Raw genomic sequence first — 48,414 nt, 5'->3', positions numbered from 1 at the left:
TCCTGCGCAGGTACGTGACTTCTCTCGTAGCCTGGGGGTACGCGGCAAAACGGACAAGAAGGACAGCGTGGTGTTGGCACGGTATGGCGCAACTCAACAGCCTGAATGCTGGCAGCCAGAGCCTGAGGAAGTGCGCAAGCTCAAGGCGCTGGCGGCGCGACTCGATGCAATGGACAAAGACATTCACCGTGAGCGAAACCGGCGGGAAAAAGCCGAGTTCATCATGGCAACCGATATTCTCCGCTCGATTGATGACATCCTGCTGGCATTGACGCGCGAGCGGGATCGCCTCCAGCAACAGATCGATGATCATCTCGATCAGCACCCTGGCTTAAAGCGGGACCGGGTCTTGTTGCAAACGATCCCGGGGGTTGGTCCCGCCGTGTCACTCAGGTTGTTGGCGATGCTACGTAGCCGCGCGTTCCAGAGCGCTCGGCAGGCTGCTGCTTTTGCGGGACTTGTGCCCGTTAGTTGGGAGTCGGGTAGTTCCGTGCGCATGCGGCCCCGTCTTTCGAAAGCTGGCAACCCGAAGCTGCGCCAGAGCCTGTACATGGCGGCCGTCGTAGGGCTGAGGCGAAACCCAGATATCTCGGCGCTCTACCGGCGGCTGACAGGAAACGGCAAGAGCACAATGGCGGCCTTGGGGGCGGCGATGCGGAAGCTAATCCACATCGCCTATGGCATCCTCAAGACCCAAACCGAATATCGGTCGCAAACCACCTAATGGGTTGTTTGTGACTGGTTAGGAGAGATGGTATCTAGGGCGAGACCGATCCACTTGTGCACCAGGTGTTCAGGGCATGCTCTAACGCGATGCCAGCTATCGAGGCGTCAGGTTGCTGGCACGCTTCGACGATCCTGGTCTTGAACTCGGCCGTATAGCGACGGCGCTTTCGAGGCGCCTCCAATACACTTAACTCACTCATAATAGGTGTCCACTAAGCAATAGGTGGACACCTACCGTCATCGAAGTCGGGGCTCAGCGGAAGGTGTGTTCACCGGCCGGATACCGGCTACGGCCAAGGCACTGGACTATAGCCTGAAACACTGGGCGGCGCTGACGCGCTACCTGGATGACGGCGGATTGCCGATCGACAACAATAGGGTGGAGAACCTGATTCGCCCCTGGGCGCTGGGTCGCCGCAACTGGCTATTCGCCGGGCCACTGCGCAGCGGCCAGCGCGCCGCCAACATCATGAGCCTGATCCAGACTGCCAAACTGAATGGCCATGAACCGCATGCCTACCTGAAAGACGTGCTGGCTCGACTGCCGACGCACAAGGCCAGCCGGATCCACGAACTCTTACCTCTGCACTGGAAGCCGGGCGACTGATCACTCGCGAAGGGTGATGCCCGGTCGCTTACCATCAAAGTCAGGGCTCAGTGGGAGATGTGTTCACCGGTCGCTTATACTCTTAATAATAAATGGGGCACCTACTGTCACGGAGTTTCGGAGTCAGAGAAAGATGGGTTCACTAGACAGATACGATCAGCGGACAGTTACACACGTATGACAGTTACACACGTATGTATGTCAGCGCCGGATCAGGGTTAGGAGTGGACCCTGAGGGATGCCCGAAGCCTCTTGAAACAAAATTACTGAGTTACAGAAGATATTTTTGGTACTTAGCAAAGGCCGCTGCAGCATTGCGGATATTCTCGCGCTTCAACTCCTCGGCTCGTGATGCGTCGCCCTTGCACATGGCTTCCAAAACCAACTGGTGCTGACGAACGCCCTCCATGGCCCTGCCAGGCACCAGAACCAAGCGGCGAATCAGCACCCCAGTCCGGTCATAGAGCCCATCGAGCTGGGCATTCAACATGGCATTGTCGGCGGCCTCAGCACAACGCTCACGGAACTGGATAATGCAATCGATATAGAATTCCAGATCATTGCGACCAATAGCCTCCTCGGCCGGTTGACCGAAAAGTTCCACGAGATCGTTCCAAGAGCCCGGAGGCGCCTTTTTTGTCGCAAGACGAACTGCCAAGCCCTCAAGCACCTCACGGAGTTCATAGAGCTCGTAAATCTGCTCAACATCTAGCCGAGTGACCACAGCGCCACGGTTTGGGATCCGCTCTATGAGACCACGTTCCTCCAGCACTCCGAACGCTTCACGCATACGGGCTCGAGAGACATCGAACTCACTGGTGAGCTCCACCTCTCGAAGTTTTGACCCAGGGGGCAGGTCATGGCCCACGATACGCTTGCGAAGCACCTCCACCAACTCATCGGAGGTCATGCCACGAACCTTGGATTGCTTGCGCTTCTCAGACACGTTACACCACTCTCTTGTATCGGCTACCTTAATAGCCGCCAATCATACATTTTTGTTACCACAAATGTCTACAAACGATAACATTAATTGCTATTGACAACAGCGTCAAGAGCCGGAACCCTGGCCGCCAGCACCCCTTCCCATCCTCCGCTGCATAAAGTCTATGATGACTTCATCCGTGGCGATGCGGGGCAACTCACGCAACTCCATTGCTAGAATCTGAAGGACCAGGCTCGTAAGGAAGCAGAAATCTCCGTTCTCTGCTGCTATCAAGCCAACCTGCTTGGTATTAGCGTAGAGTAGCTCTAGGTTCTCATAACCTCCATGCTCTCCATTGCTAACTGCACTACCACCACTGCTTACATTGAGTACTGCAAGCAGTTGTTCAGGCTCCAGTCCTGCGGCTCTGGACACTGCAAGGGCCTCAAGTGTACCTAGATGGACAGCTGCGAAAAGGGCCTGGTCGAGTCGCTTGAGCACATCCTTAGATGGCACTCTTGGACGCACCGAGGACGGTGACCCACGGGCCTGATCGGTAAACTCAACCAGCCGTGTATTGTCCGCCTCAGCCATCCCGGTAATGGCCGCCCAACGATACAGTGAGGTCACCCGCTCCCCCAATAAAGGCACTTGGCCACTGTCTACGGCAATTTCGCTTGCGATTCGCAGATCCTTCCACATTAGACCCAGGGTAAACCCCGAGTTGTATGTTGCTGGGAGAATATAGCGAGGCCAGTGGTGTTCCAGCAGAAAAGTCCTGCCAGGCCCTGCCGCGAAATGGGCGATAGACTCCTCCCTCGGGATGCCAAGGGAATGTGCCATATGCATGAACTCCATGGTGGCAGTGAAATTGACTGCCATCACCATCATGTTCATCGCCTTAGCGATGTGACCAGTGCCAACTTCGCCGGTGAGGATGATGTCGGTACCCAACTGATCGAGCACCGGCCGCGCCCGTTCTCGGGAAGCTGCATACCCACCCAGCATGATTGACAGGGTGCCGTTTTCTGCTGCAGGAACACCACGGCTCACCGGGGCATCCACCAAGTCTGCGCCATGTTCACGCAAGGCTGCGGCAACTTCCCTAGTGATCACCGGAGTGGAGGTGGTAGTCTCAATCACAAGGTGATGCGGCCGAACGACTTCAAGAATTCCCCCTGGCCCCATTACCACGTCACGCACAGCATGGTGATCGGTGACACAGGTGATTACCAGATCACAGTCACGGGCTACATCCGCTGCCGACTCTACTTTTATTGCGCCGGCAATTCCTTCCATGGCCTTTGTGTCGATGTCATGAGTGACCACCCTGTAACCGGCCCGAAGAAGCCGTCTGGCCATACGCGAGCCAATCTGGCCAGTACCTATTATGCCGACACTGCCCACTTCAACCATAATTATTAACTCCCTTGATGCCACGTACCAGATCCGCGCCCTTCTCACCAATCATGATGGCCGGTGCGTTGGTATTTGACGATGCCATGGTGGGCATAATGGAAGCATCGACCACCCTTAGACACTCGACGCCATGCACTCGCAGCTCGCTGTCCACCACAGACAGGTCATCGTTGCCCATCCGACAGCTTCCGATGGGGTGCCAAGAGGTTTGCCCAGTCTTGCGCATGTAGTCCATCAGCTCCTCTTCATCGGTAACCTCGGGACCCGGGCGGATCTCTCGACGTAGCAGTTTGCTGAGTGCTGGCTGCGAAGCTATCTCGCGGATAAACTTGAGGGCATCAAGATAGGTCCGGCGCTCCTCTTCGTGTGAGAGATAGTTGGCGACCATGCTGGGCGGGCACTGTGGATCAGCGCTGGTGGCGTGAACGGATCCGCGCGATAGTGGTCGAAGCATGAATGCCCCCAGGGAAAAGCCCGAAAACCTGTCAATCCCCATCTCTTTACTGCGCGAGTAGCGGTCTTGGCCACTGATCAGCGCCAATTGGATCTTGACGTCCGGGCGCTCCAGTTCTGGGTGGGTCTTGGCAATAGCGTGCACCGTCGACGAGGTTGTACTCATCAGGCCCCGCCGCCTCAAAATGTAATTAAGCCCGTGCTGCATGCCGCGCCATTTGCTGCCAATAATGTCGTTGATCGTCAGCGGCTGAGTGCATTCGTAGGTTAAGCGAACCTGGAGGTGGTCTTGCAGGCCCTCACCAACCCCGGGGAGATGGGCAACCACCGGCACCCCTAGCTTGGCGAGGCGATTCTCGTCGCCCACCCCAGAGCGCTCCAGGAGCTGAGAGGACTGAATCGCCCCCGCACAGAGCAGAACCTCACCTTGGGCGCGAACCTGGTAGCGCTTGTCATCCTTGAGATATTCGACCCCCACGGCACGCTTGCCTTCAAAGAGGACCTTCGCAGTCAGGGCATGAGTCCTGACGGTGAGATTGGCGCGGCTGCGAGCACCCATGATATAGCCATCCGCCGCACTCCAGCGACGGCCGCGATACCCTGTCTGCTGAAGGTAGCTGACACCCTCGAAGGTACCATTATTGTAGTCTTCCGCACGCGGCACACCAGCTTCGGCACAGGCATCCTGGAAAGCAGTGGATAGGGGATCGGGATCCCAACTGCCACGGTTGATAACATGCATCGGCCCATCATGGCCGCGCAGCGCAGGGTCTCCTTCTGGGTAGCACTCCATGCGCTTGAAGTAGGCTGCCACATCCCGGTAGCTCCACCCCTCGTTGCCCAAGCGTTGCCACTCGTCATATTCGATAGGATCGCCGCGCACATAGACCATCCCATTGATGGCACTGGAACCACCGACTACCTTGCCCCGGGGCCAATAGATGGACTTGTCATTCAAGGCAGGCTCGGGGGCTGTATGAAACGGCCAGGCATATTTCGGATTCTGCAGTAGCTTACCGACGCCCAGCGGTACTCGAATCCACGGATTGTTCGGCCAACCACCGGCCTCCAGCAGGAGCACCGAGTGCTTGTGATCCTCCGATAGTCTTCCAGCTAGGGCACAGCCTGCCGACCCGGCGCCAATCACGATGTAATCGAAAGTCTCTTCGCTGCTCCTGACACCCGTCATGCCTTGTCTCCTGCCCGATGCTTGAAAGAGTCACGACGGAAGCTGTAGAGGGCAGCCGGGTCTACCTGAACATCAACTACAGCAGGTTTGCCACAAGCCAAGGCCGCCTCCAGGGTCTTTCTCAGGTCACCCGGCTGGTCTACCCTGAATCCACGGGCGCCATAGAGTTCGGCAAGCTTGTCATAGGGTGGATTCTGCAGGTTCGCTCCAATGTAACGCTCTCCGAAGAAGTCGCGCTGATAAGCCTTCTCGGCTCCCCAGCACTGGTTATTCATTACCACCGTGACGGTATTGATACCATGTTCGACTGCCGTGGAGAGCTCAGAGACGGTCATGCCAAATCCTCCATCCCCCATCAGGCTAATGACCGTGCGTTCTGGGCAAGCCAGCTTGACACCAAGGCCGCAAGAGAAGGAGAAGCCGACTAACCCGAAGTCTAGCGGCGTGAACAGTGCCGGCGGCTGCCAATAGGCCAGCCTGTCGGTGGCCTGCAGGCACAGTGTCCCGGCATCCATGGTATACATAGTGTCTCGAGGAGCCACCTCACGTAGGGCCTTGAACAGCGTCTCCGGACTGATTGGTGACTGCTCGTCATTGGTCTCATCCAGCGCCACCAGGTGACGCTTGCGTTGTTCCTTGAACTGAGCAACCCAGGCGCCACCGTCGCGCTCACTACCCCGGATCGCCTCACGAATATCCTGCACTACCGACGAAGCATCGCCCCAGATAGCCACTTCCACGGGGAAAAAGCGCCCAAGCGCGGTAGGCTCAATCTCCACTTGAATAATGGCGGCCTTTTGATTGAGATTGTCATAGGTATAGAAGGTTGAATTGAAGCCAAGTCGCGTACCCAGTGCGAGAATGACATCCGCCTCACGAGCCAGATACGAGGCCACGTCGTTGCCCCGCGGGCCCACTTGACCGGCATTCAGGGGATGGTCGAACGGCATCCCATCACCATGCCCAGGTGATGTCGCCACCGGTACGCCTAGAGACTCGGCTAGTTCGATGACCACCTCGTGAGCCCTACTGTTCTTGATTCCTCCACCCGCAATGATCAGCGGGCGACTGGCGCCAATCAGGAGTTTCGCCGCCTTCTTGACTTGCTCCGGATTGGCCCGCACAGCAGTGTGCATGCCATCTCCCATCGCACCCCGGATAGCTTCGAACTCGGCTTCGGCGGCCAGTACATCGCGAGGCAAGTTGAGGAGTACCGGACCCTGGCGGGGCGACAGAGCATTGCGGAAACCTTCATTGATGAATTCAGGAACCCGACCGGCACTATTGACCATGTAGGTCTTCTTGGTGATAGGCATAAACAGGTGCTGTTGGTCCACCTCCTGGAAGGCATCTCGATGGACATGACCGGTGGCCAGCGAACCCGCTAGTGCGATAACGGGGGAGTAAGCCGCCCGAGCCTGGGCTAAGGGCGTAACGAGGTTAGTGGCGCCCGGGCCATTCTGTCCGGCTAAGAAGACCCCAGCTTTACCGCTGGCGCGTGCATAGCCATCCGCCATGTGAGTACCAGAGCGTTCATCTCGAACCCCGATGAAGCGAATCTCCTCAGCATCATACAGAGCATCGAACATTTCCATAGTGGCCGAACCAATCAGTCCGAACACCGTATCAACTCCATTTGCTCGCAGCGCTTCGACTGCCGCTCGTCCACCACTCATTCTTGTCATTTCCTTGCTCCTTTCCTCATCAGGATTGGCGCCGTCTTGATCACCCTAGTCCGTGACGGCGAAAATTATCCGCTGAGCCCCCAGCCTCCCCAAGAATCCTGAAAGTACCGGACCATTGACACTTTTGTCAACATTCTTGTCTATCTATGTGTTGTCACATCATGAGCGAATTCTTACGTTTCGTGGCTCACTCCTCGTAGGCATCGGCACTCCAATCCGTAAGATCCCTAGATTTTCTTTTTTTCGTAGACATAATTGTCATCAAACGGGTATGGTATACAGTGGAACTGATCCGTCCATTCTGGTTTTATGGTGAAACCCCCAGTATGTGGGGGGTAACAAACAGCAGGGGGCTGACGCGTTCCGAAGCCTTGCAGCGCGCCCCCGGACGTGGGTAGACGTTTAACTGCAGAACTTGTGCGATCCCCCACGATTTCCAAGACAATCAACCGAATGTTAAGAGCATGTAAGTTATGAAAGTCGGTATCACACAGGAAAAGACAGGTAAGGAAAAACGGCGCGGCCAGAAGCAACGTACCGAAGAAGTGCTTCTAGAATTGCGATATATGATCGCAGAACATGATCTCCCCCCCGGCACACGCCTCCACGAACTCGAACTCGCTCACCAGTTCAGCACATCCAGGTCTGTTGTTAGGGAAGCCTTTGGGATTCTCGAACAGCGCGGACTTGTCAACCGCATCCACAACCGGGGGGCAGTCGTAGCTAGGCTCGATCCCAAGGAGGTCTATGAAATATTCGATGTTCGAGAGGTCTTGGAGGGCATGTGCACTCACCAGGCAACGATCAACGCTCCCCCCGAGACGTGGGACTTCTATATCGAACTCTTCGGCTCGGTGATGGAAAAGGCTATTTCCGACGGCGAGATAGAGCGTTACATCGATGCCTTGGAAGAACTCCGCCGTGAGATCATTTGTTGGGCAGACAACACGCATGCCACCAATTTCCTGGATCTGGTTTATGACAAAGCTAGACTTATCAAGCGCAGAGTCACGCTATTGAACGGGCGCGCAGCCATCGGACGCGAGATGCATTTGGAAATGCTCAAGCACATGCGGGCGGGTGAAGCTGCTGCAGCTGAGGATATGAAAAAACGAATCATCCGCAGCGCCAAGGAATGGCTAGTGCGCTACCAAGATTTCGTCATGTAGATCGTATACTATATCCACCGCACGTTATCGACCACGCCATGTGGGAGTACGTTTTTCGATGAAGGCGCGCACCCCCTCCGTCCGGTCCTCGCTGGCCATCAGTCGTTGATGCAAAGCAAGTTCGTAGGCGAGCCCACTATTGAGGTCGAGCTCGCCACCGATATGCACAGCCCGGCGTATCGAGCGAACCGCCAGCGGCGGCATCCTAGCAACCTGCTCAGCCTTTTCCAAGGCTCGGCTGAGCATCTCTTTCTGAGGAAAAATCCGGGAAACGATACCGTACTCCTGAGCCTCTTCCGCATTGATCCGCTCGCCAGTCAGCAGCATCTCCAGTGCCCTGCCACGTCCGGTAATTCGAGGGAGGAGCTGAGTTCCACCCAGTCCCGGCATAATGCCAAGGCCGATTTCCGGCAGCCCAAACTCTGCTTCCTCAGTAGCAAGCACGATATCAGAGGCTAGCGCTATTTCCGCGCCGCCTCCGAGCGCCACCCCCTGAACTGCAGCTATCACCGGAATGTCCAAGCTCAGTCGAATCATCAGGAACAACCTGAAAAGCGCATGCTGACGTCGGATACCATCTTCGTCCAGGCAATTACGCTCCTTGAGATCGGCACCCACGCAAAAAGCCCGGAGTCCACTGGCCGTGATCACGATACAGCGCAGGCGGGTATCCACTGCCCAATCGCTGAACTGTCGAATCAGCTCATTGGCCATCACGCTATTCAAGGCATGGAGTGCATCAGGGCGGTTAAGGGTCAGGATTGCAACGCCGTTATCACGTCGCTCCACGTTGATCGTGGAGTATTCAAGGAACGTGCTGTTCATTACATACCTCTAGCTGGCTCGTCAATGATAGATTTCTTCCCGTTGCTTTTCATCACCTAGCCGCTCGACCAGCCACTGGATGCTGTCGGCGATGATGAAGCTCCCAAGCAGTTGCGAGCCCAGCAATGGCCAATCCCACAGCTGTGAGCAGCAGATCTGGTGTCAGTAGCAAAATGGCGCCGGCAAACCAGGCAACCCTTGGCCACCAAGTATCAGTACGCAGCTGAAGTGCGGCTGCCAGACTAATAATCGCAATCACGGCAATCACTGTTTCAAAGACGATGCTGCCAAAGCTCCCAGCCATCAGGATCTCTGGACGGTAGACGAATAAGTATGGAACGATGAACCCGGCAGTGCCCAGCTTGAGTGCGGTCATGGCCACTGGCCAGACCGGTGCCCTCGCCACAGCTGCCGCAGCGAAACTAGCCAGTGAAACTGGCGGTGTGATGGCCGACATGGAGGCAAAGTAGAGCACGAAAAGGTGTGCCGCCATCGGTTCGACGCCTAAGCGCGTGAGTGCGGGCGCCACCACTGCCCCGGTGATCGCGTAGGCGGCCACCGTCGGCAACCCCATACCCAGGACAATTGTGACTACCATCGCCAGGAGCAGCGTCAGGAACAGGCTACCACCAGTGATTGTGATGATCACCATTGCCAATTTCAGGCCCATGCCAGTGAGATTAAGTACCCCCATGATAATCCCGGCTGTCGCACAGGTCGCGGCAATTGGTAGAATACTACTTGCAGCATCGATGCTGGCCTTAGTGGCGACTTTCGGACCGATACGCGTCACCTTGCGGATCCAGCTCACAAGCAAGGTAGCTGCGACTGCATACAAGCCGGAGAGAATAATTGAAACGTTAAGCACCAGTAGGGAGAAAATTAATACCAGCGGTGGAAGCAAGAAATACAGCCCCGTAAGCAAAGACTTTTTATCCAGACGCTGCTCTTCATTCGATACGCCGCCGATGCCGCGATTAACTGCCTCATAGTGCGACATCATAAACACGGAAAGAAAATAGAGCACCGCAGGAATCGTGGCCGCCATGATAATACTGGTATAAGACATCCCGGTCATGTCGACCATCAGGAAAGCGGCAGCGCCCATGACAGGCGGAAGGATCTGCCCGCCGCTTGATGATGTGGCTTCGACAGAAGCGGCGACCGTGGGCGTATAGCCAGCCCGTTTCATCATGGGAATCGTCATCGAACCCGTGGCCACCACGTTGCCAGCCGAGGTGCCGTTGATCATGCCAAAGAAGCCACTGGCTGTAATCGCCACCTTGGCAGGACCGCCTCGCGCTCGCCCGGACATCGCAATCGCTAACTTGATCAGGTATTCACCGGCTCCAGAGGCCATCATCAGTGAACCAAAGAGGACAAAAAGGTATATATAGGTCGCAGAGGATCCCAGTGGAATATTTAACAAACCATTTGTAGTGTATAGATAAGTCACCAACCTCTCAAAACTGTAGCCGCGATGACCAACAAAGTTTGGAAGATAATTACCATAAAGCCCATATAGAATCGCCAGGACAGCAAGGATAAAAATAGCGTTGCCAGTGGTACGACGTGTAACCTCTAGAACCGCACCCACCATCAGTACGGCAATTATCACATCCGTATCCGATGGGAGTACACCCGCCCGCATGGCGATGCCTTGCATATCCATTGTCATGTAAATTGCACCACTCAGTACTGCAAGTGCTAGAGCCGGAGCGGTATAACGCAGCCAAGGACTATCCATAGTCAGACTGACCAGCGAACCAAAGACCACAAGACCCGTGATATGCCAAACACGGAAAATCAGCGGATCCAGCGGCTGAATGATTAAGGCGTAAAAATGGAAGCCTAGAATCGCCAAGGCAGTAATGGCAATTAGTGCCCGCAGGGACCATCCGGTGCTGTCACGCAGGAATGACATGATAACCTCGACTTACATTTATTTTATTGACTTTGTATAGACAAGGACACCACGCTCGGCGCTGCGGGCCTCATGGCATCGCTCAAACCTGTAGAGCTTGTAGATCAGTCCTCTGGAATGAGTCGGTCGGGGATATCAACACCTTGCTCTTCGTAGTACCGGATGGCACCCGGATGTAGAGGAACCGTTATTTCAGCAATATTCTCCAGAATGACATGCTCTGAGGCCCGGTGGGTCTCCATCAGGGTATCGTGGTGTTCGAAAGCTGCCTTGACCATCTCATAAACTAAATCATCGGACTGTTCCTTGTTCGTGATTAAAAAGTTCCACACGGTGAGTGTCGGCTGGTCTTCTGTCACGGCGTCATAGGTGCCCGCAGGAACCACATCGGTACCAAAGTAGGGGTATTCCCCAATGAAGGATTGACTGATTTCCTTCGGCAGGGTGATCAGGTTTATACCATGGGTGGATTCGGTCTCGGCGACTGCCGGATGAGGTAGACCCGCAGTGGTGAGAGCGGCATCTACCTGGCCATCACGCAACTGATTAACGATGTCCGAGAAACCCGCATTAACGATCTGGGACGGCTGGATGCCTGTATGATCGTAAACCTTTCGACCGTAAGCATCCGGCGTGCCACCGGCCGGTCCCATAGCCACTACTTTGCCCTCAAGGTCCTCAAAGGTTTTGATGTCAGAGTCCTTCACTGACCACCAAGTGAAGTAGCTAGGATACATAGGCAGCACGGCGCGAATATTATCGTATTTTTGTCCATCCGCCCACTCGATGCCGAGCAAACCTTCATAGGCAGGCGCCGCCGTCACTAGGCCAAGTTCCAGCTCACCGCCATGGACGAGCTGAATATTGTGCAACGGTCCCCCAGTTACCTCCACATTGGTGTTCATACCAATCTTGTTCAGGACGCTTGCCATACCACTTGCCCAAACATAAAAAGTGCCGCCAACGGATGCTGCACCAATGGTGACATCCTGGGATGCTTGCGCGGTGGTGCACAAGGATGTAGCGAGGATCGCAGATGCGGTGACAGTTACTAATTTTTTCATTAACTTACACTCCAATTGTATTTATTTGTGAGCTCAGAGGTGATCTGCCTGATTGGGCTTCACGCACCCCACATTTCAAATAGTCAGTGACATCGCCGATTTTGTCAACAAGTTCGTTGCCCATAATGTCGACTATGATGCCGATCTAATCGGCGCATGCTGATAAGCCCTAGCAAGCTGTCGGGTGATGGGCGTCTCTCATGGTAACGACGCCCCTTTCTGTTGGCGCCCACAGCTCAGGTCACGAAGCGCCATCAGCCACTCTCGAAGCACTACTGGGGGCCTGATCGCCTGTAAGAAAGCCCTCTCAGGGGGCCCCTTCAGCCTGTCACCAGACGGTGCATCCGCTTGATGTTCCATGCCATAGCGACCAGTCGCCACTCACCACCGGCGCTCTCCAGGCCTAGCAAGGCTTGCTTGAAGCGTTTTTTCAGGAGAGCTAAGGGGCAGCACCGAACAAGATGGCGCCGTAACCATTCCGGGCTCAACCGCCACACGGAGAGCTCGTCCCGGTGCCGGATACTGTTGCTCTGGTAGCACCACTGTTGACCGCACTCACGGACATGCAGGCTGGCGACCATCACGATGACACTGGCCAGCATCGCGGTCAGCAGCAGGATTTCGATGCGTTTGCCCTGGCAAGACTGGTACATGCCGAAGCCCAGTCCAAACAAGGTGTTTTTGATATGAAGAAAGACTTCTTCAATCTGCATGCGCTGCCGGTAAATAGCCATCAGCTTGTCCGCCAGCGTTGAGCGCTCCCACAAGTTGCTGACCAGCACCCAGGGTTCCTTCTGGCGCTGGGCAATCGCCCGACTGCAGCCGTCTTAAGAGACTTGGCCTTGCTTATTGCGATGTTGACATCCCTTCGGCGGCCGATGCTAGAGCACCATGCGGGTAGGGCAATCTCAGCGGGTTGTTCTCAGAGATATGAACGGAACCCGGTGCTTGCCGAGGTTGCTTGTTGAACAAGGCTGTCACAGGCCGCCACGCGGAGCCAGGCACCTAGTGGGGCTGCGAACCCGGTTCATGTAGTACCAACCACGCGCCTCGACCGCCTTGAACCAAGGGTCGCGAAAGCCCGCATCGGTGATGAGGATCGGCGTTGAATCGGCAGGCAGGACTCGCTCGGCCAAGGCCGCGAGCAAGTACGCTTCACAGCGCTGGCAACCATTCTTATGGTTGACCTTTTCGAAAATCGGTAGTGAGCACCCGACAATGGCTCGCAACAAGAATCGCTGGCCAGGGTCATCGATCGGGTCACCAGTCCACCAGAATCAGTGACGGGTAGTGTGGCCGATCAGCAGCGACGCCACGAGCCAATAAGACAAGTGCCCGTCCCTAATGTAGATGATGGTTAGTCAGAAACCGATCAACCCGTTTGATGATATGCTTGGGTGTCGCTGATACCGGCAAGGCACGCCCCAAGGCCGTCACACCAAGACGGCGCTCGCTCAACAGCACGCCCACCACGTCGAGCAACGCTTGCAGGCGTTTTGGCGCGGATTAACGGATTGTGCTTTTGACGAACCCAGCGGCCTAAAAACCTTTATAGAGAGATGGAGGCGGCCCCGACAGCCACATCCCGGCACACGCGACCACCACTACCGTTGCTCCCTTCCGGGCCTGGCGGGGTTTGCGGTTTAGCGTTGCGGGAGGACCGACGGGGCCACCACGACATGATGTCCGCATGCTGGATGCAGGCATCGAACCCGGCGCCACATCAATGGCTTGCCGAGTGCGGGTGCACTATACCAGCGGGCAGGCAGGCCAGCAAGGGCGTTCCGGCGCTCGGCGTGATCGTGTGTGTGACGCGTTGATTTGTCGTGTAGGGTTAAAGAGACATAGCCACGAGAACAGTCGTGTTACCCGCTCAGGAGGCGCACCATGAAAAAGGACCCCAACAAGGGCTATATCGCTTTGCTCGGCTGGAGCCTGAACGCTGTCGAAGCCGCCGAAAACTTTGATCGACGCTACGTGGTGGTAGCACCGGATTGGGCGGAAAAGTATTGCCAGCAGCATGACATCCCCTACGTTTCCTGGAACTTCGAGCGGCTCAACGACCGATCCATGGAAATCGCCGAGACCCTCAAGGAAATGGGCGTCGACGTGGCGATTCCGATGTTCGAGGAAACCGTGGAGTGGGCCGGCGCCATCAACTCGCTGCTGCTCGACAACCCCCGCCTCTACGGCCAGTCGCTATTGCTGCGCGACAAGGCCCTGATGAAGCGCCGAGCCCAGCTTGGCGGCATCCGCGTGGGCATCTTCGAGGAAGCCCATGACAAGGCCGATGTCATCCGCTTCCTCAAGCGGGTCAACCAGACCCTGCTGAAGCTCGACGGCGACCCCAACGACCCGATCCATCTCAAGGCCTTCGACAAGGCCGGCTGCCTGGGCCACCGGGTGATCCGTACCCCCGATGAAGTCGACTCCATCCCCGACGAAGAATTTCCCGTGCTGATGGAGTCGCACCTGGACGGGTGGGAATTCGCCGTAGAGGCCTGGGTCCATAACGGCAAGGTCGCGTTTCTCAACATTTCCGAGTACGTGACACTGGGCTATTCGGTCTTCGTGCCGGGCTCCCCCGAGATCGAGCGCTACCGACCCCAGATCACGGCCCAGATCGAAAAACTGATCAAGACCTTCGACATCGAGTTCGGGCTGATCCACCCCGAGTACTTCGTGACCAGCGATGGTGAAATGTACTTTGGCGAGGTGGCCTACCGCCCGCCGGGTTTCAAGGTGTTCGAACTGCTCGAACGGGTCTACGGCTTCAATGCCTATCAGGCCAGCATGATGGTCTTCGACCCCAAGACCAAACCCGAAGAGGTCGAGGCGTTCTTCCCACGGGAAGTGGTCGATGCCACGTGCTATGCCGGTTGTTTCGGCGTTTACCCCCGCCGCCGGGTCGTCAGCCGCCTGGAGATCCCCGAGGAGGTCGAGGACCACCCTTACTTCGAGTCCCACGAGCTGACCCCTCCCATGGCGGAGACGGTGACCAAGCGCACCGCCTTCGGTACTCACTGGGGCCTGATCTACTTCAAGGGCGAGGACCCCCATATCCTGCGCGACCTGCTGAAGCATCAGGAAGAACTTGATTTCTATGTCTAGGCAAGGCGTCATGGGCGAATGACAGCCTGACGACAAGGAGTCGGCGTGACGACGCACCGACACACGCAAGACACGAGTGAACCGCCGGCACCCAGCGACAAGCTCGCGGGACTGCTGGCGAGACTCGACGAAGCCATTGACCTGCTGGCTGAATCCCGTGATTTCGCCAAGCCGGGCAAGCTGCCGCGGGTGATGGATACGGCGCGCCGTGTGCTGCATCAGGAAGGCGGGGCCGCGGAGGTGGAGCGGCGCGCCAAAATCCTGGAGGAAGCCGGAATCTTTCACGGCTCGGACTGGGAGACGCCGCAGTATCTGGTGCCCTCGTTGACCACCCATGCGCTCAAGAGCGCCAATCCCAATACCGTCGTCATCGAGTCACTCAGCGAGCTGCGCCTGCTCGCCATTGCCAAGGGCGACTACCAGCATTCGCTGATCTCGGCGGAACAGGCGCACCACTACCTCACCCAGGTCATGGCGCTCAACCTCTGGTTGCTGTTCGGTGCCCCCAGCGAAGCCGAACGGGAAACCCAGGGAAGGCTTGCCGAGATACCGCGCCACTTGTTCCTCCATCTGGCCAAGCGCATCGGCTATGAGCACATCATCGACAAGCTGATCGAGGAGATCTGGCGCATCCTGCAGCAGCGCCCGATCCAGGTAGAGCCGGTCAAGCAGATGATCACCCAGATCGCCATCTGCCAGGCCAACCCGGAAATCGACCTGGGCGTCAGTGGCCAGGGAGCCGACCGGCTGGTCAGCTCCCTGTTCGGCCCCACCCAGGCGTGTCGTGAAGACCCGGGGCTGGATATCTATCGGGACCGACTCTCGAGCATGGATAGCGCCGCCCTCCAGAGCGAAGCCACCGGCTTTGCCCGTGCCATGCATGATACCGGCCTGGTGTCGCCCTACCATCCGGTACTGTTGCGTCATTTACTGGATCATGGTGACCACCTGCTGGCCGAAGGGCTGGGGCTCTCCTCTACCGGGCGCGACTGCCTGCTCTGCTATCGGGAACTGGTACATGCGCTGATCCGTGGCGGCGTGCACCCAACCACGCCCCAGGCGGCCTATGGTCTCACCCTGATGCTCGAGCGGGGCATTCTTTACCAGCCCCCGGTGGCACCCGCCATGTGGCGTCAGTTGGGGCTGCCGCTGTCGGAGTGGTCCCGGGCACGGCTCAACCTGGCCTTCGGTGAAGCCGTCTCGCCCAGGGCGAGGTTATTGGAAGGCGTCATGTGCATGCTCGGCCTGCCACTGGGTGTCGGCCAAGGCAACAACCCCACCTGCCAATCGGCTCGCGCCCTGTCGATGTGGGCCTACAACGATCCGGACTATCTCCTGCAGATGGTGGCCTGGGCGGCCCGTGACGACGAGATCGTGATGCACTTCGAGGGCCAGTCCATTTCTTCCATGGCCAGCCTCTCGGGCGTTGCCACCGAGCTGCCCATCGATCTCGATCCCGTCTCGCTGCTGGTGGTACCCCATCTCGACAGGATCTATGCCGAAATGGGCCGTCGCTGCGCGGGTCGCGACGGCGATCCGCATCGCTGGGTGAATCCGGAGTTTCACGGCTGGTGGGCCGGCCGGGGATTTCGCATCAATGTCGACGTGGCAACGGGACAGCTCCATGAGCTGGACGACTTCCTGCGCCACTTCTATGCCAGTTATCACCCCTACTACAACGGCAATCAGCCCGTCATCCACCCTCAGCCAGCGGGCATCGCCATCACCGATAGCGCCGCGCGCTTCATCGGCTGGCATGCCATTACGGTACTGCGCGTATCGCTGGACCCTTCGGATGTCATGCGGGTGTATTTCTTCAACCCCAACAATGATAGCGGCCAGGACTGGGGGGATGGCATCAAGGTGAGCACCGCCGGCCAGGGCGAACGATTCGGAGAAGCCTCCCTGCCCTTCGAGGAGTTCGCCTCGCGGCTCTACATCTTCCACTATGACCCCTTGGAGCGGGGCGATCTGGCCAGGGTCGCCCAGGATGAAGTGGATCGGGTGATCGGCCATATTCACCGCAGCTGGGGCGCCAACAGGATCCCCCCTGGCGACCTTCAGGCCTGCGAAGGCCCTGGGCAGCAGTGATTCTGCCGGATTCACCGACACCGGCGGGCATCAGCGTTTTTCCGACCTCGCCTGACTCGATAGCCATCGCGCCCAGAAGGGCGCGATGATCATCAGCGCCACCATGCGCAGCAGGTGATGGAACGCCACGAAGACCGGATCGATATCCAGCGCCACGGCGAGGATCGCCATCTCGCCTATCCCACCCGGCGCCAGCGCCAGCAGTGCCACGTCACGGGGCACATCGAGCAACTGATGGATCAATTCCGCGAACAGGGCCAGCACGAGGAGCGCCAACAACGTGGCGATGGATGCCTCGAACAAATAGCGCCCGAAGCGCGCCCGGGACAGGCCCTGGAAGCGTGAACCGATGGCACTGCCGAGCACCCAGAGCATGCCGTTCAACCCCCAGTCCGGTAACTGAAGGCTGGCAATATCGAGCCCGGAAAGCAGCGCCGCGAACAGCAGAGGCGCCATCAGCGATGCGCTGGGTAGCTTGAGGCGGTATCCCAGGGGAATCAGTGCCGGAAGGGCCAGCAGCATCCACAGGTGGGCCACGGGCGGCGTCACGTCATTGAACTCCGACGCCGCGCCGCCTTCCCAAAGCCAGAACAGCGGCGGAAGCCACAGAATCACCAGAATGATGCGCAGCGACTGGGCAATGGCGATACGCTGCGGGTCACCGCCACACTTTTCCCCTATGAGGATCATCGCCGTCATGGCGCCAGGCGCCGAGGAGAACCAGGCGCTTACCGAATCGAATCCGCAACGCCGGTACCAGGCGGCCGCAGCGGCGGTGGATACGCCCACGCCCAGCAGCAGCAACGCCGCCGACAATGGCCAGTCGAGCACCCGCTGCGCCAGTTGGGGCGTTACCTGGCTGCCCAGCACCAACCCCAGCATGCCGAGGAACAGCTCGCGTAGACCATCCGGCACGCGCACATCCAGGCCCCGGGCCGATACCAGCAGGTTGGCGACCAGGGGTCCCAGCATCCAGGCCAGCGGCAAGCCGGTCAGGTGAAACAGCACCCCACCCACCGCGCCGATACCCAGCGATCTTGCCAATGCCCTGACTGCCGTTCGCCCCACGCCTCACCCTTCTGTTAACTGGCTAACGACTGGATTATGTCATAATGTCGCTCGTCCTTCTTGCCAGGAACCCGACATGCTTCGCCTCGACCAGCTACTCGTCACCCAGGGCCTGGCCCGGTCACGCACCCGGGCGCAGCGGTTGATTCGCAAAGGCTGCGTCAGCCTGACGAATAGCGGCCGCGTGTTGACCAAGCCCAGCGAAAAGTGGGCCGAAGAGGTGCGGCTGAGCGTAGCGGAGGACCCCGAAGAGCGCTACGTATCCAGGGCAGGGCTGAAACTGGAGGCGCTCATCGATGCGCTGGGCCTCGACCTCGAGGACAGGCTGGTGCTGGATGTGGGTCAGTCTACCGGCGGTTTCAGCGACTGTGCGCTGCGCTTCGGCGCCCGACACGTGGTCGGCGTGGAAGTGGGCCACGGCCAGCTCGATAGAGAGCTTCGGGGCGACCCTCGAATCTCCTGCCTGGAAGGTCTCAATGCACGGACAATGGCCACCGAGCCTCGTCTGCGCGAGGCCTTCACGGCCCAGGGAGCCGAAGGCCCCGACCTGGCGGTCATGGACGTCTCCTTCATCTCCCAGACGCTGGTCCTGCCCGAGCTTGCCGCCCTGCTCCGCCCCGGTGGCCAACTGCTCTCCCTGGTCAAGCCCCAGTTCGAGGTAGGGCCTGGGGGCGTCAATGACCGGGGCATCGTCGTCGAGCCAGCTCTTCATGCGGACGTGGAAGCGAAAATTCGAGCCGAGTGCACCCGGAACGGCTTCCGGATACTGCACTGGCAGGAGAGCCCCCTGCTGGGTGGCGATGGAAATCGCGAATTCCTGCTTCATGCCCAGATACCCTAACGCCCTCCATCGCCCCCGTCTCCCCCATCGCTGTCACCGATCTCGATGTCCCCCGGGTCGCCTCCTGCACCGGGAGGCGGATGATGCGGGGCATGAGTGGTCGTCGGGATCACGCTTCGGATTTTCTTCGTTTCTCCCTCTGCACGATGCAACCAGACATCGAGTTGATTGAAGGCGATGTGGATGTCGTACTCCGAAAACAGCTCACCGATACGGCAGTTGATCTCGTCGGTGGCATAGAGCCGATCCCCCAGCGCGTTGACGAAGACGCGAAGCTCGAAGTCCAGGGCGTTCTCGCCATAATCCATGAAGAAGACCTGAGGTTCGGGGTCACTCAGCACCCGTGGGTTCTCGTCGGCGGCCTGGCGCAGCAGATTATGGACCAGCCGCTGGTCCGAACCGTGGGCCACGCCGAACGTCAGCACCACCCGCGTGATCGTATCCGACAGTGACCAGTTGATCAGTTGGTCGGTGACGAAGGTCTTGTTGGGGATGATGATTTCCTTGCGATCGAAATCGGTCACCGTGGTGGCACGAATGCGGATCTTGCTCACCGTGCCGGTGAGATTGCCCAGGGTGATGGTGTCGCCGATGCGTACCGGGCGCTCGAAGAGGATGATCAGCCCCGATACGAAGTTGGCAAAGATTTCCTGCAGGCCGAAGCCCAGCCCCACGCCCAGCGCCGCTATCAGCCACTGCAGCTGGTTCCAGGCCACGCCCAGGGTGGCCAGCGCGACGATAAAGCCGGTACCGACGATGGTATAGGAAAGCAGCGACGTAATGGCGTAGGCACTCCCCTGCTTCAGCTCCATGCGCGACAGCACCATCACTTCAAGCAGGCCGGGAAGATTACGCGCCATCATCAGCGTGAGACCAAAGATCAGCAGGGCGGTAAAGATATCCGCTACCGATAGCGTACTGGTTACCAGGTCGCTATCGCCCTCATCGGCCTCCCAGATCGCCACTTGCTCCAGATAGCCCAGCACCGTCAGCAGATCCGACCAGACCAGGTAGAGAAGCACAGTAAAGCCGATCAGCAGAATCAGCTTGGAAAGCCGCAGCGACTGCTGGTTGATCTGCTCCATGTCCAGTGGCGGCTCCTCGACCACCTCGAGACCGCCTTCGGCTCCCTCCTGGACCTGGGCCCGGCGGCGCGTCAGCGCACGCCGGAAGGCAAGCCGCCGGGCCGCTACCGCCAGTCCCCGCACCACCGAAGCCTCGACCAGTATCCATAGCCCCAGCAGGTAGAGGGTGATGACAAAGCGGGCGATCAGGCTGAGTGCCGTGTACTCGTAGCCGGAGACGATCAGCCCCAGAAGCAACAGCGGCACGGCAGCCAGCGCCAGGCCGAGCATCAGGCGAAACAGCTTGACTCCGAAAAAGGGAACGTGGGCAAGAATCAGGCGTGCCTGGCACACGCTCATTGCGACCAGGCCGGCGAGCAGCAGCCCAAGGGCCAAGGGGCGTGTGCTCAAGCCGATCTCACCATCGCGAACCAGGGTGGCGATCAACAGGACAGGCACCACGGCAATCCCCAGCCAGAACAGCAGCCAGCGCAACCGGGCCACGTAGGCGGCCGGCCAATAGAAGTGCTTTGTCGCGACGCCATCACGCACCAGCAGACGTCGTGACCAGGCGATGACCGCCCAGGCCAGGGCCAGGTGCCAGAAGGCATGGCCCAGCCCGATCGCGATACCCTGCCCTCCGGCCACGAGCGCCGTGCCGGCGCCGGCAAGCGCCAATGGCCCGGGTACGGCCAGCAGTGCATTGAGGGCTACCGCCTGGGGGGTGTGGGCCTGGGTATCGCTGCGCAGCCGGCCGATCTGTTCATGCAGCCGCGCAAGCCGCGTCTTTATACGTCGACGACTCCACAGCAGCGCCCCCGCCAACAGCAGGAACGGCACGCCAAGCAGTGCCTCGAGTCGCGGCCTCTGCCAATGTACCGGCAAGACTTCCCGCCATTCCCCGACCTGCCATTCGGCCAGCAGGTTGGAGGGCAAGTGACGTAACCAGCCGATATCGAGTGGGCGCGTATTGGCAATCCAGAAGAGCTGTTCGTCGATGGTAATGCGCAGTTCGCGGGAGGTCGTCAACAACTGGTTCTGATTGAGCTGGAGTTCGATGGCAGCACTCAGCAGAGTGCCATAGGTCTGCTCCAACTGATCGACCAGCTCCCGACGTGACTGGTAGAGGCCCTGCAGGGAGTCCACCAGAGCCGGCGTCACCTCCACACCCGCTTCTTCCAGACGCTGATTCGCCAGCCGCTCGCCCTGGCGCAATACATCACGCTGGCGAACCAGATCGAACTGGCGCAGACGCAGGTCGGCTATCTCGTCCTGCAGGTCGCGCCGCGCATCCACCTGGGGCAAGGAGCGTCGCTGCTCGCGCAGAATACGCGACAGCAGCAAACTGCCCCGGATGGCTTCTATCTGTTCGTTCAGGCTGCGCTGGAGCTGGCGGACGTGGTCGAGCTGGCTGCGGATCGCCAGGCTCTCGCGCACCAGACTGTTATTGCGGTCATTGGCCCGTAGCAATTCCAGACTGAGGTCCCGGTTGACCTGCTGGGCCCGCTCCAGCACCGGGTGGCCGGCCTCCAGGAGCGGGTCGTCACGGGCGGCATCGGCAATCGCCTGCTCCGAAGCAAGCCGCCGCTGACGGTCGATGACGCTCTGCAACAGGGCAAGCTCGGTTTCCTGCCGGGCGATCTGCTGGGTCAACAGATCCCGACGCTGCTGGGCCAGCTCCCGCAATCGGGTATTGGTACCGAGCTCTCGCTGATGAAGACGAAGGGATCGCTCCGCCAGCCGCCGTTCGACCAGCGCCTGCCACATCCGGGGGTCATCGGAGGACAGCCCCCGCCCTTCCAGCTCATCCAACACCCTGCGCGACAACTCGACGGATCGCATCGACTCGGCGATGGCCTGCTGAGCCCGCTCGGGCATGGTCTGGGTGGAAAGCAACTGGGCATTCACATCGGCAAGACGATCCTGCAGCTGTTGCAGTTCGAATACCACCTCCTGCTGCCGGTACTCGAGTTCGCTCAACGGCTCGTCATCCAGGTCCGTCGCCAACAGGGCGGCAGCGGCCTCCTCTTCCTGCGACAGCTCCCGTTCCAGGTTCAGCAGTTCCGCGGGGGCCTGCTCCACCCTTTCTTCGAGTGCCTCGAGGCGCTCCTCTACCTGCACCAGCGACTCCAGGCCCTGCAAGGTCGACTCGAGCGCTTCGATGCTGCGCTCCAGGGTGGCACTCGGGGACTCGCCCTCCTCCGGCTGTAGCTCGGCGAGGCGCGCCTCCACCACGGCACGCTCGGGAAGGGAGTCATCGGCAAGCGCCGGGGTAGCGATCAGGAATAGCCAATAGAACAGCAGGCCAAGGACAGCAGCCTGCCGGGCAGTACCGCCAGATGGTCGATGCATTGGATTCACAGCCGTCCTCGATTGCAGGGGCGCCACTAACCGTGACGATTCTCGTCTTACGGACAGAACATGGCAATGATTGTCGTCTATGGTTGACTTGCGCAGGCGTCGTGGTAGAAACAGAACCTCAAATACCCCTCTTCGAGTTGCCCATGACCATCCGTTCCGTCCTCTTCCTCAGTACAGCTCTCTGGAGCGCGCTGCCTCTTGCAGCACTAGCTCAGAGTGACGCCCAGCGAGATGCCATCGAAGCCAGGATCCAGCGCCTGAACAGCGAACTGGAAGACCTTCAGCGCCAATTGGAAAGCCTGCCCGAGGGGGAGACAGCCGCCGCTCTTCAGGAGGACGACCCGGTCCGTGAAGAGATCGCCCAGCGTCGCCAGCTGGAGCGCGAGTCGACCCGCAACCCGCTCGCCATCACGACGCATCGAAGCAACTACCTGTTCCCACTGAGCTATACGGCCAATCCCAACTACGTTGCCTTTCGCGACATAGTGCTGGATAGCGGCCCCAACGATCTAGAGGTCAAGTTCCAGTTCAGTGCCAAGGTCAACCTGGTGGAAGACCTGTTTGGCGATAATGGCGATCTCTACTTCGCCTACACCCAGCGTAGCTGGTGGCAGGCCTACAACACCGATGCCTCCTCGCCCTTTCGCGAGACCAATTACGAGCCGGAATTTTTCATCGACTTCGACAACGACTGGCGCCTGTTCGGCTGGACCAACTCCCTCAACCGCGTCTCGCTCAACCATCTCTCCAACGGCCGCTCCATCCCGTTGTCGCGCAGCATGAACCGGGTGTACCTGGAGAGCATCTTCCAGCGGGGGGACTGGGCCGTGGCCATCGCCCCCCACTGGCGCATTCCCGAGTCGGAAGGTGATGACGACAACCCGGACATCGATCGCTACATAGGCTATGGAGACGTCACCGTGGCCCGGCGTTTCAATGGCAACCACGAAGCCAGCCTGATGGTGCGCGGCAACCCGAGCGCGGGGAACATGGGCTCCCAGGTTGACTACTCCTGGCCGCTGTTCGGCAACGTCCGGGGCCATGTCCAGTATTACTACGGCTACGGCGAGAGCATGGTGGACTATGATCATCGCAATCATCGCTTGAGCCTGGGCTTCAGCCTCAATCCACTGTTTTCCGGCAGCGGAATGGTTCACTAAGGCAGGAAACCGTACCGACCTGGGATGAAACAGCATTGAACTCGTCCCTGCGGCTGCTATGCTGAGCCTGTCATTCATCGTCAAAGGAAGACAGTCATGGCATCTCGCACTCCCCACACCAACGAAACCACCCGGCAGCTGAAAGAAGACCTGCACCATCTGACGAGCACCATCGAGGAATTGGTCAGCGCAACCGCCGACGATTCCCGAAGCAATATCAAGGAGCTCCGTGAACGTGCCGAAAAACGGCTGAAGGATACCCGTGATCGGCTCGAGTCCCGCGGCGAAAAGCTCTACGACGAGGCGCGTGACTCGCTGTATCAACAGGCCGATGCCTGCGACCGCTACGTTCACGAGAACCCCTGGACCAGTGTCGGCCTCGGTGCCGTCGCGGGTATCGTCATCGGCATGCTGATCGGGCGGCGCTGATGGAGTCGAGCCAAGGACCGGCACAACGGTTGTTCGGGGCTGGCAAGCGTCTGCTCGTCAGCCTGCTCGCCACTGGCGAGACGCGTCTGCGTCTCGCCGTGCTCGAACTGGAGGAAGAGCGGGCCCGACTGACCACCCTCCTGTTGATCATCGGATTGAGCCTGGTGTTGTTGCTACTGGGGTTGGGCGTACTGACCCTGCTGGTGGCCGTCATCTTCTGGGAGACCCACCGCCTGACCGCCATCGGCATCAGTGCCATCGTGCTACTGGGTGGTGGTGTCTCGCTTGCTCTTATCGCGCTACGCCTGGCTCGTCGGCCCACCTTGCTGAAAAGCACCCTTGCCCAATTGGCAACGGACCGCCAACTGGTGGAGAGCACCCGTGACAAGCCAAGTCCCTGACCGCTACCGGAAGCCGCTTCCGCCCAGTAGAACCGAGCGCAAGGCCACATTGCTGACCACGATCGAACAGCAGCGCATCGACATTCTGGTCGAAGCAAACCGCTGGAAAGAGGCCAGTCGACCCCTGGATGACGGCTGGCGCCATCTGATGCGTTACAAGGCACCGCTACTCGCCATCGGTGGCCTACTGCTGCTGCGGAGTGCACGGCATCCCAGTTCACTCATTCGAATGGGCAAGCGAGCTGCCGCCGGTGCCTTGCTGTTGAATCGGGCCAGGCGGCTTTTACAGCGATTCCGCTGAACCCGGCGATTGCGTTGAGTTCGCCCACCCGTCGACGCATGATCTCAACCGGGTGCCAGCCCACGCGAGTCACGACAGGAACCATTCATGTCCATTGCCATTACCTTGCATATGCTGGCTGCCGTCATCTGGGTCGGCGGGATGTTCTTCGCCTGGATGGTGCTGAGGCCGGTAGCGACGGGCCTGCTGGAACCGCCTCAGCGCCTGACCCTGTGGACCGGCGTCTTCCAGCGTTTCTTCCCTTGGGTCTGGCTGTCGGTCATCGTGCTGCTGGCCACGGGCCTGTGGATGCTGTTCGCCGTCTTCGGCATGGCCGGGGCCCGCTGGCATATTCATCTCATGCTGCTGACCGGCCTGATCATGATGGCCATCTTCGGTCATATCTGGTTTGCGCCCTACCGGCGCCTCAAGGCAGCCGTAGAAGGGCATGCATGGCATGAAGGCGGGAATCAACTGGCGCAAATCCGCCGCTTTATCGGCATCAACCTGATGATCGGGCTGCTGACCGTGGCGGTGGCTTCGGGCGGCCGCTTTCTATAGCCGGGCTCGGCTATAACCTGGCTTCCGCCGAGCCGGCCCGTTGGTGCCGCCTGCCCGGCACCCACTTCATCCAGCGCTCTCCTCGCTTGAGCCGACGCTGCAGAAAGCGCCTGGTACGGCTCTGCCCCTCGCTGGAATCCGACGACCAGACGGCCAAGGTCGCCAGGAACAGGCTCGTCAGGGCGATCTCCTCGACCTGGGCTCGACGAGTACCGTAGCGAGCCTCCAACCGTGCCGCCTCACGCAGCCACTGCACCGTACGTGACAGGTCGAACGCCATGGGCACCCAGGTATGCAGGTGCGGCAAGTGTGCCTTGGTGCGAAGCATCTGGACCGTCACCCGGCGATGGGCGGCGTAGGTGTCGAACCAGGCCAGCAGACAGTGCTCGATGCGGACTCGCTCGGGCCAGTCGTCGAAGGTCTCGGGCTTCTCGGCCAGCATGGCCTTCCACCCGCGCTTGAACCAGGCATTGGCGACCGCATCCATGTCCCGGAACTCGGCCAGTACCGCCGACATGGACAGCTCGAGACCGCGGGCGACTTCCGTGAGGCGAACGGCCTGCCACCCCAGCTCTTCGGCCTGACGGACGGCTTCGTCGACGACCTGGTGGGTAAAGGTCGCCGGACCGGAATCGGCGGCATCATGTATGGCAATCATGGACATGTGAGGCTCTCCCTCGAAGGCGATACATGCTATGGAGCATAGTTCAGTGACAAGGGATTCGTGACTGCATCCGATGAGGTCGCCACCTCAGCCCTCGCGCTCCAGGTAGTGAAGGCTGAAGAGCCTCTCCGGGTCGGTCCACAAGGCCCGCGGCGCGAAGCCGGCCAGCCCGGCCAGTTCACGGAACCCCTCGACGCTGTATTTGTAGGAGTTTTCGGTATGCAGCGTCTCGCCGGCGGCGAAATGGACACTCTCCCCCGCCACGTGGATCTCCTGTTCTACCTGGCTCACCAGATGCATCTCGATGCGCGACTCCATCCCGTTGTAGAAGGCCCGGTGAGAGAATCGTTGCGGCTCCAGGTCCGCCCCGAACTCATGGCGTAGCCGTTCCAGCAGGTTGAGGTTGAAGGCTGCCGTCACCCCGGCGGCATCGTTGTAGGCCGCCTCGAGAACCGACGGGTCCTTGATCAGGTCGACGCCGATGAGCAGGCCTCCGCCTGCCGGCAGTAACGGGTGGAGCCTTCCGAGGAAAGCCTCTGCCTCCTCCGGCGTGAAGTTGCCGATACTGGAGCCGGGAAAGAACGCCACCGGATGTTCGTTCGCCACGCCGACCGGCCATGCCATGCACCGGGAAAAGTCGGCACAGGTGGCATGCACGTCGAGCCAGGGATAGTCGGCCGCCAGCCGTCGCGTGCTGTCCAGCAGGAAGTCGCGGGAGATGTCGATGCCGATGTAGCGAGAGGGGCGCAAGGCCTCGAGAAGCAGGCGTATCTTGCGACTGGCACCGCTGCCCAGTTCGATCAGGGTCGCCTCGGGCCCAACGGCTTCGGCGATATCCGCCGCGGCCGAGCGAAGAATGGCTTCCTCGGTACGTGTCGGGTAATACTCGGGCTGACGGCAGATCTGGTCGAACAGCTCCGAGCCACGCCGATCGTAGAAGAACTTGGGCGAACAGCACTTGGGGTCCGAGCACAGGCCCGACAGCAGTTCCCGGCACAGTGAATCGTCGGACAGCTGTGGCTGTTGGTCATGAAAACGGACGAGTTGGTTCATGTCATGCCTCCCTGGCAAGCCGGAAACCGGAAAACGCCCAGCGCGCATGGGGCGGGAAGAAGTTCCGGTAGGTGGTTCGAACATGGTCGGCAGGCGTCGCGCAACAGCCGCCACGCAGCACCATCTGGCCCGACATGAACTTGCCATTGTATTCGCCGAGGCTACCCGGCAGAGTCCGAAACCCCGGGTAGGGTCGATAGGCGCTGCCGGTCCATTCCCAGACATCGCCCAGCATCTGGGTCGGGGCCTTCAACGCGTTGGAGGGCACCGCAACGACCGGCTGCAGGTGGTCGCGTTCGACGAAATTACCGCTCGACTCCACCCCTGCCGCTGCCGTCTCCCACTCCGCCTCGCTCGGCAAGCGTGCCCCCGCCCACCGGGCATAGGCATCCGCCTCGTGGAAGCTCACGTGGACCACGGGCGCGTGATGATCCACGGGTTTCTGGCCACCCAGGGTCATGTAGCGCCATTCCCCGTCCCGTTCCAGCCAGTAGAGTGGAGCATGCCATCGGGCCTGCTTGACCTGCTGCCAGCCATCGGAGAGCCACAGCTCAGGTCGCTCGTAGCCGCCATCCCGGATGAAATGGAGGAACTCTCCATTCGTCACCGGTCGGCTGGCGAGCTGAAAGGCCTCGACGAACTCACGATGTCGCGGCATTTCGTTGTCATAGGCGAAGCGGTCGACATCCGGGTTCTGGCCGACGAGCCGGATTCCGGCTGCATGGTCGAGCCACTCGAGGGCAGCCGCCGCCTGCGGCGGCGCGGGAGCCAGGTCGTGGCGATAGATGGGGCACAGCGGGTTCTGCGCCAGGATATGCTTGATATCCATGAGCAACAGCTCCTGGTGCTGTTGCTCATGGTGCAGCCCCAGCTCCACACGCCGCAGGATCTCCCCGCCATGCTCCTCCGGCAGGTGGTCGAGCAGTTCCGTCATCGACCGGTCCACATGGGCCCGGTAGCGATAGACTTCCTCCACGGTAGGCCGCGACAACGCACCGCGCTCCGGCCGCGGAAATGGCGTGCCGTGGGTCTCATAGTAGGAATTGAAGAGAAAATCGTAGGCCGGATCGAGCGGGCGGTAATGCTTGAGGAAGGGTATGAGCAGAAAGGCTTCGAAGAACCAGCTGACGTGGGCAAGGTGCCATTTCGGCGGACTGACGTCATCCATGCTCTGGATGACGTAATCCTCCGTGTGCAGCGGCGCGCACAGCGACTCGGAGGTTTCGCGTATCCGCTGGTATCGTCTCAGCCACTCCTTGGTATGGCGTGAGTCGAGGGTCTCCTCTTCCAACTGCTGGGTCAAAGGGGGCATGAGGCGCTCCTGTCTCGTCCATCGACATCCCTGGGGTACCAATGAAGCGTAGCAGCACCCTTGCAGGGGACAGGTAACGGAGCGTAATGATTTACAGATCGGAACCGCAGGCCACACCCGAGGCCCATGCCCACTGGAAGTTGTGCCCACCGAGCTCGCCGGTGACATCCAGTACTTCGCCGATGAAGCGCAACTGCGGCAGGTCGTGAACCGCAAAGGTCTTGGATGAAACCGCCTGGGTGTCGACACCACCCAGGGTGACCTCCGCGGTGCGCCAGCCTTCGGTCCCGGCGGGCTTGAGTCGCCAGGCGCCCAGTGCCTCGGCCCACTGTTGGAGACGTGCATTGGAGTAATCGGCCAGCACACCATCATCGCCCTGCCACTCCACCATCGCCTGCGCCAGGCGTTTCGGCAGGTGCTCGGCGAGCCAGGTCGACAGCCGGCGTTTCGGTGCCGCACGGCGTGCCTGGAGCAGGGCTTCGAACGCATCCACCCCGGGCAGCAGGTCGATCAGCAGTTCATCGCCTGGCAGCCAGTAGCTGGAAATCTGCAACATGGCCGGCCCCGACAGGCCGCGATGGGTGAACAACATGGGCTCACGATAGTCGCCGCGGCTCTCCCCACCGTGCAGTGCCTGGACGCCGGCCTCACAGGCCACACCCGCCAGATCGGCAGCGCGTGCCTTCCATTGCGAGGTCAAGGTGAAAGGCACCAGCGCCGGGCGCGTATCGGTAACCGCCAGACCAAATTGACGCGCGATGTCGTAGCCGAACCCGGTCGCCCCCATGGTGGGGATGGAAAGCCCGCCAGTGGCCACCACCACCGCTCCGGTGTCGATTCGCCCGATGGAAGTGGCCAGCCGCATCCCTTCCCCGAGCCGTTCGACACGTTCAATGCGGGTTTTCAGGCGGATATCGACGCCGGCCCATTCACACTCGGTCAGCAGCACCGCGAGCAGATCCTTGGCCGAGTCGGCACAGAAGAGTTGGCCCGGCGCCTTTTCCACGTAGTCGACACCATGGCGCTCCACCAGCTCGACGAAGTGCTCGGGACGGTAGCGCTTCAGTGCCGAGATACAGAACGGCGGGTTGGCGGAGAAGAAGTTATCCGGGCCAGAGGCCAGGTTCGTGAAATTGCAGCGCCCGCCACCCGACATGAGGATTTTCTTGCCGGCCCGGTTGGCATGGTCCAGCACCAGCACCCGCCGCCCGGCATGGCCAGCGGTCAGCGCACACATCAAACCGGCGGCACCAGCCCCGATCACCACCACGTCATAGTTCATGCGACTGCCGCTCCACCCGCTGTGTCAGGCCGCGCATTCTAGCAGCCGCTGCCGCCATCGCCCATGCATGGCGGCGCCACAGGAAACGCAGTATCAAGCTGTGCTAGGGTCATGAAGCCTACCGAAGAAACATCACAAGAATAGACAAGAGGTTCAACAATGACGTATCCGAAGAAGGCACTGCTTGGCACCGCTCTGCTCGCCACCAGCCTGATGGCCGGTGGTGGCGTGGCTCTTGCCGACGACTTTCCCAGCCAACCACTGACCATGGTGATCGGTTTCGGCGCGGGGGGCAGCACCGACATCCAGGGCCGCGTACTGGCCAATGTGCTGGAAGAGGAGCTGGGCCAGCCGGTCAACGTGGTGAACCAGCCAGGTGCCGGCATGGGGGTGGCACTGACCCGCCTGGTCAACAACGAGGACGCGGGCTACACCTTCCTCTACGGCCCCACCTCGCCCATCACCTTCGGCCCGCTGGCCACCGATGTCGATTATGACATCGATGATTTCCGCTATATCTCGGCGGTTTCCCTGGCCCAGGCCGGCATCGTCACCGGCGAGGGCCGCCCCTTCGGCGATAGCTGGGAAGAGCTGCTCGAGTACGCCCGTGAAAATCCCGGGGTCAGCTATGCCACCCAGACGGCCCAGGACCGCCTGATCATCGACTACATCGCCGAGCAGGAAGAACTGGACCTGCGTATCGTGCCGACCTCGGGCGGCGCCGGCATGGCCCCTCTCATTCTCTCCGGCGATGTTGACTTTGCCTACAGCGGTGGTACCCACTCGGGTTACGCCGACTCGGGTGAAATGCCGGTACTCCTGAGCCTGGCCGAGGATCGCCTGGTGGCCTTCCCGGATGCCCCGACGCTGGTCGAAGCCGGTTACGACATCACACCGGGAGACATTCTGATGGCCGCCCTACCCAAGGGCGTTCCGGATGAGCGTGCCGAACGGCTGGCCCAGGCCCTGGAAGCGGCCACCCAGGACGAACGTTTCATCGAGGTGACGGAAGAGCGTCTACTGCTGCCGGTGAACCACATGGACGAGGAGGAACTGACCGACACGCTCCATGCCCAGCGTGCTGCCTTTACCGCCTTGATCGACGAGATGGGGGGTGTCGAAGTCGAGGAGTAGCGGGTATCAAGCCTGTGATTAACGGGTATTTGTGAATTGTTGTCACACTTTCACCCTTCCACGTCTCTAGTATGATCAAACGGCTACCCATGGAATGGGTAGCCGTCGTCGAACTCTCATCGCCAGTTGATACATCCGAGCCCCCATGACTACCAGAAACCGTTTTCGTGCTTTCATGCGGTTGCACCCAGTGTGGCTGCTGCTGATGCTCTGCCTGTCCGCGCCGGTTGCCGCGCAGGAACGCTCTGCCGTGATCGGTGCCAGGGCCATGCTTCAATACTGGTCCGACCCCCTGGAGGCGCTGGGCACCCTGCATGCCGAGGAGAGCGTGACCCTCTCCGCCACCGTTACCGACATCGTTGTCGAATTGAACTTCCAGGACGGCGAAATGGTGGAAGCCGGCCAGCTATTGATTCGGCTACAGGACGCAGAGGAACAGGCCCAACTGCGTGCGGCCCAGGCAACCCGTGACGAACGGCGCAGCACCGTCAGCCGACTCAGCCAATTGCAGGATCGCAACTTGGCTGCAAGGGCGGACGTGGAAGACAGCCAGGCACGACTGCGTCAGGTCGAGGCCGAAATCCAGGGGCTCGAGGCACGATTGACCAATTACCAACTGCGCGCTCCCTTCGCCGGCCGGGTAGGTTTTCGCGACATCAGTGTGGGAAGCCTGGTCACTCCCGGCACCGAGCTGGTGACCCTGGACAAGCTCGACATGATGAAGCTCGACTTCAGCGTACCCGAGGTTTATCTGGCCATACTCCAACCGGGGCTGCCGTTGGCCGCTCGCAGCGTCGCCTTTCCCGACGAGACCTTCGACGGCGAGGTGGCCAGCATCGGGTCACGGGTCGACCCGGTCAGCCGCAGCGTCATGGTGCGTGCGGAACTGGCCAACCCCGACCTGCGCCTGCGCCCCGGCATGCTGATGGAAGTCGTACTGCAGCGGAGCCCCCGGGATACCGTCGTGGTACCGGAATCCGTCCTGGTACCCAGCGGGGACCGCCAGTTCGTCATGGTAATCGATGAGGCCGATGACAACCGGCTCGAACGGCGTCAGGTAAGCGTCGGGGAGCGCCGCACCGGCCAGGTCGAGATACTGGAAGGGCTGGGAGCCGGTGAATTGGCGGTCAGCCATGGCCTGCAACGGGCACAAGAAGGCGACAAGGTCCGGCTGCTTGGCATTACCGATGATGACACCACGATCCGGGAGCTTCTCGAAGCCAATCGCTCGGAGGGTGATACCTGATGCGGCTGTCAGACCTTTCCGTTCAGCGCCCGGTGCTGGCCACGGTACTGGCGCTGCTGATCGTGGCGTTTGGTCTGCTGGCCATGCAACGCCTTCCGTTGCAGGAGTACCCGGCCATCGACCCGCCGGTCGTCAGCATCGACACCCGCTATCCGGGCGCCTCGGCCAGCGTCGTGGAAACCCGGATCACCCAGGTGCTGGAAGACCGCATCGCCGGGGTCGAGGGCATCGAGCTGATCACCTCATCGAGTGAGGACGGCCGCTCGCAGATCAACATCGAATTTCGCCTGGACATGGATATCGATGCAGCCGCCAACGACGTGCGCGACCGGATCTCCGGCGCCCTGCGCAACCTGCCCGACGAGGCCGATCCCCCCGAGGTCCAGAAAGCCGACAGCAGTGAAGAAGTGGTCCTGTGGCTGAGCCTTGCGGGTGCCAGCTACACCATTCCCGAATTGACCGACTATGCGGACCGCTACCTGGTGGACGGCTTTTCCGTACAGCCCGGTGTCGCCCGGGTTCGCGTGGGAGGTGGCAGGGAATATGCCATGCGGGTCTGGCTCGACCGCAACGCCCTGGCGGCGCGCAATCTGACCGTGAGCGACGTGGAGAACGCCTTGCGCGCCGAGAACGTGGAACTCCCCGCCGGGTCCATCGAATCGCGCGAGCGTCAGTTCGTGGTACGCCTGCCCCGCAGCTTCGCCGAACCCGACGACTTCAAGCGCCTGGCGTTGAACCAGGGCAGCGACGGTTACCTGGTAAGGCTCGGCGACGTGGCCCGCGTGGAGATAGGTTCCGTCGAGGACCGCTCGATATTCCGGGCCAACGGAACGCCCATGGTAGGCCTGGGCATCATGAAGCAATCCACTGCCAATGTGCTGGAAGTCTCCGAGGGCGTACAGCGAGAGTTGGCTCGCGTGCAGGGCAGCCTGCCGGAAGGCATGTCGCTGAGCCTCAACTACGATGCATCGGTGTTCGTGTCCGGCGCCATCAAGGAGGTGGTGATCACCCTGTGCGTCGCCATGGGCCTGGTGGTGGTAGTGATCTTCCTGTTCCTGGGCAATGTCCGAACGACCCTGATACCCGCCGTGACCGTACCGGTAGCCATGATCGGCGCCTTCATGGCACTGGCCTTGATGGGGTTCTCGATCAATCTGCTGACCCTGCTGGCGCTGGTGCTGGCCGTCGGCCTGATCGTGGATGACGCCATCGTGGTGTTGGAGAACATCCACCGCCGCATGCACGACTACGGCGAAACACCGCTGGTTGCCGCCTTTCGCGGCACCCGCCAGATAGCCTTCGCGGTCATCGCCACCACGCTGGTCCTGGTGGCGGTATTCGTGCCCCTGGCGTTCCTGCAGGGCAACGTGGGGAGGCTCTTCTCCGAATTCGCCCTTACCATGGCCGCCGCAGTGGCCATTTCCAGCGTGCTGGCCCTCTCCCTGACTCCGATGATGGCGTCCAAGATTCTCAAGCCCACGATGCACGACGGGCACATTGCCCGTGGCGTGCAGTGGTTACTGGAACTCTCCCAGCGTATCTACCGCACCCTGCTGATTGGCGTGCTAAAGGCACGCATGGCCGTGCTGGCGGTCTTCGTCGCGCTGATCGCCGCCACCGTGTGGCTGGCGGACCTGTTGCCCAGCGAATACACCCCCCAGGAAGACAGGGGCAGCTTCATCATCCTGGTCAACGGCCCCGAAGGGGCAACGTTCGACTACATCATGGATTACATGGACGAGATCGAGACCCGCCTCGCCCCCATGCGGGAGAGCGGTGAACTGGAACGTGTCGTCATTCGCGCCCCCCGGGGGTTCGGCAATATCGAGATCTTCAACAACGGCTTTGCGATCATCAGCATGGCCGATTGGGGAGCGCGCCGGGATGCCTGGACCATCATGGACGAAGTCGGCAAGGAACTTGCCGACTTGCCCGGCGTGCAGGCCTTCACCGTCATGCGCCAGGGATTCGGCCAGCGCATCAGCAAACCGGTGGAGTTCGTGCTGGGTGGCGGCACCTATGAAGAGCTGGCCGAGTGGCGCGACCTGCTGATGAACCACATTCGTAGCGATAACCCAAGGCTGACCGCGCTGGACAGCAACTATCGCGAGACACAGCCCCAACTGCGGGTCGACATCGACTACGCACGGGCAGCGGACCTCGGGGTGACAGTGACGGAGATCGGCCGAACGCTCGAAGTCATGCTGGGTGGCCGCAACGTGACCCGCTATCTCGAAGGCGGCCAGGAATATGATGTCATAGTGGAGGGGGATCGCGCCAGTCAGTCGAGCCCGCGGGCACTGGACAACATCCAGGTGCGCTCGGCACGCTCAGGCGAGCTGATTCCCATGGCCAGCCTGGTGAATTTCTCCGATGATGCCGGCGCCGGCACACTCAATCGCTTCAATCGACTGCGCTCCATCACGATCGAGGCCAACCTCGCCGACGGCTACTCGCTGGGCGAGGCTCTCGAATACCTGGAAGCCGCCGCGGCGGAAGTGCTCCCGGGCCAGGCCCAGACCGACGTCAGCGGCGCATCCCGAGACTACCGGCAAGCCAGCGGTGCCACGATCTACCTGCTGATTCTCGGTGCCCTGGTGGTGTTCCTGGTACTGGCAGCGCAGTTCGAGAGCTTCGTCCACCCCTTCGTGATCATGTTGACGGTACCGCTGGCCATGAGCGGCGCCATGCTGGGGCTGTTCGTCACGGGGCAATCGCTGAACATTTACAGCCAGGTGGGGCTGGTCATGCTCATCGGGCTCGCCACCAAGAACGGTATCCTGATCGTGGAGTTTGCCAACCAGCTGCGTGACGAAGGGCTCGCCTTCCATGACGCCCTGCTCAACGCATCGGTGACCCGGCTGCGTCCTATCCTGATGACCGCGGTTACCACCATGGCCGGTGCCATTCCCCTGATCGTATCCACCGGAGCCGGTTCCGAATCCCGCATGGTGATAGGGACCGTCATACTGGCAGGCGTCGCGGCGGCCACCTTGTTCACCCTCTTCGTGGTGCCGGTGGCATACGACCTGCTGGCCCGGCATACCGGCTCGCCGGGCGCCGTGAAGCGCCGCCTGGAAGCGGAAATGGCCGACAGTACAGTGGCGCAATGAGCCGCTCGTAGTGCGGACGAATCTCATCTCCAGCAGGCAGAAGGCCACCCCGGGGGGGTGGCCTGCTTGGTCGTACGGCGTATCGACACGCCAGGGCGTGTCTTTCCATCGGTTATCTCATCAGCAATCGCCGAGACGCTCGCCTTCGATGGTGGTGTCCATGGTCATCTCACCCATTGGCGAGTCAGTGTGGATGTTCACGCTGCCTTCGACGCGCTCGCCGAGGAAATCCATACGACCCTGGATATCGGCCTGGCCACCTTCGGCATGGCACACCATTTGATAGTCCACCCCATCGGCGGAAACATTGTGCTCCAGCAGTTCGCAGCCCTCTTCCACTTCCAGAAACTGGAAGTCCGCGTCATCCAGGTCGCCCTGCACGATACATTCCTGATGGCTATCGGTCTGGTCGGGAATCGGTACATCACCTTCAACGGACGTCGTACTGGTAAACTGCCATTGGCCCGGCACGATGTTGGGGGAGCCTGCCAGGGCGGCCAAAGGCAATACCAGCGCGACGACGGCAAGCACGGAGCGAAATGGCATGAAGTTTCTCCAGTAATATTCAAACGACAGCGTTGACGGAATAATGCAGCTTAACCCAGACGGGTATCGATAGGGAAAGGCTGGCGGGAAGCCCGCCGATGATCAGGACGTCATCAAGCCATGCCGCTGCCCCAGCCTGAGGTCACCCACGGCAAGCGGTCTACCGAACAGGTAACCCTGAAACGCTTTGCAGTCATGCTCCTGAAGCCATTGATGTTGTTCCTCGGTCTCCACGCCTTCGGCTGTCACCGCGAGTCCAAGGCTTGCCGCCAGAGTAATGGTGGCCTGTACGATGGCGGCATCGACCGGATCGGTGAGAACACCCTTGATGAAGGACTGGTCGATCTTGAGCGCGTCCAGCGGCAAGCGCTTCAGATAATTCAGCGACGAAAAGCCGGTGCCGAAATCATCCAGGGCAAAGCGGATACCCAGCTCGTTGAGTCGCAGCATGATCTCCCGAACCCTTTCCGGCTCTTCCATCAGCAGGCTTTCGGTCACTTCCAGTATCAATCTATTGGGGTTGGCAGCGGTCGACGCCAGTACCTGCCGCACCCTGGCGACAAAATCCTGCTGATGGAACTGTATCGAGCTGACATTGACCGAAATGCTCAGCGCCTCCAAGGCCGGCTCCTTGGCCCAGGTGGCGAGTTGCCGACACGCGGACTCCAGCACCCAATGGCCTATCGGCAGGATCAAGCGCGTCCTTTCCGCCAGGGGGATGAACTGGCCGGGCGCCACCATGCCACGCTGTGGATGCTGCCATCGAAGCAGGGCTTCGACACCCGTCACCCGTGACTGCGAATCGACCTGTATCTGGTAATGCAGGCGCAGCTCATCACGGGCCAGCGCCTGATGCAGGTCCGCCTCGAGATGCACGCGCGCCATCACGGCAGCTTGCATCTCCGGGTTGAAAAAACGCAGGGTATTGCCACCGGCTCCCTTGGCTTGCTGCAGCGCCATGTCGGCCTGCTGCATGGCGCCATCCACGCTCGCCCGGGCGCCAGCGAACAAGGCAATACCGACGCTACCCGTAATGGGCAGCGTCAGCGCCCTCTCCTCCACCGGAAGCGTATCGAGTACTCGGGCAAGCAGCTTTTCCGCCACCCGCTCGGCGGCTTGGGCGGCTTGTTCCATGCTGCTGTCGAGATCATGGAGCAAGAGGACGAACTCATCGGCTCCCAGCCGGGCCAGGGTATCGCTCTCGCGAACGACCTGGCTCAGGCGATCGGCGACACGGCGAAGCAACTGGTCGCCTTCGTGGAGCCCCTGGGTATCATTGACCACCTTGAAATTGTCCAGGTCGATGAACAGCAAACCGGCGTAACGGTTCGAGCGCCGGGTTCCCTTGACCACCATCTCCAGACGGTCAAGCAGTAACCGTCGATTGGGCAAGCCGGTAAGCGGGTCGAAATAGGTCAGGCGGTGGTTACTTTCCCGAATCTCGCGATATTCCGTGATATCGGTGGAGATGCCGCATAGAGACTGGATCGAGCCATCGGGGTTCCGCAGCGGTAGCTTGACCGATAGAAAGGTATGTTCCCTGCCGCCTGCGCATAATACACGCCCCTCCTCGGCGACCACCTTTTCCCCGCCCTCGATGACACGTCGATCGTTCAAGTGAAGGCTCGCCACCGTATTCGTGTCGAAAAAATCCCTGTCCGTCTTGCCGATAATGTCTCGCGGGGGCAAGCCCAGCAGTTCGCTGGTCTTGCGATTGACATATTGGTAGTGCAAATCGGGAGACTTGATATAGATGCAGGCTTCCACGCTGTCGAGAATGGCTGACAGCTTATCCTTTCCGGTCTGCGAATCAGCGACATGGCGTGCCAGCTGGCGTTTATGCCACGCAGCACCCGCAATGGCCGCAACGAGTATCGCGGTCACTGTCACTACCCACCAGAAAACAGGCGCCGGCACCCAACCAGCCGTGCCGGCAGCCGCCGCCGAAGGCAGGCCAACCAGTACCCCCACGCGCGCGCACTGCCGTGCTACCGACAGCCAGCCAGACAAGGCCATCCCGTCACCTATTCAATATAATACGATCCTTTATAGCAGAATAATCTGAAATGACCGAGCCATGCCCCCTATAGGCGTCCGCCCGACTTGTCGGGCCCAAGCTCGTACCCTAGTGTTTAGTCGAGGATACCCGCCAGGCTGGCGCCAACGGAGGCAAAGGATATGCCCACCCCTTCGAAGCAGAAACGTTATGGCAGCGCCACCCGGCACAACCTCTTCGGGGTGCCGGTACACAGCGGGGTGTTCATTCCGGCAGCCCTGATCATCCTCACGCTGGTGGCTTTCGGTGCCTACTACCCGGAACAGCTGGAAGCCGGTGCCGACAAGATCCAATCAGTCATCGCCAACGGCTTGGGCTGGTTCTACCTGCTGGCCATGAACGCCTTTTTCCTGCTGGCCCTCTATCTTGTCTTCAGTCGCTTCGCCCATGTTCGCCTTGGCGGCGAGGACGAGAAACCCGAGTTCTCGAACTGGGGCTGGTATTCGATGCTGTTCGCGGCGGGCACCGGTGTCGGCCTGCTGTTCTATGGTGTGGCCGAACCCGTCTCGTTCTTTGCGGACCCACCGTTCGGTGAAGCCGAAACCGAAGAGACCGCGCGCAACGCGCTGGTACACAGTTATTTCCACTGGGGCCTGCACGGCTGGTCCATGTATGCCCTGGTGGGGCTGGCGCTGGGCTACTTCTGCTATAACCGCCAATTGCCGCTCACCGTACGCTCGGCCTTCGCCCCGCTGCTGGGCGACAAGGTACACGGCCCCCTGGGTAACGCCATCGATACGCTGGCCGCAGCGGGCACCCTCGTGGGAGTCGCCGTGTCGCTCGGCCTGGGCGTTCAGCAAATCAACACCGGTCTGGAACAGGCTTATGACCTGCCCGACAACCTGGGCATCCAACTCACCTTGATTGCCGGCATCACCCTAGTGGCCACGCTTTCGGTACTATCGGGCCTTTCCAAGGGAATCCAGCAGCTCTCGAAACTCGCCATGGTGATTGGGGCCATCATTCTGGTCTTCGTGCTGGTCGTCGGGCCGACCCGGTTTCTCTTCCACTCTCTACTGGAAAGCGTGGGAAGTTACCTACAACGGTTTCCCGCTCTCGGCACGTACACCGAGGCTTTCAACCCGCCAGACGACGAAAAGTGGCAGGAAGAGTGGACCCTGTTCTATTTCGCCTGGTGGATATCCTGGTCGCCCTTCGTGGGCATGTTCATCGCCCGGATATCCAAGGGCCGCACCATTCGCGAATACCTGATCGGCGTCCTGCTGGTGCCTACTGCCGTCTCCATCCTGTGGCTCACGGTAATGGGCGGTTCTGCACTATATGCCGAACTGTACGAAGGTGCCGGCTTGACCGACGTCGTGCAGGATGACCCCGCGCTTGGCTACTTCCTCTTCCTCGACAATTTCCAGTTGCCGGAATGGATCATACTCGCCAGCATGACCATGATGGTGGCCGCCGTGACCATCTTCTTTGTCACCTCATCGGATTCCGGCTCGCTGATCATCGATATCATCACCTCCGGGGGCGACACGAACCCGCCCAAGTCGACGCGGATCTTCTGGGCTCTCCTGGAAGGTACGGTAGCCGGCATACTCCTCATGGCCGGCGGCCTGGAAGCCCTTCAAGCCGTCGCCATCATATCCGGCCTGCCCTTCGCCATTCTGCTACTGCTGATGTGTACCGGGCTGTACCTGGGGCTGCGACGACATGAATAACACGGGCGAGCAACCCAGCGCGAGGCGTGAGCCACCTCGGGAAAAAACTCGCTTCATAAGCCATGCAATAGCGCATTCATGAATGAGTCGACTCTATTGGGCATCTCATACTCGAACCACATGAAAAAATCGCCTGCAATGAGGTAGTAAGCGGCGAACAGCAGCAGAGAAACGAAAATGATGTTTTCCCAAAATTTTGCGTACTTCCTGGTTTTTCTAGCCAACCAGGGCTCCCGGCTTTCCTCGGAGAGGATATAGCGCCCCATGACGGCAAAGTACGTGGCCGACAGGCATAGCCTGAACATCGCAATGAAGAGCAGCAATACGCCAAGCAAGTGAAAAATGAACCACCTGATATCCAGGGCCGAAAAATAATTACCTAGACCTAAAATGCCATGCTGGTTGACGATTTGCTGGCTATATTGAAAATTCGCTGGAGCATAGTTAGGCGTAATCGCCTTTCCCATCGCCATGAACAGAACAATGAAGAATATCGCGTAGAAAGTGATGTTAGCGGCCCAGTGCCAGCCAGAATACTGGCCTTTCAGTAGGCTGTATAAAAACCCTCCAGTCCACAACGACATGATGAATACTGTGCAATAGTAGAACAGGTTAAGCACTGCGACTCTGTTGAAAAGATATATTCCGCTTGAAACCAAGGCAGCAAGGCCTATGAAAAGCATTAACCCTTCATCTTTCGAATAGCGTGACCTGCACGTCAACCTTGGGTTTATGACATTGGCAACCGTGATGGAGACGATGGCCTCATTTTCCTGGCAAGCGTAGTGATACCTCCTGTGGAGAACGGCGTAGAGAATCAAGCCAAGCATCAACCCCAACAGGGTCATGAAAAGTGGTAGATAGATATCGGCCTGCCTGGTTCTGAGTATCTCAAGAATGTCCATCGCCACCACTACAGCCTCTTCGGGATTCATATGCCGACAGCGAAGCAACAACGCTCCCCCCCCCCCATCAGGCCCGTCTTCCACCCTCGCGGCGATGGCGCCCTGGCGACCCACGCATTGGCTCCCTCTAGCGGATTGCCATGCGATGACGGCATGGTCTGGCCGACGAGATGCGCGATAACCATTAGCGTCGCATGCCTGATACGATATGTTTTCGGCATGCGCAGGAAATTCTTGAGTTTTTTGATGAATCGGACCCAGTCAACCGCTTGATCGACATTGCGTCTTCTTCACGGCCTGGTTCGTACGGGCATGCGCCACGCCGTTGGCCTCCGCCAGGGCGCCTGCCTGCGGCGCCAGTCGCGACGCAAAGTCGAGGCGTCGAACCGGGCGCTCCGACAAGGTGAAAAACAGGGCGTGTGAAGTCGCTTCAGCTCGCGATCGCGGAGCCCATTTCCTAAGACAGCATCTCCAGCGTATGGGCACGCTGGTCCTTTACTGCCCTGTCCAGAATCACCAGAAGCTTGTCGTAATCGGCCGGCATCCGTTCGTCCATGCCGGTGGCCTCGAAACGCTCGAGGGTGTGCCGGGTATCTCGAATCAAGGACTCCAGTTCCTCGATGATTCGCCGATGTTCTGCCTCTGTCATGGGTCACCTCGGGGCCAGAGCCGATAGCGCTCAATGATAGTGGACTCGAGCTCGCGAGTCAGTCGTATGCGTCGGGCATCACCCTTCATGAGGGGTCATGACCCTCAGGCATCGAGATACCGACAGATCTTCTTCCCCAGCAGCAGAAAGAGCGACACGACAACAGCAATGCCCGGGCAGACAATCATCGTCACGAAGCGGCCTCCGCCGAGTCGCCTGACGGCGCCAGTCGCGACGCAGAGTGGCGCTCCAACAAGGTCGGCGACTACCGCACTGTAGGAGACAGCTTTAGCTCGCGACCGCGGTGTTGCCTGCGTTAGCGATAGCTGCCAGCACAGCGGCCGCCGCCAAGGCGCCTGGCGGCGCCAGTCGCGACGCAAAGTCGAGGCGTCGAACCGGGCGCTCCCACAGGGTGAAAAGCCGCTGTTGGAGGTAGTGCCAGCTTGATGTCGAACACCACGGTCGCTGAAGTTCTGCGCAGTTGCCCAGGGTCCAGGTGGGCAGAGTTACGCCACCTGGCGCGGCGTTGCCTGCCGGGCAATGGCTTCATGGGCAGCGTTCAGTGCGCTCTGTCTCATCTCATCGCCCATGGCCACGCCCTCGGCGCGAATTATCGTGACGTCGTCGATGCCGATGAAGCCAAACACGGCGCGCAGGTAGCGCTCCTGGAAGTCGTTCTCGGCGTCCGGCCCTTGCGAATAGATGCCGCCGCGTGAGGATACGACGATTACCTTGCGCCCCCCGGCCAGCCCCACCGGACCGCTCTCAGTGTAGCGGAAGGTTTTGCCGGCTTGGAGAATACGATCCAGCCAGGCCTTGAGCTGGCTTGGAATGGCGAAGTTATACATGGGCGCACCGACGACGATTACCTCAGCCGTCAGAAACTCTTCCAGCAACGTTTCCGTCGTTGCCGCTTCCTCGCGCTGGTGCACGTTGCGCTCTTCCTCGGTCAGACCGCCACCTGCCAATATCTCGCCAGAAAGATGGCTGGGTGCGTTCCTTATCAGGTCGCGATATACGATATCGAGAGCAGGCGTGGTGGCACGCAGCTGTTCGACGATGCGAGCGGAAAGCTGGCGAGTGACGGATTGATTCTCGAACAGGCCGGAATCCAGGTGCAGTAGTTTCATTGCGGGTGTCTCCTTGAGTCGGTTGGAGGCGCTTCGCGCCATGTGCTCCACCTTAGGGTTCACCCACATGTGAGACTAGTCTGAAATCGTTGAATTCATTGTTCCGAAAATGGAACAATAGGCTTTTCGTTCTCGAGAATCCCCCGTGCAAGACCTCAACGACCTCTACTACTTCGCTCAGGTAGCCGAGCACGGCAGCTTCACCGCTGCGGCCCATGCCTTGGGCATGCCAAAGTCCACCTTGAGCCGGCGCATCGCCCAGCTGGAGGAGCGGCTGGAGGTGCGCCTGCTGCACCGGACCACGCGACGCCTGACGCTGACGGACACCGGCCGTGCCTACCTGGCCCACTGTCACGATCTGCTCGCAGCGGCAGAAGCGGCAGAGGGGGTCATTGAACAGGTCCAGGGAGAGCCACGCGGCCGCGTGGTGATAAGCAGCCCCATCTCCCTCTCGCAGACGCTGCTCGCCCGCACCCTGCCCGAGTTCATGCTGCGCTTTCCTCGCGTGGAAGTGGAACTGGACGCTACCAATCGTCGAGTGGACCTCATCGCCGAGGGCGTGGATCTCGCCCTTCGCGTTCGGCCACGCTTGGAGGACTCGTCTTTGGTGTCGCGTCAGTTCGCCATCAGCCCCGGCGTGCTGGTGACCAGCCCCTCACTGATCGCAAGCCACGGCCCGCCGCAAGCGCCGGCCGACCTGGAGCGCTTCCCCAGCCTTTCCATGCGCTTCGCCGATGGCCGCTACAGCCTGACTCTTACCGAACCGAGCGGCACGAGCCGGTCCGTTTCGCTCTCACCCCGGCTGCTGACCGACGACATGCAGATACTGCGCGAAGCGGCCATTGCCGGCATCGGTATCGTGGCGCTGCCGGGATTCGTCTGCCACGAGGCCGTGGCGGCCGGCGAACTGCAGGTGGTGCTGCCAAGCTGGCAGTTGCCCCACGGGCAGGTACACGCAGTATACCCATACCGCCGCGGCCTGCGCCCCGCAGTCAGGCACCTCATCGACTTCCTGGCGCAGCGTTTGCCGAGCCTTGCCAAGGAGATGGGCATCTCTCGCGAAAGCTAGATCGCTCGCCCAGGGTGGAAAAGCAGTGTGGGAGAGGAGCAAACAGCTGTCGGAGAGTAGCCACGGTGTACACCGCCAGCACATCCTGGGACGTGATGGCGCTGATCGACTCATCTATCCCGGTCGCGCTGGGTAAGGCCCTGCTGCTCCATACGGAATTTGATGGCCTCGATAGGATCTGATGGCCCGACGGGATAGTGCTCATCCTCGTATTTCTCGATCAGGATAGAGAGCCCTTCCAACTCGTCCGCTTCCGGGGTACCGTCCTCTGCCGCCCACAGTTCTTCCAGGCGAGCAAAGGCGCGATCCAGGTCAGCATCATTATGGCCTGATCATACTGAGTGTGCGTGCCAACGAAGCGCACCCAGGCAGTCTGCTGGGTGTACCGGATGGACACGATGATCCGATGCTCCCAGAACTCTCTCAATGTGCGCTTGGCGATGACTCGCATACCCCCTCCCGATTTGGGAGAAGCAATAGATCCTCCCAAATTGGGAGTCAAGCACCGAGGGCGCGGGGATAGGGATATTCTCGCCTTCGAAATAGACTTCGACGGCTTCCTGGGCCATACGCGGCAGGTCGGACAACTCGTCTGCAGCGGAAAAACAGCCCGGGAAGTCGGGGAAGGTGACGCCGCAAGCACTGTCAGGGTCTTTGTGAATGTAGACGGGATAGAGCATGTTTTACCCCCAGGTCCAGCCGTCTTGTCGATAGATGTTGCGCTGCGTGCCGATCACGATGAGAAGCTTCTACGCTGTTACAGGTGAGTCAAGCTGTAACAGCGACATTGCACGCCTGTCATACACGACGGCCACAGTGAAGGCTCATCTCACGCCAGCTCTCACGCCAACAAGGAAGACAGCGAGACACGCCATGAACAAGAACTCTCTTCGGCCCCCTCTTCTCGCCCTCGGCCTGCTCACCACGGCAGTGCTCGCCCCCAGCGTGCAGGCCGATTACAGCGATGCCCTGATCGAAGCGACCAATAACGTGACCATGGGTCCACGCCCGCTTTTTCTGGTCAACGACATGAGCGAAGAAACCGCCCGCGAACGCGAGCTCAAGTCCGAGTTGCTGAGTTGCGCCGCCGACCATCGCGACTGGCAGCGTACCGACTTCACCATCGCTCATCGCGGTGCGCCGCTACAGTTTCCCGAACATACCCTCGAGTCCTATCTGGTTGGTGCACAAATGGGTGCCGGCATTCTGGAATGCGACGTGACCTTCACCGCCGATCACGAACTCGTCTGCCGACACTCTCAGTGCGATCTGCACTACACCACCAACATCGTCGAAACCGAGCTCGCCGAGAAATGCAGCGTGCCGCCAGAATTCGACCCGGAGAGCGGCGAACTGCTGAACGCCGCCGACATCCAGTGCTGCACCAGCGACATCACCCTGGCCGAGTTCCGCACGCTGGAGGGTACGATGGAAGGCATCAACAATGAGGCGCGTAGCATCGAGGAGTATCTCGACGGCACGCCCAACTGGCGCACCGATCTCTACGCCACTCGGGGCACATTGATGACCCACGCCGAGAGCATCGAACTGTTCAAGGCACTGGGCGCGAAGATGACCCCGGAACTCAAGGAGCCCGAGGTGGAGATGCCGTTCGACGGCATGTCCCAGGAGGACTACGCGCAGAAGATGATCGACGAGTACAAGGCCGCCGACGTACCCGCCGGCGACGTCTACGTACAGTCTTTCCTGCTCGACGACGTGCTCTACTGGATCGAGCACGAACCCGAGTTCGGCGAACAGGCGGTCTACCTGGACGGTCGCTACGACGACGAGGACTTCGTGCACGACGACCCGGATACCTGGTCACCGAGTATGGAGGAACTTGCCGAGCAAGGCGTGAAGATACTCGCTCCACCGACCTGGAAACTGCTGGCCTCCAACCCCGACTTTGGCGAGGACGACAGCCGAGTGGTGCCATCTATCTACGCCGAGCGCGCCAAGGACGCCGGCCTCGACCTGATTGCCTGGACGCTGGAACGTTCCGGCCCTCTGGCCGAGGGCGGCGAGTGGTATCACAGCACCACCGAAGACGTGATCCGCCGGGACGGCGACATGTTGATCTCGCTGGACGTGCTGGCGCAGGATGTCGGCGTCATCGGCGTATTCTCCGACTGGCCGGCCACCGTGGCGTTCTATGACAACTGCATGCGCTTGCGTTGATGACTTTTCATGATGGCGCGTGGCCCACCCTCGGCCCGCGTCACCAAATCGTTCGAACGTGCCGATACGCCGTCATTTTTTCATCGGCGGTGACCAGTTCGGCATTGAAGCGGCGCGTTAACGCCACGATCATCCGGTCTGCCGGGTCTTTATGAAACTCTCCTGGCAGCCGGGTTGACGCAACGGCCGTGGCGGGGTCAACGGCAACGAAATGGACGCCGTCAATTTCCTGTACCGTATCGAGCCAATCGTCAATGCTCATGGAGAGAGATAACCATCCCTTATCGACCAAAAGGGCTATCTCCCACGCCGAGATGGCAGAAACCAGAATTTCTCCGTCATCCGCTTGCAACTCACGCTCAACGGCTTCGAGTGCACGTCGGGATAGTTGGGAATCCCCGCTCACCCACCACAGGAGTGCATGCGTATCCAGAACGATCAATCCAGAATCTCCCATTCCTCCTCACCTACCAGCTCGAAAGGATCGCTCAACTCAATGACACTTCCCCTCAACCTCTCCAGGGGTGAGCGTTTATCGGCCTTGTATCGACGCACTTCAATCGTGGGTCGGCCTTTATCTGTCACAATGATCGATTCGCCAGAGGTCTCTACCTGGCGAAAAATCTCAAGCGCTTTGGCCTTGAACTGCGATTTGGATACCTGTTCGGCTGGCATCGTCATGCCTCTAGTCATCATGCCTAGTCACCAAGGTAGTGCGGGCATATGACTATGGCATGTAGTCATGAGATAGTGGAGTGGACGAACTAGCGTTCGATGGCCAGACAGTACCGCGCGAGGAACTCAAACACTGATCCACGTGTAGCCCGTCGCGACGCAGAATCGAGGCGTCGAACCAGGCGCTCCGACAGAGTGAAAAGCCGCTGTCGGCGGTATCCGTCAGCACGATGTTAAACATCTCGGCCACGGTCGCCGAGGTTCTGCGCAGTCGCCCTCTTTCAGGTCGATATCCTCCCACTTGGCGTTCAGCAGTTCGCTCTTCCTGCCGCCCGTCTTCGCAAGATATTTGCTAAAAAAATGAAATCGAGGCTAAAGATGCCTGATATCTTTCCGATAGAGCATATATTGCAGTCAGCGTGTCGCTCTTTCTATTGCTGGGGGAGAAGATTTGCTGGTATCTCGACGCCTGAGAGTCAAGCCAAATCCACATGAAACGTCGAAGAACCTTAAAAAAGGCCGACTTTAGCCGGCCTAACAACACACCATGAACAGCTAAAATCTCACCCTTCCCTACCAGCCAGACATATTGGGTATCCAAAGCACGAGGCTTGGAAAAGCAATAATTACGGCCAAGATTATCAAATCAATAAAAATAAATGGCATAGCACCTTTAAAGCACTCAGAGCTTTTTACACCAGTAACTCCAGAGGCTACAAACACGTTCAGCCCCAAAGGTGGAGTTACAAGTCCGATTTCTACCGTTTTGGTTATAACGATGCCAAACCATACTCCATCAAACCCGAATGTACTAATTAAAGCATATGTTGTAGGAACCGTCAGCACTAAAATAGCCAACTGATCCATAAATAGCCCAAGGACAAGATACATTAGAACTACCAACAGCATCACTTGCATTGGACTAAGGCCTAAGGAGTTTACATATGAAATGAGAGACTCTGTCGCCTGGGAGAAAGTCAAGAAGTACCCAAAAATCATTGCCCCGGTCAAAATGGCAATAATCATAGATATTGTCTTTATAGTTGAAGCAAGGGATTCAATGAAACGCTCCCTATTAAGACGTCTTAGAGATACAACAATTATAAAGGCAAAAAAGGCACCCAGCGCACCGATTTCACTGGTAGTTGCCACACCGCCATAAAGAGCGAATACAACTATTCCAATAAGCAGAAAAACAGGCCAAACTGGCTTAATTGACTCAATCGCCGCCTTTTTATCAAAGTCTTTGGCCGCAGGCACCCAGTCAGGATTCCTCCACACAACATAAGTACCTGATCAAAAATTTTCGTGTAGAATCCATGCTAGGATCTCTAACACGGATGGAACCATGGCTAGGCGCTTCGTTGCCCCTCTCACTGAATCTGAGCAGCAGACGCTGACCTCCGCCTATCACCACGGTGAGAAGCGCGCCTCACGTCGGCGTGCGCATGCCATCCTGCTGAGTGATCAAGGCCATACCATCGACCAGATCAGTGAGATACTGCAGGTCCGCCGCGATGCCGTATCTCGATGGCTCAAACAGTGGGAGACGTCGGGCCTCGACGGGCTCATCGATAAGCCACGCAGTGGACGCACGCCGATCCTGGATGAGTGCGATCACCAGCGGCTGCAGGAGCTGGTCGCCGAGCAACCTCATCAGATTCGATCTTTGCAGGCACGTCTGCAAGAAGAGACCGGCAAGACGGTCAGCACGGTGACCCTTCGCCGGGCATTGAAAAAAAAATGACTTCAGCTTCAAGCGCATTCGGCACTCCCTCAAGGCGCGGCGTGACGAGACGGATTTCCGCAACACTCAGGGCCTGCTGAAAGCGCTCCAGGAGCGTGAAGACCAAGGGGAACATGAGCTCTACTACTTTGATGAATCGGGCTTCTCACAATCGTCATCGGTCCCATATGCATGGAGCCCCATCGGCAAGCCCTGCGAGGTGACCGCTTACTCTCATAGCCGAAGGCTGAACGTACTGGGGTTCCTCAGCCGTGCCGGGAAGCTGATCTACCACACCGCCACCAAAGCGGTGACCACCGAGACGGTCATCGAAGCGTTTGACCAGTTTGTGGCCCAGAAAGACCCCGATACCTTCGCCGTCGTGGTGCTCGACAATGCCAGCATGCATCGTTCCAAAGCCTTCAGACGGAAGATAGTGGAGTGGATGTCGCATCGTGTACACCTGGTCTACCTATCGGCTTACTCGCCGGAGCTGAATCTGATTGAGATTCTGTGGCGGCAGATGAAGTACGCATGGTTGCCGTTGAGTGCCTATCTCTCGTTTGATCGGCTCTGCAACGAGGTCGATCGCCTACTCGGTGGCTACGGATCTGAGTACGCGATTAATTTTGAAAAGCCACTTA

General features: G+C 59.6%; 42 protein-coding genes, 1 other RNA gene and 1 pseudogene. 18 read left to right on the top strand and 26 right to left on the bottom strand.

The features are described 5' to 3' along the window. Positions 1-724, top strand: a 724-nt coding sequence (locus C1H69_RS01925) for a transposase (protein ID WP_102651734.1), incomplete at its 5' end; no start/stop codon positions are given. 34 nt (positions 725-758) lie between these two features. On the opposite strand, the gene C1H69_RS24505 is transcribed toward C1H69_RS01925, so the two are convergent. Next, complete coding sequence (locus tag C1H69_RS24505; RefSeq protein WP_102651733.1) at positions 759-926, bottom strand: transposase; 168 nt, start codon at positions 924-926, stop codon at positions 759-761. An 86-nt stretch (positions 927-1,012) separates the two neighbouring features. Here C1H69_RS24505 and C1H69_RS01915 point away from each other — a divergent pair. Then, positions 1,013-1,333 (top strand): annotated as a pseudogene (locus C1H69_RS01915) (IS66 family transposase); the annotation flags it as partial. 271 nt (positions 1,334-1,604) lie between these two features. Here C1H69_RS01915 and C1H69_RS01910 read toward each other — a convergent pair. From C1H69_RS01910 to C1H69_RS01895, 4 genes are all read right to left on the bottom strand, one after another. Continuing rightward, positions 1,605-2,279 carry a GntR family transcriptional regulator gene (locus C1H69_RS01910; RefSeq protein WP_205738386.1) on the bottom strand — a complete coding sequence of 225 codons (675 nt, stop codon included), beginning with the start codon at positions 2,277-2,279 and terminating at the stop codon, positions 1,605-1,607. Positions 2,280-2,384: 105 nt separating this feature from the next. Continuing rightward, positions 2,385-3,674, bottom strand: a complete 1,290-nt coding sequence (locus C1H69_RS01905; protein WP_102651731.1) for an NAD(P)-binding domain-containing protein — start codon at positions 3,672-3,674, stop codon at positions 2,385-2,387. After that, positions 3,667-5,319 (bottom strand): GMC family oxidoreductase, encoded by a 1,653-nt coding sequence (locus C1H69_RS01900; RefSeq protein WP_102651730.1) that lies wholly within the window; start codon positions 5,317-5,319, stop codon positions 3,667-3,669. The genes C1H69_RS01905 and C1H69_RS01900 overlap by 8 nt, the downstream gene beginning before the upstream one ends. Next, on the bottom strand, positions 5,316-6,995 hold the full coding sequence (locus tag C1H69_RS01895; RefSeq protein ID WP_205738385.1) for a thiamine pyrophosphate-binding protein: 1,680 nt from the start codon (positions 6,993-6,995) through the stop codon (positions 5,316-5,318). The genes C1H69_RS01900 and C1H69_RS01895 overlap by 4 nt, the downstream gene beginning before the upstream one ends. Before the next feature lie 482 nt (positions 6,996-7,477). Here C1H69_RS01895 and C1H69_RS01890 point away from each other — a divergent pair, with 482 nt between their 5' ends. Next, positions 7,478-8,173, top strand: coding sequence for a GntR family transcriptional regulator (locus tag C1H69_RS01890; protein ID WP_102651728.1), 696 nt, complete (start codon positions 7,478-7,480; stop codon positions 8,171-8,173). Positions 8,174-8,197: 24 nt separating this feature from the next. Here the strand turns inward: C1H69_RS01890 and C1H69_RS01885 are convergent, their stop codons facing one another. From C1H69_RS01885 to ffs, 5 genes are all read right to left on the bottom strand, one after another. Beyond that, positions 8,198-8,998 (bottom strand): enoyl-CoA hydratase/isomerase family protein, encoded by an 801-nt coding sequence (locus C1H69_RS01885; protein ID WP_102651727.1) that lies wholly within the window; start codon positions 8,996-8,998, stop codon positions 8,198-8,200. Positions 8,999-9,050: 52 nt separating this feature from the next. Further along, positions 9,051-10,922 carry a TRAP transporter permease gene (locus C1H69_RS01880; RefSeq protein WP_102651726.1) on the bottom strand — a complete coding sequence of 624 codons (1,872 nt, stop codon included), beginning with the start codon at positions 10,920-10,922 and terminating at the stop codon, positions 9,051-9,053. Positions 10,923-11,026: 104 nt separating this feature from the next. Continuing rightward, positions 11,027-11,986: a TAXI family TRAP transporter solute-binding subunit gene (locus C1H69_RS01875; protein ID WP_102651725.1), complete on the bottom strand. Its 960-nt coding sequence runs from the start codon at positions 11,984-11,986 to the stop codon at positions 11,027-11,029. 320 nt (positions 11,987-12,306) lie between these two features. Next, entirely contained in the window at positions 12,307-12,768 is a 462-nt protein-coding gene (locus tag C1H69_RS01870) for a hypothetical protein (RefSeq protein ID WP_165789399.1), read from the bottom strand. Positions 12,769-13,555: 787 nt separating this feature from the next. Further along, an RNA gene (gene ffs / locus C1H69_RS01865) (signal recognition particle sRNA small type) lies at positions 13,556-13,652 on the bottom strand. A gap of 221 nt (positions 13,653-13,873) precedes the next feature. On the opposite strand from ffs, the gene C1H69_RS01860 reads away from it, so the two are divergent. Beyond that, on the top strand, positions 13,874-15,097 hold the full coding sequence (locus C1H69_RS01860) for an ATP-grasp domain-containing protein (protein WP_102651723.1): 1,224 nt from the start codon (positions 13,874-13,876) through the stop codon (positions 15,095-15,097). 45 nt (positions 15,098-15,142) lie between these two features. Beyond that, positions 15,143-17,188, top strand: a complete 2,046-nt coding sequence (locus C1H69_RS01855; RefSeq protein WP_102651722.1) for a hypothetical protein — start codon at positions 15,143-15,145, stop codon at positions 17,186-17,188. A 30-nt stretch (positions 17,189-17,218) separates the two neighbouring features. On the opposite strand, the gene C1H69_RS01850 is transcribed toward C1H69_RS01855, so the two are convergent. Continuing rightward, on the bottom strand, positions 17,219-18,256 hold the full coding sequence (locus tag C1H69_RS01850) for an AbrB family transcriptional regulator (RefSeq protein ID WP_102651721.1): 1,038 nt from the start codon (positions 18,254-18,256) through the stop codon (positions 17,219-17,221). A gap of 76 nt (positions 18,257-18,332) precedes the next feature. Between C1H69_RS01850 and C1H69_RS01845 the strand changes: the two genes are divergently transcribed. Beyond that, positions 18,333-19,097 carry a TlyA family RNA methyltransferase gene (locus C1H69_RS01845; RefSeq protein ID WP_102651720.1) on the top strand — a complete coding sequence of 255 codons (765 nt, stop codon included), beginning with the start codon at positions 18,333-18,335 and terminating at the stop codon, positions 19,095-19,097. Here the strand turns inward: C1H69_RS01845 and mscK are convergent. Beyond that, entirely contained in the window at positions 19,094-22,513 is a 3,420-nt protein-coding gene (gene mscK / locus C1H69_RS01840) for a mechanosensitive channel MscK (RefSeq protein WP_102651719.1), read from the bottom strand. The genes C1H69_RS01845 and mscK overlap by 4 nt on opposite strands. A gap of 152 nt (positions 22,514-22,665) precedes the next feature. On the opposite strand from mscK, the gene C1H69_RS01835 reads away from it, so the two are divergent. The 5 genes from C1H69_RS01835 (at position 22,666) to C1H69_RS01815 (ending at position 25,353) form a co-directional block, all read left to right on the top strand. Further along, the gene (locus C1H69_RS01835) at positions 22,666-23,682 is read left to right on the top strand and encodes a phospholipase A (RefSeq protein WP_102651718.1); all 1,017 of its coding nucleotides are present in this window, start codon (positions 22,666-22,668) and stop codon (positions 23,680-23,682) included. Positions 23,683-23,778: 96 nt separating this feature from the next. Continuing rightward, positions 23,779-24,111, top strand: coding sequence for an ElaB/YgaM/YqjD family protein (locus tag C1H69_RS01830; protein ID WP_102651717.1), 333 nt, complete (start codon positions 23,779-23,781; stop codon positions 24,109-24,111). Continuing rightward, complete coding sequence (locus C1H69_RS01825) at positions 24,111-24,512, top strand: phage holin family protein (protein WP_102651716.1); 402 nt, start codon at positions 24,111-24,113, stop codon at positions 24,510-24,512. The genes C1H69_RS01830 and C1H69_RS01825 overlap by 1 nt, the downstream gene beginning before the upstream one ends. Continuing rightward, positions 24,493-24,813 (top strand): YqjK family protein, encoded by a 321-nt coding sequence (locus C1H69_RS01820; RefSeq protein WP_102651715.1) that lies wholly within the window; start codon positions 24,493-24,495, stop codon positions 24,811-24,813. Before C1H69_RS01825 ends, C1H69_RS01820 begins: the two co-directional genes overlap by 20 nt. 87 nt (positions 24,814-24,900) lie before the next feature. Further along, positions 24,901-25,353: a CopD family protein gene (locus C1H69_RS01815; protein WP_102651714.1), complete on the top strand. Its 453-nt coding sequence runs from the start codon at positions 24,901-24,903 to the stop codon at positions 25,351-25,353. 10 nt (positions 25,354-25,363) lie between these two features. Here C1H69_RS01815 and C1H69_RS01810 read toward each other — a convergent pair whose 3' ends face one another. The 4 genes from C1H69_RS01810 to C1H69_RS01795 form a co-directional block, all read right to left on the bottom strand. Beyond that, complete coding sequence (locus C1H69_RS01810; protein ID WP_102651713.1) at positions 25,364-26,017, bottom strand: ubiquinone biosynthesis protein COQ9; 654 nt, start codon at positions 26,015-26,017, stop codon at positions 25,364-25,366. Positions 26,018-26,104: 87 nt separating this feature from the next. Then, positions 26,105-27,070, bottom strand: a complete 966-nt coding sequence (gene egtD, locus C1H69_RS01805; protein ID WP_102651712.1) for an L-histidine N(alpha)-methyltransferase — start codon at positions 27,068-27,070, stop codon at positions 26,105-26,107. 1 nt (position 27,071) lies between these two features. After that, complete coding sequence (gene egtB, locus C1H69_RS01800; protein ID WP_102651711.1) at positions 27,072-28,382, bottom strand: ergothioneine biosynthesis protein EgtB; 1,311 nt, start codon at positions 28,380-28,382, stop codon at positions 27,072-27,074. A 91-nt stretch (positions 28,383-28,473) separates the two neighbouring features. Beyond that, on the bottom strand, positions 28,474-29,664 hold the full coding sequence (locus C1H69_RS01795; protein WP_102651710.1) for a BaiN/RdsA family NAD(P)/FAD-dependent oxidoreductase: 1,191 nt from the start codon (positions 29,662-29,664) through the stop codon (positions 28,474-28,476). 159 nt (positions 29,665-29,823) lie between these two features. On the opposite strand from C1H69_RS01795, the gene C1H69_RS01790 reads away from it, so the two are divergent. The 3 genes from C1H69_RS01790 (at position 29,824) to C1H69_RS01780 (ending at position 35,157) form a co-directional block, all read left to right on the top strand. Further along, positions 29,824-30,798 carry a Bug family tripartite tricarboxylate transporter substrate binding protein gene (locus tag C1H69_RS01790; RefSeq protein WP_102651709.1) on the top strand — a complete coding sequence of 325 codons (975 nt, stop codon included), beginning with the start codon at positions 29,824-29,826 and terminating at the stop codon, positions 30,796-30,798. 145 nt (positions 30,799-30,943) lie between these two features. After that, positions 30,944-32,044: an efflux RND transporter periplasmic adaptor subunit gene (locus C1H69_RS01785; RefSeq protein ID WP_240609776.1), complete on the top strand. Its 1,101-nt coding sequence runs from the start codon at positions 30,944-30,946 to the stop codon at positions 32,042-32,044. Then, positions 32,044-35,157: an efflux RND transporter permease subunit gene (locus tag C1H69_RS01780; RefSeq protein WP_102651707.1), complete on the top strand. Its 3,114-nt coding sequence runs from the start codon at positions 32,044-32,046 to the stop codon at positions 35,155-35,157. The genes C1H69_RS01785 and C1H69_RS01780 overlap by 1 nt, the downstream gene beginning before the upstream one ends. A 120-nt stretch (positions 35,158-35,277) precedes the next feature. On the opposite strand, the gene C1H69_RS01775 is transcribed toward C1H69_RS01780, so the two are convergent. Then, positions 35,278-35,703 (bottom strand): DUF3617 domain-containing protein, encoded by a 426-nt coding sequence (locus C1H69_RS01775; protein WP_102651706.1) that lies wholly within the window; start codon positions 35,701-35,703, stop codon positions 35,278-35,280. Positions 35,704-35,805: 102 nt separating this feature from the next. Next, a complete protein-coding gene (locus C1H69_RS01770; RefSeq protein WP_102651705.1) occupies positions 35,806-37,719 on the bottom strand; it encodes a putative bifunctional diguanylate cyclase/phosphodiesterase in 1,914 nt (637 codons plus the stop codon). A gap of 162 nt (positions 37,720-37,881) precedes the next feature. On the opposite strand from C1H69_RS01770, the gene C1H69_RS01765 reads away from it, so the two are divergent. Beyond that, entirely contained in the window at positions 37,882-39,435 is a 1,554-nt protein-coding gene (locus C1H69_RS01765) for a BCCT family transporter (RefSeq protein WP_102651704.1), read from the top strand. Positions 39,436-39,488: 53 nt separating this feature from the next. Here the strand turns inward: C1H69_RS01765 and C1H69_RS01760 are convergent, their stop codons facing one another. From C1H69_RS01760 to C1H69_RS01750, 3 genes are all read right to left on the bottom strand, one after another. Continuing rightward, positions 39,489-40,454: a hypothetical protein gene (locus tag C1H69_RS01760; protein ID WP_205738384.1), complete on the bottom strand. Its 966-nt coding sequence runs from the start codon at positions 40,452-40,454 to the stop codon at positions 39,489-39,491. A 343-nt stretch (positions 40,455-40,797) separates the two neighbouring features. Beyond that, entirely contained in the window at positions 40,798-40,989 is a 192-nt protein-coding gene (locus C1H69_RS01755; protein WP_102651703.1) for a hypothetical protein, read from the bottom strand. A gap of 506 nt (positions 40,990-41,495) precedes the next feature. Further along, on the bottom strand, positions 41,496-42,119 hold the full coding sequence (locus C1H69_RS01750; protein ID WP_102651702.1) for an FMN-dependent NADH-azoreductase: 624 nt from the start codon (positions 42,117-42,119) through the stop codon (positions 41,496-41,498). A gap of 145 nt (positions 42,120-42,264) precedes the next feature. Between C1H69_RS01750 and C1H69_RS01745 the strand changes: the two genes are divergently transcribed. Beyond that, positions 42,265-43,188, top strand: a complete 924-nt coding sequence (locus tag C1H69_RS01745; protein WP_102651701.1) for a LysR family transcriptional regulator — start codon at positions 42,265-42,267, stop codon at positions 43,186-43,188. A 220-nt stretch (positions 43,189-43,408) separates the two neighbouring features. Here the strand turns inward: C1H69_RS01745 and C1H69_RS24565 are convergent, their stop codons facing one another. Both C1H69_RS24565 and C1H69_RS24560 read right to left on the bottom strand, forming a co-directional pair. Next, positions 43,409-43,585: a type II toxin-antitoxin system HigB family toxin gene (locus tag C1H69_RS24565; protein ID WP_205738383.1), complete on the bottom strand. Its 177-nt coding sequence runs from the start codon at positions 43,583-43,585 to the stop codon at positions 43,409-43,411. Continuing rightward, positions 43,521-43,868, bottom strand: a complete 348-nt coding sequence (locus C1H69_RS24560) for a type II toxin-antitoxin system HicB family antitoxin (protein WP_133154948.1) — start codon at positions 43,866-43,868, stop codon at positions 43,521-43,523. The genes C1H69_RS24565 and C1H69_RS24560 overlap by 65 nt, the downstream gene beginning before the upstream one ends. 193 nt (positions 43,869-44,061) lie before the next feature. Between C1H69_RS24560 and C1H69_RS01725 the strand changes: the two genes are divergently transcribed. Further along, positions 44,062-45,369 (top strand): glycerophosphodiester phosphodiesterase family protein, encoded by a 1,308-nt coding sequence (locus tag C1H69_RS01725; RefSeq protein ID WP_102651699.1) that lies wholly within the window; start codon positions 44,062-44,064, stop codon positions 45,367-45,369. Positions 45,370-45,409: 40 nt separating this feature from the next. On the opposite strand, the gene C1H69_RS01720 is transcribed toward C1H69_RS01725, so the two are convergent. From C1H69_RS01720 to C1H69_RS01710, 3 genes are all read right to left on the bottom strand, one after another. Next, positions 45,410-45,811: a type II toxin-antitoxin system VapC family toxin gene (locus C1H69_RS01720; RefSeq protein WP_102651698.1), complete on the bottom strand. Its 402-nt coding sequence runs from the start codon at positions 45,809-45,811 to the stop codon at positions 45,410-45,412. Next, positions 45,808-46,065 carry a type II toxin-antitoxin system Phd/YefM family antitoxin gene (locus tag C1H69_RS01715; RefSeq protein ID WP_240609775.1) on the bottom strand — a complete coding sequence of 86 codons (258 nt, stop codon included), beginning with the start codon at positions 46,063-46,065 and terminating at the stop codon, positions 45,808-45,810. Before C1H69_RS01715 ends, C1H69_RS01720 begins: the two co-directional genes overlap by 4 nt. 552 nt (positions 46,066-46,617) lie before the next feature. Beyond that, positions 46,618-47,304, bottom strand: a complete 687-nt coding sequence (locus C1H69_RS01710; protein ID WP_165789398.1) for a TRAP transporter large permease subunit — start codon at positions 47,302-47,304, stop codon at positions 46,618-46,620. A gap of 88 nt (positions 47,305-47,392) precedes the next feature. On the opposite strand from C1H69_RS01710, the gene C1H69_RS01705 reads away from it, so the two are divergent. Beyond that, a protein-coding gene (locus C1H69_RS01705) for an IS630 family transposase (protein ID WP_102651695.1) occupies positions 47,393-48,414 on the top strand; the annotation gives its coding sequence in 2 pieces (ribosomal slippage) (positions 47,393-47,779 and positions 47,781-48,414; 1,021 coding nt annotated over the 2 pieces). This gene is flagged as partial in the annotation.

This window comes from Billgrantia endophytica, assembly GCF_002879615.1.
In the GTDB taxonomy this organism is placed as follows: Bacteria; Pseudomonadota; Gammaproteobacteria; order Pseudomonadales; family Halomonadaceae; genus Halomonas; species Halomonas endophytica.
Note: the sequence above shows the minus strand (reverse complement) of the source record. Positions and strands in the feature narration are given on the sequence as shown.

What these genes read in the sequence shown, in the direction of transcription:
- C1H69_RS24560 (WP_133154948.1), bottom strand. Translation starts at nt 43,868, where the DNA reads ATGCTCTATCCCGTCTACATTCACAAAGACCCTGACAGTGCTTGCGGC.
- C1H69_RS01780 (WP_102651707.1), top strand. Translation starts at nt 32,044, where the DNA reads ATGCGGCTGTCAGACCTTTCCGTTCAGCGCCCGGTGCTGGCCACGGTA.
- C1H69_RS01875 (WP_102651725.1), bottom strand. Translation starts at nt 11,986, where the DNA reads ATGAAAAAATTAGTAACTGTCACCGCATCTGCGATCCTCGCTACATCC.
- C1H69_RS01785 (WP_240609776.1), top strand. Translation starts at nt 30,944, where the DNA reads ATGACTACCAGAAACCGTTTTCGTGCTTTCATGCGGTTGCACCCAGTG.
- C1H69_RS01890 (WP_102651728.1), top strand. Translation starts at nt 7,478, where the DNA reads ATGAAAGTCGGTATCACACAGGAAAAGACAGGTAAGGAAAAACGGCGC.
- C1H69_RS01770 (WP_102651705.1), bottom strand. Translation starts at nt 37,719, where the DNA reads ATGGCCTTGTCTGGCTGGCTGTCGGTAGCACGGCAGTGCGCGCGCGTG.
- C1H69_RS01755 (WP_102651703.1), bottom strand. Translation starts at nt 40,989, where the DNA reads ATGACAGAGGCAGAACATCGGCGAATCATCGAGGAACTGGAGTCCTTG.
- C1H69_RS01775 (WP_102651706.1), bottom strand. Translation starts at nt 35,703, where the DNA reads ATGCCATTTCGCTCCGTGCTTGCCGTCGTCGCGCTGGTATTGCCTTTG.
- C1H69_RS01825 (WP_102651716.1), top strand. Translation starts at nt 24,111, where the DNA reads ATGGAGTCGAGCCAAGGACCGGCACAACGGTTGTTCGGGGCTGGCAAG.
- C1H69_RS01845 (WP_102651720.1), top strand. Translation starts at nt 18,333, where the DNA reads ATGCTTCGCCTCGACCAGCTACTCGTCACCCAGGGCCTGGCCCGGTCA.
- C1H69_RS01815 (WP_102651714.1), top strand. Translation starts at nt 24,901, where the DNA reads ATGTCCATTGCCATTACCTTGCATATGCTGGCTGCCGTCATCTGGGTC.
- C1H69_RS01725 (WP_102651699.1), top strand. Translation starts at nt 44,062, where the DNA reads ATGAACAAGAACTCTCTTCGGCCCCCTCTTCTCGCCCTCGGCCTGCTC.
- C1H69_RS01900 (WP_102651730.1), bottom strand. Translation starts at nt 5,319, where the DNA reads ATGACGGGTGTCAGGAGCAGCGAAGAGACTTTCGATTACATCGTGATT.
- C1H69_RS01810 (WP_102651713.1), bottom strand. Translation starts at nt 26,017, where the DNA reads ATGTCCATGATTGCCATACATGATGCCGCCGATTCCGGTCCGGCGACC.
- C1H69_RS01885 (WP_102651727.1), bottom strand. Translation starts at nt 8,998, where the DNA reads ATGAACAGCACGTTCCTTGAATACTCCACGATCAACGTGGAGCGACGT.
- mscK (WP_102651719.1), bottom strand. Translation starts at nt 22,513, where the DNA reads ATGCATCGACCATCTGGCGGTACTGCCCGGCAGGCTGCTGTCCTTGGC.
- egtB (WP_102651711.1), bottom strand. Translation starts at nt 28,382, where the DNA reads ATGCCCCCTTTGACCCAGCAGTTGGAAGAGGAGACCCTCGACTCACGC.
- C1H69_RS01895 (WP_205738385.1), bottom strand. Translation starts at nt 6,995, where the DNA reads ATGAGTGGTGGACGAGCGGCAGTCGAAGCGCTGCGAGCAAATGGAGTT.
- C1H69_RS01790 (WP_102651709.1), top strand. Translation starts at nt 29,824, where the DNA reads ATGACGTATCCGAAGAAGGCACTGCTTGGCACCGCTCTGCTCGCCACC.
- C1H69_RS01835 (WP_102651718.1), top strand. Translation starts at nt 22,666, where the DNA reads ATGACCATCCGTTCCGTCCTCTTCCTCAGTACAGCTCTCTGGAGCGCG.
- C1H69_RS01765 (WP_102651704.1), top strand. Translation starts at nt 37,882, where the DNA reads ATGCCCACCCCTTCGAAGCAGAAACGTTATGGCAGCGCCACCCGGCAC.
- C1H69_RS01750 (WP_102651702.1), bottom strand. Translation starts at nt 42,119, where the DNA reads ATGAAACTACTGCACCTGGATTCCGGCCTGTTCGAGAATCAATCCGTC.
- C1H69_RS01860 (WP_102651723.1), top strand. Translation starts at nt 13,874, where the DNA reads ATGAAAAAGGACCCCAACAAGGGCTATATCGCTTTGCTCGGCTGGAGC.
- C1H69_RS24505 (WP_102651733.1), bottom strand. Translation starts at nt 926, where the DNA reads ATGAGTGAGTTAAGTGTATTGGAGGCGCCTCGAAAGCGCCGTCGCTAT.
- C1H69_RS01880 (WP_102651726.1), bottom strand. Translation starts at nt 10,922, where the DNA reads ATGTCATTCCTGCGTGACAGCACCGGATGGTCCCTGCGGGCACTAATT.
- C1H69_RS01830 (WP_102651717.1), top strand. Translation starts at nt 23,779, where the DNA reads ATGGCATCTCGCACTCCCCACACCAACGAAACCACCCGGCAGCTGAAA.
- C1H69_RS01715 (WP_240609775.1), bottom strand. Translation starts at nt 46,065, where the DNA reads ATGATGACTAGAGGCATGACGATGCCAGCCGAACAGGTATCCAAATCG.
- egtD (WP_102651712.1), bottom strand. Translation starts at nt 27,070, where the DNA reads ATGAACCAACTCGTCCGTTTTCATGACCAACAGCCACAGCTGTCCGAC.
- C1H69_RS01795 (WP_102651710.1), bottom strand. Translation starts at nt 29,664, where the DNA reads ATGAACTATGACGTGGTGGTGATCGGGGCTGGTGCCGCCGGTTTGATG.
- C1H69_RS01905 (WP_102651731.1), bottom strand. Translation starts at nt 3,674, where the DNA reads ATGGTTGAAGTGGGCAGTGTCGGCATAATAGGTACTGGCCAGATTGGC.